This window comes from Pseudomonas sp. NFACC46-3 (genome assembly GCF_900114515.1).
GTDB classification, from domain to species: Bacteria; Pseudomonadota; Gammaproteobacteria; order Pseudomonadales; family Pseudomonadaceae; genus Aquipseudomonas; species Aquipseudomonas fluorescens_Q.
Window position 1 is genome coordinate 149159 of sequence record NZ_FOTH01000004.1, and the last position, 55140, is coordinate 204298.

At 61.0% G+C, this 55140-nt stretch carries 55 protein-coding genes, 1 tRNA gene, 3 pseudogenes and 1 riboswitch (2 of these 60 only partly in view); of the genes and pseudogenes, 34 read left to right on the forward strand and 25 right to left on the reverse strand.

Features of this window, described 5'->3' with window-relative positions:
* Window positions 1-780: the 3' portion of a M48 family metalloprotease gene (locus BM300_RS07535; protein ID WP_063322529.1), read on the forward strand. Its footprint begins 654 nt before the window's first position; the window shows 780 of its 1434 coding nt (coding positions 655-1434); its start codon lies off the left edge, out of view; it ends in the stop codon at window positions 778-780.
* A gap of 61 nt (window positions 781-841) precedes the next feature.
* On the opposite strand, the gene BM300_RS07540 is transcribed toward BM300_RS07535, so the two are convergent.
* From BM300_RS07540 to rpoE, 4 genes are all read right to left on the reverse strand, one after another.
* Window positions 842-2272: a DegQ family serine endoprotease gene (locus BM300_RS07540; protein ID WP_063322530.1), complete on the reverse strand. Its 1431-nt coding sequence runs from the start codon at window positions 2270-2272 to the stop codon at window positions 842-844.
* A 234-nt stretch (window positions 2273-2506) separates the two neighbouring features.
* Window positions 2507-3454 (reverse strand): MucB/RseB C-terminal domain-containing protein, encoded by a 948-nt coding sequence (locus tag BM300_RS07545; RefSeq protein WP_092148609.1) that lies wholly within the window; start codon window positions 3452-3454, stop codon window positions 2507-2509.
* 12 nt (window positions 3455-3466) lie between these two features.
* Entirely contained in the window at window positions 3467-4054 is a 588-nt protein-coding gene (locus BM300_RS07550) for a sigma-E factor negative regulatory protein (protein WP_039010798.1), read from the reverse strand.
* 31 nt (window positions 4055-4085) lie between these two features.
* Window positions 4086-4667: an RNA polymerase sigma factor RpoE/AlgU gene (gene rpoE, locus BM300_RS07555; RefSeq protein ID WP_003172477.1), complete on the reverse strand. Its 582-nt coding sequence runs from the start codon at window positions 4665-4667 to the stop codon at window positions 4086-4088.
* Window positions 4668-5226: 559 nt separating this feature from the next.
* Here rpoE and nadB point away from each other — a divergent pair.
* Window positions 5227-6843, forward strand: coding sequence for an L-aspartate oxidase (gene nadB, locus BM300_RS07560; RefSeq protein ID WP_092462445.1), 1617 nt, complete (start codon window positions 5227-5229; stop codon window positions 6841-6843).
* Here nadB and BM300_RS07565 read toward each other — a convergent pair.
* Window positions 6812-7264, reverse strand: coding sequence for a protein YgfX (locus BM300_RS07565; protein ID WP_063322533.1), 453 nt, complete (start codon window positions 7262-7264; stop codon window positions 6812-6814). The two genes, nadB and BM300_RS07565, sit on opposite strands and share 32 nt — an antisense overlap.
* Window positions 7248-7502, reverse strand: coding sequence for an FAD assembly factor SdhE (locus tag BM300_RS07570; RefSeq protein ID WP_003184348.1), 255 nt, complete (start codon window positions 7500-7502; stop codon window positions 7248-7250). Before BM300_RS07570 ends, BM300_RS07565 begins: the two co-directional genes overlap by 17 nt.
* A 149-nt stretch (window positions 7503-7651) precedes the next feature.
* Between BM300_RS07570 and BM300_RS07575 the strand changes: the two genes are divergently transcribed.
* Both BM300_RS07575 and BM300_RS07580 read left to right on the forward strand, forming a co-directional pair.
* Window positions 7652-8593, forward strand: a complete 942-nt coding sequence (locus tag BM300_RS07575; RefSeq protein ID WP_092148614.1) for a CAF17-like 4Fe-4S cluster assembly/insertion protein YgfZ — start codon at window positions 7652-7654, stop codon at window positions 8591-8593.
* A 35-nt stretch (window positions 8594-8628) separates the two neighbouring features.
* Entirely contained in the window at window positions 8629-9450 is an 822-nt protein-coding gene (locus BM300_RS07580; RefSeq protein WP_092148617.1) for an HDOD domain-containing protein, read from the forward strand.
* A 182-nt stretch (window positions 9451-9632) separates the two neighbouring features.
* Here BM300_RS07580 and BM300_RS07585 read toward each other — a convergent pair whose 3' ends face one another.
* Both BM300_RS07585 and BM300_RS07590 read right to left on the reverse strand, forming a co-directional pair.
* The gene (locus BM300_RS07585; RefSeq protein ID WP_092148620.1) at window positions 9633-11024 is read right to left on the reverse strand and encodes a sensor histidine kinase; all 1392 of its coding nucleotides are present in this window, start codon (window positions 11022-11024) and stop codon (window positions 9633-9635) included.
* A complete protein-coding gene (locus BM300_RS07590; protein ID WP_092462446.1) occupies window positions 11017-11688 on the reverse strand; it encodes a response regulator in 672 nt (223 codons plus the stop codon). The genes BM300_RS07585 and BM300_RS07590 overlap by 8 nt, the downstream gene beginning before the upstream one ends.
* A 426-nt stretch (window positions 11689-12114) precedes the next feature.
* Here BM300_RS07590 and BM300_RS07595 point away from each other — a divergent pair, with 426 nt between their 5' ends.
* The 4 genes from BM300_RS07595 to BM300_RS07610 are packed head-to-tail and all read left to right on the forward strand — an operon-like array spanning window position 12115 to window position 16173.
* Window positions 12115-13107, forward strand: coding sequence for a Bug family tripartite tricarboxylate transporter substrate binding protein (locus BM300_RS07595; RefSeq protein ID WP_003198777.1), 993 nt, complete (start codon window positions 12115-12117; stop codon window positions 13105-13107).
* A gap of 55 nt (window positions 13108-13162) precedes the next feature.
* Window positions 13163-13624 (forward strand): tripartite tricarboxylate transporter TctB family protein, encoded by a 462-nt coding sequence (locus BM300_RS07600; RefSeq protein ID WP_063322539.1) that lies wholly within the window; start codon window positions 13163-13165, stop codon window positions 13622-13624.
* A 1-nt stretch (window position 13625) separates the two neighbouring features.
* Window positions 13626-15140, forward strand: coding sequence for a tripartite tricarboxylate transporter permease (locus BM300_RS07605; RefSeq protein ID WP_092148623.1), 1515 nt, complete (start codon window positions 13626-13628; stop codon window positions 15138-15140).
* Window positions 15133-16173: an AbrB family transcriptional regulator gene (locus BM300_RS07610; RefSeq protein ID WP_092148627.1), complete on the forward strand. Its 1041-nt coding sequence runs from the start codon at window positions 15133-15135 to the stop codon at window positions 16171-16173. The genes BM300_RS07605 and BM300_RS07610 overlap by 8 nt, the downstream gene beginning before the upstream one ends.
* Window positions 16174-16417: 244 nt before the next feature.
* Here the strand turns inward: BM300_RS07610 and ung are convergent, their stop codons facing one another.
* The gene (ung, locus tag BM300_RS07615; protein ID WP_063322542.1) at window positions 16418-17110 is read right to left on the reverse strand and encodes a uracil-DNA glycosylase; all 693 of its coding nucleotides are present in this window, start codon (window positions 17108-17110) and stop codon (window positions 16418-16420) included.
* Window positions 17111-17241: 131 nt separating this feature from the next.
* Here ung and BM300_RS07620 point away from each other — a divergent pair, with 131 nt between their 5' ends.
* A complete protein-coding gene (locus BM300_RS07620; RefSeq protein WP_092462448.1) occupies window positions 17242-18354 on the forward strand; it encodes an enoyl-CoA hydratase/isomerase family protein in 1113 nt (370 codons plus the stop codon).
* Between the two features lie 92 nt (window positions 18355-18446).
* Here the strand turns inward: BM300_RS07620 and BM300_RS07625 are convergent, their stop codons facing one another.
* Window positions 18447-18875 carry a hypothetical protein gene (locus tag BM300_RS07625; protein WP_092148636.1) on the reverse strand — a complete coding sequence of 143 codons (429 nt, stop codon included), beginning with the start codon at window positions 18873-18875 and terminating at the stop codon, window positions 18447-18449.
* A 305-nt stretch (window positions 18876-19180) separates the two neighbouring features.
* A riboswitch (guanidine-I (ykkC/yxkD leader) is annotated at window positions 19181-19282 on the forward strand.
* A 60-nt stretch (window positions 19283-19342) separates the two neighbouring features.
* On the opposite strand from BM300_RS07625, the gene BM300_RS07630 reads away from it, so the two are divergent.
* The 12 genes and pseudogenes from BM300_RS07630 to BM300_RS07685 all read left to right on the forward strand — a co-directional run bounded on the left by BM300_RS07630 (window position 19343) and on the right by BM300_RS07685 (window position 32429).
* Window positions 19343-20410, forward strand: a complete 1068-nt coding sequence (locus BM300_RS07630; protein ID WP_092462449.1) for a putative urea ABC transporter substrate-binding protein — start codon at window positions 19343-19345, stop codon at window positions 20408-20410.
* Between the two features lie 15 nt (window positions 20411-20425).
* The gene (locus BM300_RS07635; protein ID WP_092224902.1) at window positions 20426-21241 is read left to right on the forward strand and encodes an ABC transporter permease; all 816 of its coding nucleotides are present in this window, start codon (window positions 20426-20428) and stop codon (window positions 21239-21241) included.
* Window positions 21238-22026 carry an ABC transporter ATP-binding protein gene (locus BM300_RS07640; RefSeq protein ID WP_092224904.1) on the forward strand — a complete coding sequence of 263 codons (789 nt, stop codon included), beginning with the start codon at window positions 21238-21240 and terminating at the stop codon, window positions 22024-22026. The genes BM300_RS07635 and BM300_RS07640 overlap by 4 nt, the downstream gene beginning before the upstream one ends.
* A gap of 13 nt (window positions 22027-22039) precedes the next feature.
* Window positions 22040-22765, forward strand: a complete 726-nt coding sequence (locus BM300_RS07645) for an urea amidolyase associated protein UAAP1 (RefSeq protein WP_063322547.1) — start codon at window positions 22040-22042, stop codon at window positions 22763-22765.
* Window positions 22766-22776: 11 nt separating this feature from the next.
* Window positions 22777-23418, forward strand: coding sequence for an urea amidolyase associated protein UAAP2 (locus tag BM300_RS07650; protein ID WP_092224906.1), 642 nt, complete (start codon window positions 22777-22779; stop codon window positions 23416-23418).
* 198 nt (window positions 23419-23616) lie between these two features.
* Entirely contained in the window at window positions 23617-27297 is a 3681-nt protein-coding gene (gene uca, locus BM300_RS07655; protein WP_092462451.1) for an urea carboxylase, read from the forward strand.
* Between the two features lie 22 nt (window positions 27298-27319).
* On the forward strand, window positions 27320-29098 hold the full coding sequence (gene atzF / locus BM300_RS07660; RefSeq protein WP_092462452.1) for an allophanate hydrolase: 1779 nt from the start codon (window positions 27320-27322) through the stop codon (window positions 29096-29098).
* A 344-nt stretch (window positions 29099-29442) separates the two neighbouring features.
* A pseudogene (locus BM300_RS07665) lies at window positions 29443-30060 on the forward strand (GGDEF domain-containing protein); the annotation flags it as partial.
* Window positions 30053-30271, forward strand: a complete 219-nt coding sequence (locus tag BM300_RS07670) for a cysteine-rich CWC family protein (RefSeq protein WP_072347095.1) — start codon at window positions 30053-30055, stop codon at window positions 30269-30271. The pseudogene BM300_RS07665 and the gene BM300_RS07670, both read left to right, overlap by 8 nt.
* Window positions 30272-30306: 35 nt before the next feature.
* Window positions 30307-30999 (forward strand): pseudouridine synthase, encoded by a 693-nt coding sequence (locus BM300_RS07675; protein WP_092462454.1) that lies wholly within the window; start codon window positions 30307-30309, stop codon window positions 30997-30999.
* A gap of 309 nt (window positions 31000-31308) precedes the next feature.
* Window positions 31309-32193 carry an alpha/beta fold hydrolase gene (locus BM300_RS07680; protein WP_063322554.1) on the forward strand — a complete coding sequence of 295 codons (885 nt, stop codon included), beginning with the start codon at window positions 31309-31311 and terminating at the stop codon, window positions 32191-32193.
* Window positions 32194-32355: 162 nt separating this feature from the next.
* A tRNA-Gly gene (locus tag BM300_RS07685) sits at window positions 32356-32429 on the forward strand.
* A 265-nt stretch (window positions 32430-32694) separates the two neighbouring features.
* Here the strand turns inward: BM300_RS07685 and BM300_RS07690 are convergent.
* Complete coding sequence (locus BM300_RS07690; RefSeq protein ID WP_033046215.1) at window positions 32695-32880, reverse strand: hypothetical protein; 186 nt, start codon at window positions 32878-32880, stop codon at window positions 32695-32697.
* Window positions 32881-33248: 368 nt separating this feature from the next.
* Here BM300_RS07690 and BM300_RS07695 point away from each other — a divergent pair, with 368 nt between their 5' ends.
* A complete protein-coding gene (locus BM300_RS07695; protein ID WP_092148664.1) occupies window positions 33249-33548 on the forward strand; it encodes a DUF3077 domain-containing protein in 300 nt (99 codons plus the stop codon).
* 116 nt (window positions 33549-33664) lie between these two features.
* Here the strand turns inward: BM300_RS07695 and BM300_RS07700 are convergent, their stop codons facing one another.
* Entirely contained in the window at window positions 33665-34141 is a 477-nt protein-coding gene (locus tag BM300_RS07700) for an Lrp/AsnC family transcriptional regulator (RefSeq protein WP_092148668.1), read from the reverse strand.
* Window positions 34142-34286: 145 nt separating this feature from the next.
* Here BM300_RS07700 and BM300_RS07705 point away from each other — a divergent pair, with 145 nt between their 5' ends.
* The 5 genes and pseudogenes from BM300_RS07705 (at window position 34287) to BM300_RS07725 (ending at window position 36400) form a co-directional block, all read left to right on the forward strand.
* Window positions 34287-34916 (forward strand): LysE family translocator, encoded by a 630-nt coding sequence (locus BM300_RS07705; RefSeq protein ID WP_092347039.1) that lies wholly within the window; start codon window positions 34287-34289, stop codon window positions 34914-34916.
* Between the two features lie 101 nt (window positions 34917-35017).
* Window positions 35018-35143, forward strand: a pseudogene (locus BM300_RS07710) (type II toxin-antitoxin system HigB family toxin); the annotation flags it as partial.
* Window positions 35143-35502: a helix-turn-helix domain-containing protein gene (locus BM300_RS07715; RefSeq protein ID WP_063325151.1), complete on the forward strand. Its 360-nt coding sequence runs from the start codon at window positions 35143-35145 to the stop codon at window positions 35500-35502. The pseudogene BM300_RS07710 and the gene BM300_RS07715, both read left to right, overlap by 1 nt.
* Window positions 35503-35787: 285 nt before the next feature.
* Window positions 35788-35949: pseudogene (locus BM300_RS07720) on the forward strand (type II toxin-antitoxin system HicA family toxin); the annotation flags it as partial.
* A 40-nt stretch (window positions 35950-35989) separates the two neighbouring features.
* Entirely contained in the window at window positions 35990-36400 is a 411-nt protein-coding gene (locus tag BM300_RS07725; protein WP_092148680.1) for a type II toxin-antitoxin system HicB family antitoxin, read from the forward strand.
* A 66-nt stretch (window positions 36401-36466) separates the two neighbouring features.
* Here BM300_RS07725 and BM300_RS31025 read toward each other — a convergent pair whose 3' ends face one another.
* A complete protein-coding gene (locus BM300_RS31025; RefSeq protein ID WP_170862029.1) occupies window positions 36467-36613 on the reverse strand; it encodes a hypothetical protein in 147 nt (48 codons plus the stop codon).
* A 176-nt stretch (window positions 36614-36789) separates the two neighbouring features.
* Here BM300_RS31025 and BM300_RS07730 point away from each other — a divergent pair, with 176 nt between their 5' ends.
* On the forward strand, window positions 36790-37194 hold the full coding sequence (locus BM300_RS07730; protein ID WP_092148683.1) for a low affinity iron permease family protein: 405 nt from the start codon (window positions 36790-36792) through the stop codon (window positions 37192-37194).
* A 48-nt stretch (window positions 37195-37242) separates the two neighbouring features.
* On the opposite strand, the gene BM300_RS07735 is transcribed toward BM300_RS07730, so the two are convergent.
* From BM300_RS07735 to BM300_RS07745, 3 genes are all read right to left on the reverse strand, one after another.
* A complete protein-coding gene (locus BM300_RS07735) occupies window positions 37243-38151 on the reverse strand; it encodes an SDR family oxidoreductase (protein WP_092224918.1) in 909 nt (302 codons plus the stop codon).
* Window positions 38152-38230: 79 nt separating this feature from the next.
* The gene (locus BM300_RS07740) at window positions 38231-38734 is read right to left on the reverse strand and encodes a DUF4142 domain-containing protein (protein ID WP_063322561.1); all 504 of its coding nucleotides are present in this window, start codon (window positions 38732-38734) and stop codon (window positions 38231-38233) included.
* 325 nt (window positions 38735-39059) lie between these two features.
* The gene (locus BM300_RS07745) at window positions 39060-40409 is read right to left on the reverse strand and encodes a sensor domain-containing protein (RefSeq protein WP_092148689.1); all 1350 of its coding nucleotides are present in this window, start codon (window positions 40407-40409) and stop codon (window positions 39060-39062) included.
* Window positions 40410-40657: 248 nt separating this feature from the next.
* Between BM300_RS07745 and BM300_RS07750 the strand changes: the two genes are divergently transcribed.
* Window positions 40658-40897, forward strand: a complete 240-nt coding sequence (locus tag BM300_RS07750; protein WP_063322563.1) for a CopG family ribbon-helix-helix protein — start codon at window positions 40658-40660, stop codon at window positions 40895-40897.
* Window positions 40887-41171 (forward strand): type II toxin-antitoxin system RelE/ParE family toxin, encoded by a 285-nt coding sequence (locus BM300_RS07755; RefSeq protein ID WP_092347033.1) that lies wholly within the window; start codon window positions 40887-40889, stop codon window positions 41169-41171. The genes BM300_RS07750 and BM300_RS07755 overlap by 11 nt, the downstream gene beginning before the upstream one ends.
* A gap of 29 nt (window positions 41172-41200) precedes the next feature.
* Here BM300_RS07755 and fos read toward each other — a convergent pair whose 3' ends face one another.
* On the reverse strand, window positions 41201-41614 hold the full coding sequence (fos, locus tag BM300_RS07760) for a fosfomycin resistance glutathione transferase (protein WP_092347030.1): 414 nt from the start codon (window positions 41612-41614) through the stop codon (window positions 41201-41203).
* Between the two features lie 257 nt (window positions 41615-41871).
* Between fos and BM300_RS07765 the strand changes: the two genes are divergently transcribed.
* Both BM300_RS07765 and BM300_RS07770 read left to right on the forward strand, forming a co-directional pair.
* Window positions 41872-43107 carry an aminotransferase class I/II-fold pyridoxal phosphate-dependent enzyme gene (locus BM300_RS07765; protein WP_063322565.1) on the forward strand — a complete coding sequence of 412 codons (1236 nt, stop codon included), beginning with the start codon at window positions 41872-41874 and terminating at the stop codon, window positions 43105-43107.
* A gap of 13 nt (window positions 43108-43120) precedes the next feature.
* Entirely contained in the window at window positions 43121-44284 is a 1164-nt protein-coding gene (locus tag BM300_RS07770; RefSeq protein ID WP_092347027.1) for an MFS transporter, read from the forward strand.
* 140 nt (window positions 44285-44424) lie between these two features.
* Here the strand turns inward: BM300_RS07770 and yiaY are convergent, their stop codons facing one another.
* The gene (gene yiaY, locus BM300_RS07775; RefSeq protein WP_063322567.1) at window positions 44425-45573 is read right to left on the reverse strand and encodes an L-threonine dehydrogenase; all 1149 of its coding nucleotides are present in this window, start codon (window positions 45571-45573) and stop codon (window positions 44425-44427) included.
* Between the two features lie 140 nt (window positions 45574-45713).
* Between yiaY and BM300_RS07780 the strand changes: the two genes are divergently transcribed.
* The gene (locus BM300_RS07780) at window positions 45714-46733 is read left to right on the forward strand and encodes a DUF4917 family protein (protein ID WP_092148701.1); all 1020 of its coding nucleotides are present in this window, start codon (window positions 45714-45716) and stop codon (window positions 46731-46733) included.
* 73 nt (window positions 46734-46806) lie between these two features.
* Here the strand turns inward: BM300_RS07780 and BM300_RS07785 are convergent, their stop codons facing one another.
* From BM300_RS07785 to BM300_RS07810, 6 genes are all read right to left on the reverse strand, one after another.
* A complete protein-coding gene (locus BM300_RS07785) occupies window positions 46807-47151 on the reverse strand; it encodes a YegP family protein (protein WP_057449704.1) in 345 nt (114 codons plus the stop codon).
* A gap of 81 nt (window positions 47152-47232) precedes the next feature.
* Window positions 47233-47814: a DJ-1/PfpI family protein gene (locus BM300_RS07790; RefSeq protein ID WP_092462456.1), complete on the reverse strand. Its 582-nt coding sequence runs from the start codon at window positions 47812-47814 to the stop codon at window positions 47233-47235.
* Between the two features lie 129 nt (window positions 47815-47943).
* Window positions 47944-49161, reverse strand: a complete 1218-nt coding sequence (locus BM300_RS07795) for a class I SAM-dependent methyltransferase (RefSeq protein ID WP_092224926.1) — start codon at window positions 49159-49161, stop codon at window positions 47944-47946.
* Window positions 49162-49455: 294 nt separating this feature from the next.
* On the reverse strand, window positions 49456-50073 hold the full coding sequence (locus BM300_RS07800; RefSeq protein ID WP_092148707.1) for a TPM domain-containing protein: 618 nt from the start codon (window positions 50071-50073) through the stop codon (window positions 49456-49458).
* 28 nt (window positions 50074-50101) lie between these two features.
* The gene (locus BM300_RS07805; RefSeq protein ID WP_092224938.1) at window positions 50102-50857 is read right to left on the reverse strand and encodes a TPM domain-containing protein; all 756 of its coding nucleotides are present in this window, start codon (window positions 50855-50857) and stop codon (window positions 50102-50104) included.
* Window positions 50858-50925: 68 nt separating this feature from the next.
* Window positions 50926-51534, reverse strand: coding sequence for a LemA family protein (locus tag BM300_RS07810; protein WP_003198691.1), 609 nt, complete (start codon window positions 51532-51534; stop codon window positions 50926-50928).
* Between the two features lie 252 nt (window positions 51535-51786).
* On the opposite strand from BM300_RS07810, the gene bglX reads away from it, so the two are divergent.
* Window positions 51787-54078 carry a beta-glucosidase BglX gene (gene bglX, locus BM300_RS07815; protein ID WP_092148710.1) on the forward strand — a complete coding sequence of 764 codons (2292 nt, stop codon included), beginning with the start codon at window positions 51787-51789 and terminating at the stop codon, window positions 54076-54078.
* Between the two features lie 116 nt (window positions 54079-54194).
* Here the strand turns inward: bglX and BM300_RS07820 are convergent, their stop codons facing one another.
* Window positions 54195-55140 carry the 3' portion of a phospholipase D-like domain-containing protein gene (locus tag BM300_RS07820; RefSeq protein ID WP_092148713.1) on the reverse strand. 212 nt of this gene lie beyond the right edge of the window, so only the last 946 of its 1158 coding nucleotides appear in the window; its start codon lies off the right edge, out of view; it ends in the stop codon at window positions 54195-54197.

The window sequence follows — 55140 nt, forward strand, 5'->3', positions numbered from 1 at the left end:
GAGCGCCTGATGCGCCAGTACCGGTTCGACGCCAGGCCCCCGGAATTCCTGCTGACTCACCCGGTGACCGAATCCCGGATCGCCGACACCCGCAACCGCGCCGAACAGGCCAAGCCGGGCGGTATCGAGGACAGTGTGCGCTATCAACTGATTCGCGCACGGGTCCAGTTGATCTATGAAGAAACCCCGGGCCTGGGCGCCAAGCGCTTCCGGGCGCAGCTGGATGAGAACCCGAAGAACGACGTGGCGCGCTATGGCCTGGCGATCGCGCAGATCAAGGGTGGCCAGTTGAATGAAGCACGGGAGAACCTCAAGCCGTTGCTGGCCAAATCGCCCAACGAGATCATCTACAACCTCGCCCAGGTGGACCTGGACATCACCAGCAACAAACTGGCCGACGCTCAATCCCGCGTCGACCGGATGCTGGGCCAATACCCGGGCAACTATCCGCTCAACCAGGTGCGCGTCGACCTGCTGCTCAAGCAGAACCGCCCCGCCGACGCCGAGAAGGCCCTGGAAAACTTGCTCAAGACCCGTCCGGACGATCCGGATGTCTGGTACATGGTGGCCGAGACCCGCGGGCTGTCGGGCAATATCATCGGCCTGCATCAGGCTCGTGCCGAGTACTTCGCACTGGTGGGCGACTACCGTCAGGCCATTCAGCAGTTGGACTTCGCCAAACGGCGCGCCGGCACCAATTTCCCCCTGTCGTCACGCATCGACGCCCGGCAGCGGGAACTCATGGAGCAGGAACGCATGGTCAAGGACATGATGGGCTGAGCATTTGCCAGACAATAAAAAACCGCCTCTATCGAGGCGGTTTTTTTGAGCCGCTAACCGGTCATTCGGCCAGCTTGAAGGTGATGAAGCTCGCACGCCCCTGGCGCAGGACCCGCATCGAGACCGAACGATTCTTCGGCAACGCCTTGGCGATGTCGGTGAACTCCTTGGCGGAACCGATGGCCTGGTTGTTCAGGTGCGTAATGATATCGCCCGGCTGAAGACCGATCAGGGCGGCAGGACCATCCTGCACCTCCTTGATCACCACACCGCCCTGAAGCTCCAGGGTGCGCTTCTGCTCTTCGGTCAGCTCGGCCACAGCCACGCCCAGACGGTTGCTGCTGCGCTCGACGCCAGACTTGGGCAGCGAATCCAACTCCTTGCCTTCTTCAGGAATGGCGCCGACGGTCAATTCGACGTTCTTGCGCTTGCCTTCACGAATCACTTCCAGATTGGCCTTGGCACCGGCCTTGAGGGCACCTACCAAGTGCGGCAGGTCGGCGGACATGACGATCGGCTGACCATTCATGCTCAGGATCACGTCACCCACTTGCAGGCCGCCCTTGGCAGCCGGGCCACCTTCCTGGATCTGCGCCACCAGCGCACCGGCCGGTTTTTCCAGCCCGAACGACTCGGCCAGATCCTTGTTCACTTCCTGAATGACCACGCCCAACCAGCCGCGGCTCACCTTGCCTTCGCTTTTCAGTTGATTGGACACGTCCATGGCAACGTCGATCGGAATCGCGAAGGACACGCCCATGAAACCACCCGAACGGGTATAGATCTGGGAGTTGATGCCGACGACTTCACCCGCGAGGTTGAACAGCGGGCCACCGGAGTTACCCGGATTGATCGGCACGTCGGTCTGGATGAACGGCACGTAGTTTTCGTTCGGCAGGCTGCGACCGATGGCGCTGACAATACCCTGGGTCACGGTGTGGTCGAAGCCGAACGGCGAACCAATGGCCACGACCCATTGGCCGGCTTTCAGGTCCTGGGATTTGCCCAGCTTGAGCACGGGCAGATCCTTGCCTTCGATTTTCAACAGCGCCACGTCGGAACGCGGGTCGGTGCCGATCAGCTTGGCCTTGAGCTCACTGCGATCGGCCAGGCGTACCAGGATTTCGTCGGCATCGGCGATCACATGGTTGTTGGTCAGGATGTAGCCATCAGACGAAATAATGAAACCCGACCCCAGGGATTGCGCTTCGCGCTGGCGACCACCGCCAGGCGAACGGGGTTGTTGCGGCATGCCGCGTTCGAAGAACTCACGCAGCATCGGCGGCAAACCTTCCAGGTCTGGCATTTGCTGGTCCGACACGCGGCGATCCGGCAGCTTCTGGGTCGTGCTGATGTTCACTACGGCGGGCGACGCCTGCTCGACCAATTGCGTAAAGTCGGGCAACTCGACCGCCACGGCAGGAACGGCCTGGCCGAGCACAAGCACGGTGGCAAGGATAGAGAGATAGGTTTTCAAGCGTGGTATCGACATACGGCTCCCGTTACGACGAGCATGGTTAAGCGATATGGAGCAAGGAATACCAGGAAAAGATACGCCGGTATTTTTGTTCCGGAAACAGACAAGGCCAGGGCCGAGCGGCTCTGACCTATAGAAAAAAAGCTGGGTTTTTGCAAATGAAAATACTGACAGGAAGTTTCGGCATTTCGATCAAGCCCTGGCATCATCAGCCTCTCGCACAATCGAACCACCCATCCAGCCAGCAGGCTATTGAGTTGCCGTGACGTCGGAGCGCATGGAAAGCGCAATCCGTTCCGCCGTACCGATAGGAATCTCGCCGACCACCGTGACCATCATCTCGCCCTGGGGCGTCGTGAGCCTGCGGGAGACGGCAGCCGTCGGGCCGAGCTGAGTACGGGTGTCAGTGGCGTTGGCACCGTTCAACGGCTCCAGGAACACCGAGAAGCGCGCCAGGCCATCGTCGTACATCAAGCTGTTGACCTGGACCTGAGTGTCCGGGTCCTTGCGCACGGCACTGCTGGACAGCTCGAACCCAGGCGGAAGCCAGTCCGAGTGCCAGGCGGCTTTCACCGCGACGACCTTGGCGGAATCCTGCGTGACAGCCTTGCATTCGGCGCTGGCTTGCAGATCACCGTCTGTCGGCGCGGCGACATTCAAGCGGGTGAACTGGAAACGTTCGAGCAACTGGCCCTTGTCATTGAGCAACAGGGACTTGAGCGGCAAGCCGGTCTCTTTATCCAGGTGCAGCTCAAAACCATAGCGATGCTGGTCCTTTGGCGTCATCGCCACAATGACCGCTTGACGCCCGGCCACGCGCGACTTGCCAATGACGGCCAGGTCATACCAATTCTTGAGTTTTTGCGGATCGAGCGCACGTGAGGTGCCGTCAGGCGTATTGCCCAGCCCCGCGATCAAGGAGCCACTGACGCATTGAGTATGCCCATCAATGCGCAGGACTTCCTGTGCCGAGCCGTCGAGCTGGAGTAACCGCTCGCGGACTTTGCCATCCTGGACGCGATGCCAGATGTTATGGGTAGAAAAACTACCGTTGCGCTCGTAAACGAAAGTGCCCTGGAAGCTCTGCTGCTGCTCGGCTTGACTCAGGCGATTCAACCAATCCTGAGCCTCATCGGCATGGGCTGGAATCGCACACCAGCCACCAAGCAGAAGCGTGAATAGAGGTATGGCGCGCAATGGTTTTCCTTATTAACGATTTTCCATGCTGGCTGCACGGGCGTAAGGCAGTGCGCTTTCAGTACCTTTCAGGGCAGCTTGCTGAGCATGCTGACGCAGGTAGTTGGGCAGACGCTGATCATGCCAGCCAGGTTGGCCTTGCAGAACACCATTGACCATTGGGCCTGCGGTTTCCGAGCCTTCGCTGTAACCGGCCAGTACCGCTGGGCCCTTGACCTGTGGAGCGGCCAGGCCAGGCTGGTTGGATTGCTGCGCCATCTGCACGCCGGCAATCTCATCCTGGTTGTACAGGCGCACACCGGCCAGTACGGCCACGGTGACCGAAGCGGCTACTGCCAGGCGACCCAGGCTGCGCCATGGTCCGCGAGAGGCTTTAGCCGGTACGGCTTCGTCAGCCAATGCAGCGGAAACGGCCGCAGCGATGTCCAGGCGTGGAAGCAACAAATCCTTGTGCATCACGGCCCGGGCGATCTGGTAACGAGCCCAGGTCTCACGGGTTTCAACATCGTCGAAGGCATTCAATACCCGACGCAATTCCAGTTCGTCCGCTTCGTTATCCATCACTGCGGACAGCGATTCCTGCAGGGCTTCACGACTCATGGCGTTCCTCTCTTGGCTGTCGCCGCTGTCTCTAGTTTTCCTGCAACAAAGGTTGCAGGGCTTTATCAATGGCCTCCCGGGCGCGGAAGATCCGGGAGCGCACGGTGCCTACAGGACATTGCATGACGCTCGCAATGTCTTCGTAACTCAGACCGTCGAACTCGCGTAAAGTTAAAGCCGTACGCAAATCTTCGGGCAATTGCTGGATGGTTCGATGGACGGTGCCTTCGATCTCATCCCGCAGCAACGCACGTTCTGGTGACTCGAGATCCTTGAGGCCATGATCGCCATCATAGAACTCGGCATCCTCAGAACTTACATCGCTATCCGGCGGCCGGCGGCCGCGTGAAACCAGATAGTTTTTCGCCGTGTTGATGGCGATGCGGTAAAGCCACGTATAAAACGCGCTGTCCCCGCGAAAATTACCAAGTGCGCGGTAGGCCTTGATGAAGGCTTCCTGAGCGACATCCTGCGCTTCATGGGTGTCGTGCACGAAACGCACGATCAACCCGAGAATTTTGTGCTGGTATTTAAGCACTAGCAGATCGAAAGCTCGCTTGTCGCCGCGTTGGACGCGCTCGACCAGCTGCTGATCCTCTTCCTGGGTTAGCATGAACACTCCTCGATAAGCTCGAAGGAGGCTTGCATTACTAATTGACCGGGCTTGCAAACATAGACTCGGGCTTTTCGCAAAAGTTCTCCCCCTTCCAAGCAAGTTTCCGGCGCGCTCTGATCTCGGCACGCACGAAAAACGCAGCAGGAGATTCCCCGGCTGCGCGAATAATCTGTCACCGGGCCTGACGGCAGAGACTCCAATCGAAATCTTGCACCAACCCGACGCTGCTCCCTTTTGCAGACAACCGTCTATTGAACGTAGGCGCTTGGCAAAAGTTCCCGCTATCTATAGCGCTGTACACTGAATATCAGGCAACCGTGACGAGATAAACAGCGTTCTGTCCTCGAAACGGCGGCCTTATCGACGTTGTACCCAAACCGGCAATCCGACGAAGCGTGTCGCTTTTCCGTCACGCTGGTTTCACATTGCCATGAATGCCCGGCTATTGTGCCGATCCCCCCCTCTATATACTAGTGGGCTGCGTGGCTGCCTGACCCGTTGAAGCGGTGTCTTGCGCCAACCCCGACCCGGGTCGCCTTGAGCGGAAACCATTCGAATGAGCCAACAGTTTCAACACGATGTTCTGGTAATCGGCAGCGGAGCCGCCGGATTGAGCCTTGCGCTGACTTTGCCTGCGCATTTGCGCATTGCAGTACTGAGCAAGGGCGACCTGGCCAACGGTTCGACCTTCTGGGCCCAGGGCGGCGTCGCAGCCGTACTGGACGATACCGACACCATTGAGTCCCATGTCGACGACACCCTCAACGCCGGCGGTGGCCTTTGCAATCCACAGGCGGTGCGTTTCACCGTGGAACACAGCAGGGAAGCCATCCAGTGGCTGATCGACCAAGGCGTACCGTTTACCCGTGACGAACAATCGGGCACCGAAGACGGCGGTTTCGAGTTCCACTTGACGCGCGAAGGCGGTCACAGCCATCGACGCATCATCCATGCGGCCGACGCCACCGGTGCAGCGATCTTCAAGACCCTGCTCGCCCAGGCGCGACTGCGGCCGAACATCGAGTTGCTGGAACAGCGCGTCGCGGTCGACCTGATCACCGAAAAACGCCTGGGCCTGGACGGCGATCGCTGCCTCGGTGCCTACGTGCTCAATCGCGGCACCGGTGAAGTCGATACCTACGGTGCGCGCTTCGTCATCCTGGCGTCCGGCGGCGCAGCGAAAGTCTACCTTTATACCAGCAACCCCGACGGCGCCTGCGGCGATGGCATTGCCATGGCCTGGCGTTCGGGTTGCCGGGTGGCGAACCTGGAGTTCAACCAGTTTCACCCCACCTGCCTCTATCACCCGCTGGCCAAGAGTTTCCTGATCACCGAAGCCCTGCGTGGCGAAGGGGCCCACCTGAAACTGCCCAACGGCGAACGCTTCATGCAACGCTTCGATCCGCGCGCCGAACTGGCGCCGCGCGACATCGTCGCCCGGGCCATCGACCACGAAATGAAGCGCCTGGGTATCGATTGCGTTTACCTGGACATCAGCCACAAGCCCGAAGCGTTCATCAAGAGCCACTTCCCGACGGTGTACGAACGCTGCCTGGAGTTCTCCATCGACATCACCAAGCAGCCGATTCCGGTGGTGCCGGCAGCGCATTACACCTGCGGTGGCGTGATGGTCGACCAACAGGGCCGCACCGACGTGCCTGGCCTGTACGCCATTGGCGAAACCAGCTTCACCGGCCTGCATGGCGCCAACCGCATGGCCAGCAACTCGCTGCTGGAATGCTTCGTCTACGCCCGCTCGGCGGCGGCAGACATCCTGGCGCAATTGCCGCAGATTGCCGTTCCAACCGCCCTGCCCTCGTGGGACGCCAGCCAGGTCACCGATTCGGATGAAGACGTGATCATCGCGCACAACTGGGACGAACTACGGCGATTCATGTGGGACTACGTGGGCATCGTGCGCACCAACAAGCGCCTGCAACGAGCACAACATCGAGTGCGCTTGCTGCTGGATGAAATCGACGAGTTCTACAGCAACTATAAAGTCAGTCGCGACCTGATCGAACTGCGCAACCTGGCCCAGGTGGCCGAACTGATGATTCGCTCGGCCATGGAACGCAAGGAAAGCCGGGGGCTGCATTACACCCTCGACTACCCGAACCTGCTGCCCGAGGCACTGGACACTATCCTGGTGCCGCCCACCTACGCCGACTGAACCTGAGCTGCACCCGCAGGCGCCGATGAACATCCGGCGCCAGCGCGTCGCGCGGCACACACACCGACCGGACCCGCCGTTCACCCTGCACGCGAAAACGCAGCACGACGATCATCGGCAGCGCCAGGCTATCGGGGCGCAGTTGCACAGCCCGCCACCCATCGGCCCGGCTCCAGAGTTGCCAGCCAGCGGCATTACGACGCAACCCGCAGAAAGCCCGGCGATGGGTCAGCACGACATATCGGGGGATCACCCAGGCACCATGGGCCAGGCACAATACAATGCCAAGCGCTGCGAACCAGGATGGGACGGACAACAGGCACAACGAACCCAGGGCGAACACCTGGGCCAGCAGATAAGCCGCCAGCAGTTGCCCGGAGGCCTGCCAGCGGCATTCGAAGCGATTACTTGGGCTGGACACGGTCCAGAATCATCCGGACCATGCGCTGCAACTCAGGGTCTTCGGATTCACTGCGCTCCATGAACCAGCCGAACATGTCCTGATCCTCACATTCGAGCAGGCGGACATAGCACGCGCGGTCCACTTCATTGAGATGGGGATAGACCTCTTTGACGAATGGCACCAGCAACACGTCCAGCTCAAGCATGCCGCGGCGGCTGTGCCAGTAGAGGCGATTCAGTTCAACATCTTCGACCATGGAGCGCTCCTCAAATAGAGCGCAAGTATACAGGCCCCGCCGCAGTGGAACAGACAGCTTTGGTCGGGCACCACCGATCCTTTGTGAACTACCCATTTCAAGGGCGCCCCCTTATGATGTCTACCAGACCTTTTATCCTGCGATGACCCATGGCTGATTCCGCTTTTTTCTGCACCCTGTCCCACGAAGGCGTCCTCGCGGTCCGCGGCGTGGATGCCAGCAAATTCCTGCAAGGCCAATTGACCTGCAACCTCGACTACTTGAGCGACAGACGAGCCAGCCTCGGCGCCCGCTGCACCCAGAAAGGCCGGATGCAATCGAGTTTCCGCATTCTGCTTGAAGGTGACGGTGTATTGATGGCCATGGCCACCGAGTTGCTCGAACCGCAACTGGCCGACTTGAAAAAATATGCCGTGTTCTCCAAGTCCAAGCTCACCGATGAAAGCGCGGCCTGGGTTCGCTTCGGCCTGGAAAACGCCGACAAGGCGCTGACCGACCTGGGCCTCGAACTGCCGAGCGACACCGACAGCGTGGCTCGCCATGAAGCCTTGATCGCCATCCGCGTATCTCCCGGTCGCGCCGAATTGTGGGCCCCTGCCGAACAGGCACAGACGCTGCGAACCCGCCTGGGCGCAGAACTGGCCGAAGCGGACCTGAACCCCTGGCTGCTGGGCCAGATCCGCGCAGGAATCGGCCAGGTCATGCCGGCCACCCGCGAACTGTTCATCCCACAGATGCTCAACCTGCAAGCCGTCGGCGGCGTGAGTTTCAAGAAAGGCTGCTACACCGGCCAGGAAATCGTCGCCCGCATGCAATACCTGGGCAAGCTCAAGCGACGCCTGTATCGCCTGCAACTGGACGCCAGCGAACTACCGGAGCCCGGCACAGCGCTGTTCTCCCCCACGCATGGCAGTTCCATCGGCGAAGTGGTGATTGCCGCCCGCGGCGAAGGAAATATTGAACTGCTGGCAGTATTGCAGGCCGAAGCAGCAGAAGATGACAATCTGCACCTCGGTGCCTTGGAAGGCCCACGCCTTCAACTGTTGGACCTGCCTTACGAACTGGATCGCGACCGCGAAATCCAGCGCTGATCGCAGCATTTGCCGCAATACCCTAGAGAACCGAAATGAGCGATTTGGCGGATAAGGTCCAACGGGATTTGGTGCAAGCCATCGATAACGATGACTTGGTTCTGCCGACATTACCGGAAGTGGCCCTGCAGATTCGCCGGGCCGCCGAAGACCCGGAAATCAGCGTCAGCAACCTGAGCAAAGTGATCGGCCGCGATACGGCCCTCTCGGCACGCCTGATAAAGGTGGTCAACAGCCCACTGCTGCGCGCCACCCAGGAAGTCACCGACCTGCACACGGCCATCACTCGATTGGGCGTCAACTACAGCAGCAACCTGGCCATCGGCCTGGTCATGGAGCAAATTTTCCACGCCCGCTCCGAGGTGGTGGAACTGAAGATGCGCGAGGTCTGGCGCAAGAGCCTGGAGATCGCCGGCGTCAGCTATGCGCTGTGTCGCGGTTACACCCAACTCAAGCCCGACCAGGCCGCGTTGGGTGGGCTGGTGCACCAGATCGGCGTGTTGCCGATCCTGACGTATGCGCAAGACAACAATGAATTGCTGTCGGACCCGGTCAGCCTCAACCACGTCATCGAAACGATTCACCCGGTACTGGGGGACAAACTACTTAGCGTCTGGGAGTTTCCGGAGCGGTTGGTGAAGCTGCCGGGGCTGTATCTGGATTTCACCCGGGATTCCAAGCAAATCGATTATGTCGACCTGGTGCAGGTCGCGGCGCTGTATTGCTACAAGGACACCGATCACCCGCTCAGCCGAATTGATGTGTTTTCAGTCCCGGCTTTCAAGAAACTGGGGATCGACCCGGACAACAAGGCCCGCTGCGTGGATATCGAAGAAGCGCGGTCGATGTTTTATTAAGCCCAGCCTGACAAGCAGGAAATCTGGGCCAGATGCTGACCTGTGGTGAGGGGATTTATCCCCGTTGGGCTGCGAAGCGGCCCCCAACGACCGAACAGACACACCGCAGTGATAGCAAATCCTGGGGCGCTGCGCGCCCGACGGGGATAAATCCCCTCGCCACAACAGTGTTCGGCCTTGGCTCAATCTGAACCTGGGATAAAACTCACCCGCACCTTCAACCCCCGCTCAAGCCCATCATGCAAGGTAATCTGCGCCAAGTGGGCACGGCAGATTTCACCCACGATCGCCAACCCCAGGCCGGAGCCGGCCACTTGCTGGTTGCGTCGATAGAAGCGCTCGAACACCCGATCCCGCTCGTGCAGCGGAATGCCGGGGCCATCGTCCTCGACCTCCAGCACGGCCGGCGCAGAAACCCGCAAGATTACATTGCCGCCCGACGGGGTATGGGCCAGGGCGTTGTCCACCAGGTTGCTCAACAACTCGTTCAACAAGGTCGGCTCGCCCCGCAACCACACAGGCTCGTCGGCTTCCAGGGCCAGCGCCACCCCTCGGGCATGGGCCAGCGGGGCCATGGCCATGCCCAACTCACGAGCCAACTGACTGAGATCAAGCAGTTGCGCGCCGCCCTCGGCAATGGCCCGGGCGCCGTTTTCCACACGCGCCAAGGACAGCAATTGGTTAGCCAGGTGGGTTAACCGGTCAGTACCTTGGGCCGCAGTTTCCAGGGTCTCACGCCAGGTCGCCGGTTCGCTGGCTCGCAAGCCCAGCTCAAGGCGGGCCTTGAGTGCAGCCAGGGGCGTACGCAATTCATGGGCGGCATCGGCAATGAATTGCGCCTGGCGTTCGAATTGCCCGCGCAGACGCTCGGTGAAATGGTTGAGGGCGCGCACCAACGGCCAGAGTTCATGCTGCACTTCCACCAGGGGCAATGGCCGCAGGTCATCCGACTGGCGCTCTTCCACCGCCGTGCGCAAGCGTTCCAACGGGCGCAATGCCGCGCTGACTGCAAACCACACCAACAGCAGCGCGCCCACGGCCAGCATGCCCAGGCGCAACAGCGTGTCGGCCATCAGCCCGCGGGCCATGCTGACCCGCGCCTCTTCAGTCTCCGCTACACGAATTTCCGCCATGCCGTTCATGTTCGGCTCGCTCACGGCCTTGAGCAGGCTCACCACCCGCACGTTCTGGCCCTGATAGCGAGCGTTGTAAAAGCGCGCCAGGGCTGGGTAATCGTCCGTGCGCGGCGTGCCGGGCGGCGGACCGGGGAGGTTTTCATAGCCGGAAATCAGCTTCTTGTCGATGTCATTGACCTGGTAATAAATGCGTCCGGCGCTGTCGTAGGCGAAAGTATCCAGGGCCACGTAGGGCACATCCGCACTGAGGCTGCCGTCACGCGCCGAAAGGCCCGCAGCGATGGTCCGTGCCGAAGCCAGCAGGGTCCGATCGTAGGCGGTGTCGGCAGCCTCACGACCGTTCCAATAGGCGCTCAAGCCGCTGGCGAGCATCAATACCACCAGCAGCAGCGCGAGGTTGCGAAGCAGCCGCCAGCGCAGGCTGTCGGGCTTATGCATTGCGATTTTCCAGCAGGTAGCCCAGGCCGCGGAACGTCACGATCGCCACCGCATGACCATCGAGTTTCTTGCGTAGGCGATGAACGTAGATTTCGATGGCGTCGGGGCTGGCCTCTTCGTCCAGGCCGAACACCTGGGCCGCCAGTTGCTCCTTGCTCATCACCCGCCCCGGCCGGGCGATCAACGCCTCCAGCACGGCTTGCTCACGGGAGGTCAGCGTCAACAGTTCTTCGTCGAGGGTAAACCGGCGGGTGTCCAGGTCATAGACCAGCCCGCCACAGCGCTGCTGGCGCTCGCCGCCCAGTACGCTGCGGCGCAACAGTGCCTTGACCCGGGCCTCCAGCTCAGTGAGCTCGAATGGCTTGGCCAGGTAATCGTCGGCACCGAGGTTCAGGCCATGGACGCGGTCCTTGACGTCGCTGCGAGCGGTCAGCATCAGTACCGGCAAGGTCTTGCCACGGGCCCGCAGACGCGCCAACACCTCGAAGCCGTCCATGCGCGGCAGCCCGACATCCAGGACCGCCACGGCGTATTCCTCGCTGCTCAAGGCCAGGTCGGCCGCGACGCCGTCGTGCAGCACGTCCACGGTCAAACCGGCACTCTTGAGCGCTTGGGCAACGCTTTCGGCGAGCTGCAGATGGTCTTCGACGAGCAGAACACGCATGGGTTTTTCCTCGATTCAGGGATGGCCGACGCCATTCTTTGGCGCGGAGTTTACAGCCGCATCCGCCACTGTGAAGCCAAAAAACACGCTGAAAGCTTTTGAAAGGTTAGCGAAAGGTTGGGCCGTTAGAGTCCCTTTACGGATAGTTTCGACTGACCGTCGCGGCGCCCGATCGCGAATGAAAAATGCCACGAAGCATTTTCGTCCTGAATAAGAAGAATAAAAGCGGAGTATTCACCATGCTGTCCATGCAGCTACAGGCCCCAGCGCCTGCTCGCCCTTCTCGCTTCAACCAGACCGCCTTGGGCGGTGTCGCCCTGCATTCAATCCCGGTAATGACCTGCGCGCCCCGTCAGCGATGACTTGGGCGGGATCTGTCAACGACACATTTTCACCACGCATAACAACAATCCTGTGGAGACAACAATGAACCTTTCACTGCGTAAAGTAGCCCTGGCCGCCGGATGCCTGATGTTCGCCGGGCAGTTGCTCGCCGCTGATCCATCCAAGGAGCCCAAGCGCCCCGAATGCATCGCCCCGGCGGCACCGGGAGGCGGCTTCGACCTGACGTGCAAACTGGCGCAAAGCGCGCTGGTGAACCAGAAACTGCTGACCAAACCCATGCGTGTGACCTACATGCCCGGCGGTGTCGGCGCGGTGGCGTACAACGCAGTGGTCGCCCAACGCCCGGCCGACGCCGGCACGCTGGTGGCCTGGTCCAGCGGTTCGCTGTTGAACCTGGCGCAAGGCAAGTTCGGTCGTTTCGATGAAAACGCCGTGCGCTGGCTGGCGGCCGTTGGCACCAGCTACGGCGCCATCGCGGTAAAGAGCGATTCGCCCTACAAGAACCTCGATGATCTGGTACAGGCCCTGAAGAAAGATCCAGGTTCCGTGGTGATCGGTTCCGGCGGCACCGTCGGCAGCCAGGACTGGATGCAAACCGCCCTGATCGCCAAGGCTGCCGGCATCGACCCGCGCAAACTGCGCTACGTGGCACTCGAAGGCGGTGGTGAAATCGCCACAGCCCTGCTCGGCGGCCATATTCAGGTCGGCAGTACGGACATTTCCGACTCCATGCCGCACATCCAGAGTGGTGACATGCGTCTGTTGGCGGTGTTCTCCGATAAACGCCTGGACGAGCCGGAAATGAAAGATATCCCGACCGCTCGCGAACAAGGCTACGACATCCTCTGGCCAGTGGTCCGTGGCTTCTACCTCGGGCCAAAGGTCAGCGACGAAGACTACGCCTGGTGGAAAGACGCGTTCGACAAACTGCTGGCTTCCGAAGAATTCGCCAAGTTGCGCGACCAGCGCGAGCTGTTCCCGTTCGCCATGACCGGCCCGGAACTGGATGCCTATGTGAAGAAACAAGTGGCTGATTACAAGGTGCTGGCCAAAGAGTTCGGCCTGATCCAGTAACCGTCTCTGTTCTCGCGGCGGCGCCGGCACTGTCGGCGCCGCCCAGGAGTTAGTCATGCTCACCATCCAACGTATTTTTGCCGCGGTGCTGCTACTGGCCTGTATCGGCCTGGCACTGATGGCCTGGCCCTATCAAGCGGCCTTTTCCTACGAACCGGTCGGCCCGCGCGCCTTCCCCTTGCTGATGCTCGGGCTGATGGGGCTGGCATTGCTGTACATGCTGTTTCGCCCGACGCCCATCGTGCATAGCGACGAAGACCCGCACCTGGACCGCGAAACCTTGCAGAAAATCGGTATCTGCGTGGTGCTGCTGCTGGTCTTCGCCGGCACCTTCGAACCCTTGGGCTTCATTCTTGCCAGCATCCTGATCGGCGTGCCGATGGCGCGCCTTTACGGCGGTCGCTGGGTGCCCAGCGTGGTGATCATCAGCCTGATGGCCATCGGTCTTTACCTGTTGTTCGACAAGCTGATGGACGTGCCGCTGCCCCTGGGCCTGCTCGACGTCCTGGAGAATTGATATGGATACCCTGAATTATCTCGGCCAGGGTTTTGGCGTTGCACTGACCCCCTACAACCTCGTCACAGCACTGACCGGCACCCTGATCGGCACCGTGGTCGGCCTGCTGCCGGGCCTGGGCCCGATCAACGGCGTGGCGCTGCTGATCCCGATTGCCTTTGCCCTGGGGCTGCCGCCGGAATCGGCGCTGATCCTGCTGGCCGCGGTGTACCTGGGTTGCGAATACGGCGGACGTATCAGCTCGATCCTGCTCAACATCCCGGGTGAAGCTTCCACCGTGATGACCACCCTCGATGGCTATCCAATGGCCCGCCAAGGCCTGGCCGGCGTGGCGTTGTCGCTGTCGGCGTGGAGTTCGTTCATCGGCGCGTTCATCGCCACCTGCGGCATGGTGTTGTTCGCACCGTTGCTGGCCAAATGGGCGATTGCCTTCGGGCCGGCGGAATATTTCGTCCTGATGGTGTTCGCCATTGTCTGCCTCGGCGGCATGGCCGGCGACCGACCGCTCAAGACCTTCATCGCGGCGCTGATCGGCCTGTTCCTGTCCAGTGTCGGGATCGACGCCAACAGCGGCGTGTACCGTTTCACCGGGGACAACATCCACTTGACCGACGGCATCCAGTTCGTCGTGCTGGTGCTGGGCCTGTTCTCCATCAGCGAAATCCTGTTGCTGCTGGAAAAAACCCATCGCGGCCAGGAGGCGGTGAAAGCTACCGGGCGAATGATGTTCAACTTCAAGGAAGCCGCGTCGGTCTTCACTGTGAACCTGCGCTGCGGCGTGCTCGGTTTCATCATGGGCGTGCTGCCGGGTGCTGGTGCGACCCTGGCCAGTGCCGTGGCCTATATGACGGAAAAACGCATTGCCGGCGCCGGTGGCACGTTCGGCCAGGGCGACAAGCGCGGCCTCGCCGCCCCGGAAACAGCCATCGGTGGCGCGGCCTGCGGTGCGCTGGTGCCAATGCTGACCCTCGGTGTTCCCGGCTCGGGCACCACCGCGGTGATGATCGGCGCGCTGTCGCTGTACAACATCACGCCCGGTCCACTGCTGTTCCAGCAACAGCCGGACATCGTCTGGGGCCTGATCGCGTCGTTGTTCGTCGCCAACATCATGCTGGTGATCCTCAACATCCCGATGATCCGCATCTTCACCCGGATCCTGGCGGTGCCGAACTGGGCACTGGTGCCGGTCATCGCGATCATCACCGGGATCGGCGTCTATGCGGTGCATGCCACCACGTTCGACCTGTTCCTGATGATCGGTATCGGCATCTTCGGCTATATCCTGCGCAAGCTGGACTTCCCGCTGTCGCCAGTGCTGCTGGGCTTCATCCTCGGTGGCCTGATGGAGCAGAACCTGCGGCGTGCGCTGTCGATTTCCAACGGTGCACTGGAGATCCTCTGGTCGAGCCCGATCACGTTCGGCTGCTGGATCCTGACAGCGATCATGCTGTTCATGCCATTGCTGCGAATCTGGCGTCGCCGCGCCGCTCAACGTCGCGCCCTGGCCAATGTCTGAGGCGATATTCAGACAATGGTGGGGAACACCGCTGGTCGGCCTGGCCGGCGGTTACCTGGCCAGCCTGATCGGCTGGCCTTTGCCCTGGATGGTCGGCTCGTTGCTGGCGATCATACTGGTGCGCTGTCTTACGCCGTGGCAACTGATGGAAATCCCCGGCGGCCGTAAGTGCGGCCAATGGGTGGTGGGCATCGGTATCGGCCTGCACTTCACTCCTGTGGTGATGGAGCAGGTGCTGAGCCACTTCGGCCTGATCTTCTTCGGTGCGCTGATCACCAGCGTGTCCAGCGTGGTGAGTGTCTGGCTCATGCGTCGCACTGGCGAGGAGCGCGCCACCGCGTTTTTCTCGAGCATGCCGGGCGGTTCCGGCGAAATGGTCAACCTCGGCGCCCGCAACGGCGCGGACCTTAGTCGTGTTGCAGCAGGCCAGAGCCTGCGGGTGCTGGTGGTAGTGTTGTGCGTGCCGGCAGCCTTCAAGTACCTGTTGGGCGAAGGCTCGCCGGTGCAACACGCCACGACGGTGGACTGGCTGTGGCTGGCGATCCTGTTCCCGGCGGGCGCCCTGCTCGCCTGGGTCTGGGAGCGATTGCGCCAACCCAACCCCTGGTTGTTCGGACCCTTGCTGGTAAGTGCGGCGGTGAGCGTCGGTTGGGACCTGCACATCGGCCTGCCCAACGGCGCCAGCCAGGTCGGCCAGTGGTTGATCGGCAGCGGATTGGGTTGTCATTTCAACCGGCAGTTCTTTCGTCGGGCGCCGTCGTTCATGGGGCGTACCCTGATCGGCACGGTGTTGACGATGCTGATCGCCACGCTTGCAGCCCTAGGCTTGAGCACCTTGACCCATCTGGATCTGCGTTCACTGACACTCGGTATGATGCCCGGCGGCATCGCGGAAATGAGCCTGACGGCGGAAACATTGCAACTGTCAGTGCCATTGGTGACAGCGTTGCAGGTGATGCGATTGCTGTTTGTGTTGTTTCTGGCGGAGCCGTTGTTCAGGTATTGGATGCGCAAGCCGGGTTCGGACTTATAGACCAAGTTGCCTTCATCGCGAGCAAGCTCACTCCCACAGGGACTTTGGTCGAGCTCCAATTTCGGCTTCACACAATGTGGCGAGGGAGCTTGCTCCCGCTGGCCTGCGAAGCAGGCCTCTGCATTTTTTCAGCCGGACCGCATGATCCGATTTTGCGACTGCTGCGCAGCCGAGCGGGAGCAAGCTCCCTCGCCACGGGTTGTGGGTGGTTTGGGCTCGCGATGGGGCCCTGACTGCCGACCACTTAAAGCGGCGGCAACCGCCAATCAATAGGCGCCTCGCCATGTTGCTCGAGGAACTTGTTGGCCCGACTGAAATGCCCGCACCCCAGAAAACCCCGATAAGCCGACAACGGTGACGGGTGAACCGAGGTCAGCACCAAGTGCTTGGTAGCGTCGATCAGTTTCTGCTTGCTCTGGGCATGGGCGCCCCATAACAGGAAGACCAGGTTCTGCTGGTGTTCGCTGACCACTTCGATGACCCGGTCGGTGAAATGCTGCCAGCCCTTGCCTGCGTGGGCGTTGGCGTTGGCACGCTCCACGGTCATGGTAGTGTTGAGCAGCAACACGCCTTGGTCGGCCCAGCTTTGCAGATAGCCGTGGTTGGGAATATCGATGTTCAGATCGCGCTTCAACTCCTTGTAGATGTTCACCAGCGACGGCGGCGCCGGCACACCCGGTTGCACCGAGAAACACAAGCCATGGGCCTGGCCCGGGCCGTGATACGGATCCTGGCCGAGGATCACCACCTTGACCTTGTCCAGCGGTGTGGAATTGAGGGCATTGAAAATCAGCGGTGCCGGTGGATAAATTTCCTTGCCGGCGGCGTACTCCCGACGTAGGAATTCGCGCAACTCCGCCATGTAGGGCTGGTCGAACTCGGCACGCAGTGCCTGCTTCCAGCTCGGTTCGAGTTTGATACGGTCGTCGGCAGTCATGGTTGCATCCGGTAAAAACAATGGGCGCACCCTAGGAAAGCCTACATGGCTTGTCAATTGATCTGACGCAGAACCAGCACTTTCCCACGCAGCGGTCATACTGATTATTCAAATTTCTGATCGAGGTCACGATGAATCTGCACTTCGAAGAGCTCACCGGCATCGACGGTGCCCGTATCGGCATCGCCACCCTGGACGCCGAAAAATCCTTGAATGCCTTGTCCCTTCCGATGATCAACGCCTTGCGTGATCGTCTCGATGCCTGGGCCCGGGAGCCGCAGGTCGTTTGTGTGCTGTTGCGCGGCAATGGCGCCAAGGCCTTCTGCGCCGGCGGTGAAGTGCGCAGCTTGGTGGAAGCCTGCCGCGCCCATCCCGGCGAAGTGCCGCCGTTGGCGGCCCAATTCTTCGCGGCGGAATACCGCTTGGACTTCAACCTGCACACCTATCCAAAACCCCTGCTGTGCTGGGGCCACGGTTATGTACTGGGCGGCGGCATGGGCCTGCTGCAAGGCGCCAGTACCCGCATCGTCACGCCAAGCAGTCGCCTGGCCATGCCGGAAATCAGCATCGGCCTGTACCCGGATGTCGGCGCCAGTTGGTTCTTGTCGCGCCTGCCCGGCAAGCTCGGGCTGTTTCTCGGCCTGACCGGCGCCCACATGAATGCCCGGGACGCCATCGACCTGGACCTGGCCGACCGCTTTTTGCTGGATGAACAACAGGACGACCTGATCGAAGGCCTGCTGCAACTCAACTGGCAGGAACAGACCGCGGTGCAGCTCAACAGCCTGCTCAAGGCCCTGCAACAGGAAGCGGTCGGCCAAATGCCCGAAGCCCAATGGCTACCACGTCGGCAGAAAATCGATGAATGGCTGGATGTCAGCGATGTGCGCTGCGCCTGGAAAGCGCTCAGTTTGTTGGTGGACCACCCGGACCCGTTGATCGCCCGCGCGGCCAAGACCATGAGCGAAGGCTCCCCGCTGACCGCTCATCTGGTCTGGGAACAGATCGCCCGTGCCCGGCATTTGTCCTTGGCCGGCGTGTTCCGGATGGAATACACCTTGAGCCTCAACTGCTGTCGCCATCCGGAATTCAGCGAAGGCGTGCGCGCGCGGCTGATCGACAAGGACCACAAGCCCCGTTGGCACTGGCCGGACATCAACCATGTGCCCGAGGCGGCGGTCGAGGCGCACTTTCACAAGGCGTGGGAAGGTCGGCATCCGTTGGCGGACTTGTCCAACGAGTAACGAGTCAGCAACTCCCACAAGAGCTATCCCATCGGGTTTATTGCAGGCACAAAAAAGCGGCGCTTTATGCGCCGCTTTCTGTTGCCCTGGGATCAGCGGTGACTGCCCCGTCCATCGTGATCGCCGCGTCCCCGATGATCACGTCCGCCTCGACCGCGTCGGTCGTCATTCCAGCCGCCCCGGTCATGGCCGTCCCAGCCACCCCGATTCGGATAAGACCGGTACGCCGCTCGCGGTGGCGAGTAGTAGCGTGGGCCTTGCTGGTAGTAACGCGGTGCCGAGTAATGGCGCGGCGCCGGTTGGTAGTAACGCGGTGCCGAGTAATAGCGCGGCGCCGGTTGGTAATACCGCGGGGCGTAATAGCCACGCGGAGCCGAATAATAACTCCCGCCACCGTAATAGACCGGTGCCGGTGAGGTATAGACCTCGGAACGGTAGTAGCTCGAGTCTCCGTCGTAGTAAGGCACGCAGGCCGAAAGAGTCAAACCGAGAAACGCAATGAGGAGCAGTCGTCGATACATGGCGGCCTCCTGGACCGCGAATGAGCCGCATCAGCGACGCTGATGGGCGGCAGCCAACTTTGTGTGACTGACGCATATTCAGACAGCAAAATCGGAATCTGGTGCGACCTGGCAACAACTAGAAACATGTCGCTCGTCGCCCTCTTCCGGTGCGCGACGGCACCACAAGCAAGCACAAATCCGCCCCCAAGCATTCTCTCCCCAACACCTGCCCTCTCTAACCCGGGCCTTTGCCCGAATTGGCACGGCTCTCGCTTTAACAAACCCCGTGCAGGAGTCATCACAGGTTCGCGGCACCACAATTTGCAATGGCTGACTAGGGTTCCGGCTCGCCTCTGGCGAGTGACTGGTCCGAGAGTTGGCGACCTCCAGTTGAGGTTACACGGCGGGACAAAAGCCCGGGAGACAAGCCACCGTTCGCGGTGCCGCGTTGCTCCTGTCCGCCCTTGATCAACTGGAGAACCACCATGTTCAAGCTTCGTCTGTCCGCCCTGCTCCTCGCCGTCCTCTCGGCCCTCGTGAGCTTCTCATCCGCCGCTGCTCAAAAAGACCACTTCAGCGTCTGCTGGACCATTTATGCCGGTTGGATGCCCTGGGAATACGCCGGTAGCCAAGGCATCGTCGACAAATGGGCGAAAAAATACGGCATCAAGATCGATGTCGTGCAGCTCAACGATTACGTCGAATCCATCAACCAGTACACCGCCGGTCAGTTCGACGGCTGCACCATGACCAATATGGACGCCCTGACCATTCCCGCCGCCGGTGGCGTGGACAGCACCGCGCTGATCATCAGCGACTTCTCCAATGGCAACGACGGCATCGTCCTCAAGGGCGAAGGCAAGAAAGTCACCGATCTCAAGGGCATGGACGTCAACCTGGTGGAACTGTCGGTGTCCCATTACCTGCTGGCCCGCGCCCTGGATTCGGTTGGTCTCGCCGAGAAAGACCTGAAAGTCGTCAATACCTCCGACGCCGACATCTCTGCCGCCTTCAACACCGACCAGGTCAAGGCCGTCACCACCTGGAACCCGATGCTCTCGGACATCAAGGCCCAGCCCGGCGTGAGCGAAGTGTTCAATTCCAGCCAGGTCCCTGGCGAGATCATGGACATGATGGTGGTCAACACCCAGACCCTGCAGGACAACCCGGCCCTGGGCAAAGCGTTGACCGGCGCCTGGTTTGAAGTGGTGGCGCTGATGAACGCGAAAAACGCCGCGAGCAAGACCGCGTTGGAGCACATGGCCAAGGCCTCGGGCACCGACCTGGCCGGCTTCCAGGCGCAACTGGACACCACCAAGCTGTTCGCCACACCCAAAGAAGCCCTGGGTTTCGCCACCAGCGAACAACTGCCCGCCACCATGGGCAAAGTCGCCAACTTCTCGTTCCAGCACAGCTTGCTGGGCGAAGGTGCCAAGGACGCCAACGCAGTCGGCATGGCGTTCGCCAATGGCGTAACCCGCGGCGACAAGGCCAACCTCAAGCTGCGCTTTGACCCGACCTACGTACAGCTGGCCGCCGACGCCAAGCTGTAAACCGGAGGACCTGGCATGCGCCTGATCAACCGCTACCCGGATCGTCCCAGCCGCTTGTTGCTGGTGATCCTGCCCTTCGCGCTGGTGTTGCTCGCCTACTTCATGGGCTCGGCCGAACGGTTGACGGACAACCCCAACGACAAACTGCTACCCAGCGCCGTGCAAATGGCCGATGCGGTCAAGCGCCTGGCCTTCACCGCTGACGCCCGCAGCGGCGAATACCTGCTCTGGCAGGACACCGCGTCGAGCCTGCGTCGGTTGGCCATCGGCCTGGGCATCAGTGCCCTGGCCGGACTGTGCCTGGGCATCGCCGCCGGCACGTTGCCGCTGTTGGGCGCGCCGTTATCGCCGCTGCTCACCGTGGTGTCGATGGTGCCGCCGCTGGCCATCCTGCCAATCCTGTTCATCGTCTTTGGCCTGGGGGAATTGTCGAAAGTCATGCTGATCGTGATTGGCATCACACCGTGCCTGGCTCGCGACCTGGAACAGCGCGCCCGGGAAATTCCGCCCGAACTGCTGATCAAGGCCCAGACCCTCGGCGCTTCGACCTGGACGCTGATGCTGCGGGTGGTGCTGCCGCAATTGCTGCCGCGCTTGCTGATTTCCCTGCGGCTGATGCTAGGTTCGGCCTGGCTGTTTCTGATCGCCGCCGAAGCCATCGCCTCCACCGATGGGCTGGGCTATCGGATTTTCCTGGTGCGGCGTTACCTGGCGATGGACGTGATCTTGCCGTACGTGGTGTGGATCACCCTGCTCGCCTGGCTGATGGACTGGGGCCTCAAGCGCCTGACCCGGCAAGCGTTCCCCTGGTATGAGGGGGCGAAGGCATGAGCTTTATTACGGTGAACAACGTCTGGCAACAGTATGCCGATCAGGTGGTACTGGAGCGTTTGAACCTGAGGGTCGCCGAAGGTGAGTTCTGCACCCTGGTGGGTGCCTCGGGTTGCGGCAAGTCGACCTTCCTGCGGTTGCTGCTGGGCCAGGAGCGCGCCAGCCGCGGGCAGATTCTCCTGGACGGCGAGCCCTTGGCCGGCGAGCCGGATGCCAGCCGGGGCGTGGTGTTCCAACGCTATTCGGTGTTCCCGCACCTGACCGTGCTGGACAACGTGGCCCTGGGCCTGGAGTTGCCGCGCTCAGCACTTTTGGGGCGGCTGTTCGGCAGCGCCAAGCGCCAGGCCCGCGAAGAAGCTGCGCAACTACTGGACAAAGTCGGCCTCGGCCATGCGCTGGATAAATACCCGGCGCAACTGTCCGGGGGTATGCAGCAGCGGCTGGCGATCGCCCAGGCACTGATCATGAAGCCGCGGGTCCTGCTGCTGGACGAGCCCTTCGGCGCCCTCGACCCGGGCATTCGCAAAGACATGCATGCCCTGCTGCTGGAGCTGTGGCGCGAAACCCGGCTGACGGTGTTCATGGTCACCCACGACCTGTCCGAAGGTTTCAGCCTCGGCACACGCCTGTTGGTGTTCGACAAGGTCCGCGTCGATCCCCACGCCCCCGGCGCCTATGGCGCACGCATCACCTACGACATCCCATTGAACAGCGACCGCCGCACCGCCCGTGCCGCCGTCGACGCCCTGCCCGCCGAACTGGCCGGCACGTTGCGTATTGCTTGAACGGAGTTTTTTCATGACCGACTCGACCCACTTGTTTACGCCCTTCGCCGAAGAATTGCTGCCCGGTGGCGGCCACCGCTCCTTCGTGCTCAAGCGCGGCCAACTGCTGCGCCTGACCGACCTGCGTGGCGGGGCCAACGTGAGCCTCACGCTACTCAATGCCAACGAGAAAACCGAACGCCTGAACCTGCCCGACAGCCTCAAATGCCAACACACCGCCAAGCTCACCGCCGGCCACTGCCTTTACTCGGACATGGGCCGGGTGCTGGCCGCCATCACCGCCGACACCTGCGGCTGGAGCGACAGCCTGGGCGGCGTGCTCTGCGCCGAGGAAGTCGCGCAAAAATACGGTCAGGGCCGCTACCAGGAACTGCGCAACGGCTTCTTTCGCAACGGCACCGACAACCTGTTGGTGGAACTGGGCAAATGGGGACTGGGCCTGTCCGACCTGCTGATGACCCTCAACCTGTTCAGCCGGGTCGATGTCGATGAGGCCGGAAACTTTCACTTCGTCGAGGGCAATTCCCTGACCGGCGACTACATCGAGTTGTACGCGCCGATGGACACCCTGGTGGTGCTGACCGCGCTGCAACACCCGATGGACCCGAACCCGCAATACGCCCCGCAACCGCTCAAGCTCAGCTGGATGAATGCCGATGCCAGCGTCGCCGAGCACTGCCGCCTTTCGCGTCCGGAAAACCAGCGCGGCTTTATCAACACCGACCGCCTGTTCGCCTGAGGATCGCTGCCATGTCACTCGCCATCGCCACCGCACACAAGCAACCCGATACCGCCGTCTACCGTGCCACGATTCCCGCCGGGGAACCCTGGCTGGTGGAGGTCAAGAAGGGCCAGACCTTGCGCATCCTCGACCTGGAAGGCAACCAAGCGGTCGACACGCTGTTCTACAGCCTGGCCAACCCCAAGGAACGCTACGACGTGCAGCGCACCCTGCGTCGACAAAACAGCGTTTACCTGAGCACCGGCAGCGTGCTGTATTCCAACCTCGGCCACCCGATGCTGACCATCGTCGAAGACACCTGCGGGCGCCACGACACCCTCGGCGGCGCCTGCGCCCAGGAAAGCAACACCGTGCGCTACGCCCTGGAAAAACGCTACATGCACAGCTGCCGTGACAACTACCTGCGGGCCTGTGCCCACGACGGTCGCCTGGGCAAGGGCGATATCGGGCCGAACATCAACTTTTTCATGAACGTGCCGGTCACCGCCGATGGCGGCCTGACCTTCGAAGACGGGATCTCGGCGCCAGGCAAATACGTCGACCTGCGGGCCGAGATGGACGTGATCGTGTTGATCTCCAACTGCCCGCAACTGAACAACCCGTGCAACGCCTACAACCCCACGCCTGCGGAGCTTTTGATATGGAACTGAAACTCACCCGCCTGCGCCGCTGGCTGTTCGCGTTGTGCCAGAGCCGGTCGGGGCAGTGCATCAAATAACTTCATGAACCCCGCAGGGGATGAGGTGTTTGGAAGTTTCGCCGCCAGGGACGACCCCGGCGGCCATCGAAAACTGCGGGACGGCCCGCATCCCAATTCAGGCAGACCTGTATGCCTGAGGGGTAATGCCATGTTCGAAAAAATCCTGATTGCCAACCGTGGCGCCATCGCCTGCCGCATCCTGCGGACCCTGGGCGAACTGAAGGTCCAAGGTGTCGCGGTGTATTCCCAAGCCGATGCCGCCAGCCTGCATATTTTGCAGGCCGACGAAGCCCACAGCCTGGGCGAAGGCGCGGCGGCCAATACGTATCTGGCGGTGGACAAGCTCCTCGCGATCACCAAAAACAGTGGCGCGACGGCGATTCATCCCGGCTACGGCTTTCTCTCGGAAAACGCAGCCTTCGCCGAAGCCTGCGAAGCGGCCGGGATCGCCTTCATTGGTCCGACACCAGAGCAACTACGCGTGTTCGGCCTCAAGCACACCGCCCGCGACCTGGCTCGGCAACACGGCGTGCCGCTGCTCGAAGGCACCGAACTGCTCGACAGCCTCGACGCCGCGCTACTGGCCGGCACTCAGATCGGTTATCCGGTGATGCTCAAAAGTACCGCCGGCGGCGGCGGCATCGGCATGCGCGTGTGTCGCAGCGCCGCTGAGCTGAGCGAATCCTTCGAAGCTGTGAAGCGCCTGGGCCAGAACAACTTCAGCGATGCCGGAGTGTTCATCGAGAAGTACATCGAACGCGCACGGCATCTGGAAGTGCAGGTGTTCGGCGATGGCCAGGGGCAGGTGATCGCCCTGGGGGTGCGCGACTGCTCGGTGCAACGGCGCAACCAGAAAGTCCTCGAGGAAACCCCGGCACCGAACCTGCCCGAGGGCATGGCCGACGAACTCTGCGCAGCGGCGATCCAACTGGCCCAAGCCGTGAACTACCGCAGCGCCGGCACTGTGGAGTTCGTGTTCGACAGCGACGCAGGGCGCTTCTATTTCCTGGAAGTGAACACCCGCCTGCAAGTGGAGCATGGCGTCACCGAGCAGGTCTGGGGCGTGGACCTGGTGCGCTGGATGGTGCAATTGGCGGCCGGTGATTTACCGCCACTGAACGAGCTGGGCCAAGGTTTGAAAGCCGAGGGCCACGCGATCCAGGCGCGCCTGTATGCCGAGGACCCAGGCCGGGATTTCCAGCCAAGCCCAGGGCTGCTGACCGCCGTGAAATTTCCCCAGGCCGACGGCAAAGCACTGCGCATCGACACCTGGGTCGAGGCCGGTTGCCAGATCCCGCCCTACTTCGACCCGATGATCGCCAAGGTCATTCGCTGGGCGCCGACCCGCGAGCAGGCACGCCTGGGCTTGCATCAAGCGCTGGACGAAAGCCTGCTGTACGGCGTCGAGACCAACCGCCAATACCTGCAACAAATTCTCCTCGACACACCGTTTGCCAGCGGCCAGCCCTGGACCCGCTGCCTGGAAGCGCTGGTCTATCGTGCCCACACCGTTGAGGTGCTCAGCCCCGGCACCCAGACCAGCGTCCAGGACTATCCCGGCCGCCTCGGTTATTGGGCCGTGGGTGTACCGCCGTCAGGGCCGATGGACAGCCGTTCGTTGCGCCTGGGCAATCGCCTCTTGGGCAACGAAGAAGGTGCGGCGGCATTGGAAATCACCATGAACGGGCCGCTGCTGCGTTTTAACTGCGCCGCCCGAGTGACGGTGACCGGTGCGGTGATTGCCCTCACGCTCGACGGTGAAGCGGTGCCGATGAATACACCGTTGTCGATTGCTGCCGGCGCCACCCTCGCGATCGGCAACATCTCTGGCGCCGGGGCACGCAGTTACCTGTGCCTGCAAGGCGGCGTGCAAGTGCCGGATTACCTGGGCAGTAAAAGCACCTTCACCCTCGGCCAGTTTGGCGGCCACGGCGGACGAGCGTTGTGTACCGGCGACGTGTTGCACCTGACACCGCTGGATGAGCACACGACACTGCCGCCAACCAGCGCACCGATCCTGGAACTGCCGAGCGTGCGCCAGATCCGCGTGATCTACGGCCCCCACGGCGCGCCCGAATATTTCACCGAGCGCTACATCCAGTCCTTCTTCGACACGGCCTGGGAAGTGCACTTCAACTCCAGCCGCACCGGCGTGCGCCTGATCGGGCCGAAACCCGAGTGGGTCCGCGCCGACGGCGGCGAGGCCGGGCTGCACCCTTCCAATATCCATGACAACCCCTACGCCATCGGCGCCGTGGACTTCACCGGCGACATGCCCGTCATCCTCGGCCCCGACGGCCCGAGCCTGGGCGGTTTCGTCTGCCCGGTGACGGTGATCGAAGCGGACCTCTGGCAGTTGGGGCAACTCAAGGCAGGGGACAAGGTGCGGTTTGTGCCGGTGGACATATCGACCGCCCGCTCATTGGCGACACACATCCCTTGTGGCGAGGGAGCTTGCTCCCGCTCGAGTGCGCAGCACTCGCCAGACAATGATCCTACCGATAAAGAGTTGGGGCCGCTTCGCGACCCAGCGCGAGCAAGCTCGCTCGCCACAGGTTTTGGGTGCACACAGAAATGGGGGTCGCCTGTGGTATTGGATATCGGCCAGGACGATACCCGCCTGGTGGCAAGGCTATCTGGCGACACCCACCTGCTGCTGGAAATCGGCGCCCCCGAACTGGACCTGGTGCTGCGCTTTCGCGCCCACGCCTTGATGCAAGCGTTGGAACACAAACACCTGCCCGGCGTGATCGACCTGACGCCGGGCATTCGCTCGCTGCAAGTGCACTACCAACCCGAGCAATTACCCCTGGCCGATCTACTGTCCATCGTCGCCGGGGAATGGGACGCCGTGTGCGCCGCGCAAGACCTGCAAGTGCCGTCGCGCATCGTCCATCTGCCATTGTCCTGGGACGATCCGGCTTGCCAACTCGCCATCGAAAAATACATGACCACGGTGCGCAAGGACGCGCCCTGGTGCCCGAGCAACCTGGAGTTCATCCGGCGCATCAACGACCTGCCCAACCTCGATGAGGTGCAACGCACGGTGTTCGATGCCAGCTACCTGGTCATGGGCCTGGGGGACGTCTACCTTGGCGCACCGGTCGCCACACCGCTCGACCCACGCCATCGCCTGGTGACCACCAAATACAACCCGGCCCGCACCTGGACCGCGGAAAACTCGGTAGGCATCGGCGGCGCCTATATGTGCGTGTACGGCATGGAAGGCCCGGGCGGCTATCAGTTCGTCGGGCGCACGTTGCAGATGTGGAACCGTTATCGGGACGTCGCCGCCTTCGACGGCAAGCCGTGGCTGCTGCGGTTTTTCGACCAGATCCGCTTCTACCCGGTCAGTGCCGATGAACTGTTGCGCATCCGCCGGGACTTCCCCCTGGGCCGCTTCGACCTGAAGATCGAGCATAGCCAGCTCAATCTCGCTGAATACCAGCGTTTCCTGGCGCAGGAGGCTGACAGCATCGCTGCGTTCCGTCACCAGCAACAAGGCGCCTTCGACGCCGAGCGCGAGCGTTGGATCGCCAGTGGCCAGGCGCACTTCGACAGCGAAGAACCGGCCATCGCACCGAGCGAGGATTCGCCGCTGACTGACGGTCAACTGAGTGTCGACAGCCACATCGCCGGTAACCTCTGGCAGGTCCAGGTGGAGGTTGGCGCTCGGGTCGCCGCTGGCGATGTGCTGGTCATCCTGGAGTCGATGAAGATGGAAATCCCGGTGCTGGCACCCGTGGCCGGCATGGTACGCGAGGTGCGCGTGCAGCCCGGTTCGGCGGTGCGCGCCGGACAGCGTGTCGTGGTGCTGGAACGTGACTGAACTCAATCAAAGGATTAACCCCATGAACCTTTCGCTTCGCTTGGACGACCTGCGCAATGCCTACCGCAGCGGCGAACTGACGCCGCGTAAATTGCTGTTGGAGCTGCGGGAAAAAGCCGCGGCGCTGAACCCGGACTATCACCTGTTCATCCACCTGCTGACGGCCGAGGAACTGGAACCCTACCTGACCGCGTTGGAAGGCCGCGACCTCGAGAGCCTGCCGCTGTACGGCGTACCTTTTGCCATCAAGGACAACATCGACCTGGCTGGCATTCCCACCACTGCCGCCTGCCCTTCGTTTGCCTACGTACCGCCACGTTCGGCCACCATCGTCGAACAGTTGCTGGCACTGGGCGCGATCCCCCTGGGCAAGACCAACCTCGACCAATTCGCCACCGGGCTCAATGGCACTCGCTCGCCCTACGGCGCCTGCCGCAACAGCGTGCTGCCCGACTACCCGGCAGGCGGTTCGAGCGCCGGCTCATCGCTGGCCGTGGCCCTGGGCGTGGCGAGCTTTGCCTTGGGCACCGACACCGCCGGCTCCGGTCGGGTGCCCGCAGCGTTGAACAACCTGGTGGGATTGAAAGCCACCCTGGGGCTGATCTCCACGGCGGGCGTGGTCCCGGCCTGTCGCACGCTGGACTGCGTCACGACCTTCACGGCGACGGCCAAGGAAGCCAGCCAGCTGTTGGCGCTGACGGCCCGTCCAGACCCTCGTGACGACTACAGCCGCCACAACCCGCAGTGGAACGATGGCACCGCGTTCGGCGCGCCCCGGCGCTTTCGCTTCGGTGTGCCGCGCCAGCAAGACTTGGAGTTTTTCGGCTGTCCTGAAGGTCCGCAACTGTTTCTGGATGCCATCGAGCGACTCGAACGCCTGGGCGGCGAAGCCGTGGAACTGGACCTGTCGCCGTTCCTGGAAGCCGCACGGCTGCTTTATGAAGGCCCGTGGGTGGCCGAACGCTACAGCGTTGCCGGCCCATTGATGGAGCGCGAGCCCGACGCCGTACTGCCCGTCATCCGTGCCGTATTGGCGAAAGCGCCTACGGTGGATGGTGTACAAACCTTCCGTGCCCGCTACCGTTTGCAAACGCTCAAAGCCCAATGCGACCGGGCCATGGAGGCGCTTGATTGCGTACTCACACCGACCATCGGCCGACCGGTGCCCCTCGCCGAACTGGCCGCCGAACCGGTGCTGCGCAACTCGGAGCTGGGGTACTACACCAATTTCATGAACCTGCTGGACTACGCCGCCGTCGCCGTGCCCAGCGCATTCATGGCCAACGGCTTGCCTTGGGGCGTGACGCTGTTCGGTCGAGCGTTCACCGATCAATACCTCTTGAGCGTGGCCGATGCCTTGCAGCGTCAACAGGACAAGACCTTGCCTGTTCCCGCCCACCCGGCGCGCCACGACCGGGCACGGCTGGTCGTGTGCGGCGCACACCTGGACGGGTTGGCGTTGAACTGGCAGCTCAAGCAACGCGGCGCGCGGCTGATCGAGGCCACCCAAAGCTCGCCGGACTACCGTCTCCATGCCTTGGCCGGCGGCCCACCCCTGCGCCCCGGCATGCTTCGGGTCAGCGAGGGCGGCGTGGCGATCGAGGTGGAAGTCTGGGAGCTGCCGAGCAGCGAACTGGGTTCGTTCCTGACCGGCATCCCCGCACCGTTGGGGCTGGGCAAGGTGCAACTGGCCGATGGGCGCTGGGAAAGCGGATTCATTTGCGAGGCCTATGGTTTGGAGGGCGCGCAGGACATCAGCCATCTGGGGGGATGGCGGGCTTATCTAACTACCCTTGGGTAAACAGTGCCCTGTGGCGAGGGGATTTATCCCCGCTGGGCCGCGAAGCGGCCCCAATGCACTCTGTCTGATACACCGCGCTGTCAGGTATTGGGGCTGCTGCGCAGCCCAACGGGGATAAATCCCCTCGCCACAATTTTGCAAACCTGCAAATTCGACTGTCTTTTCCCACAAGGCCACTAAACTGACTTCATTGGGTCTGCGCCAAGGGAATCGCCATGTCGCTCCGTTCGCCGTTGTATTCCCAGCGCAAGCCGCTCCTGGCCGTGGTGGCGCTGCTGGGTACCGGATTCCTGATCATTGCCTTGCTGGGCTATTACGCAGCCCATGCCTCGGTACGCGATAACATCCTCAAGACACTGTATCTGAACCTGTTGATCGGCATACTCGTGACGCTGGCTGTCCTGGCAATCCTTTATCGGTTGATCAACAGCTACCAACAACGCATCGACGCCCAAGCCACCCTCGACAGCCTGACCGAATTGCCGAATCGCCGTGGCTTCGACCTGCTGGCCGTGCAAGCCCTCCATGAAGCCCAGCGCGAACCCAAACCCTTGACTGCGCTGCTGATGGAACTGGACGATTTCAAGCGGTTGGACACCACCCATGGTCATGTCGCCACCGATCAACTGCTGGCCGGGTTCGCCCGCGACCTGACACAAAACCTGCGGCATTCGGACATCGTGTGTCGCTGGAGCACTGAAGCCTTTGTCGTCCTGCTCAAGGACATCGATGGACAGACCGGTCTGAAGATCGCAGAGAAAATTCGTCAGCACATCGAAAAGCAGCGCTATTTCTGCAGTGGAAAACAATTGCTGGTCACCGTCAGTCTCGGCCTCACCACCTTGCAGGACGAAGACACCTTGCACAGCCTGCTGTCGCGGACCGATCATGCGCTGCAACGCGCCCGGCAGACCGGGCGCAATCGAACCTGCGTGGAAATGCCTCATTCCAGTTATGAATAAACCCGATCTTTGCCCGGCCTGCGGCGGTGCCAATGACTGCACCCTGGCCGACCCACGAACCGCCGACCGCGCCTGCTGGTGTTACGGCGTGAGCATCGACCCGGCCGTGCTTGAAGCATTGCCAGCCGAGCTGCGTGATCAATCCTGCCTGTGCCCACGCTGCGCCCAGGTCCAAGCCCAGTTGCGCGCCAAGCCTCAGCCGATCGCGTAAGATGCCTGCCCTCCGTTGCCTTGCCTGAACTGCCCATGCGCGTCGACCGTTTCCTCAGTAATCTGCCGCGATTCAATCGCCAACAAGTGCGCCTGTTGCTGGTGGAACGCCGGGTGCGGATCGACGGACAGACCGTCAGCGATCCCCATGCACAAGTCCGCGAATTCAGCCGTGTAGAAGTCGACGACGAAGTGCTGCAAGCAGGCCGGCCAGCGCGCTACTTCATGCTGCACAAGCCGCCCGGCTGTGTCAGTGCAACCCGCGACCCGCAACACCCCACGGCGCTCGACTGGTTGGACGAACCGGACAAGGACGACCTGCACATCGCCGGACGCCTGGATTTCAACACCACCGGGCTGATGCTGATCACCAATGACGGCACCTGGTCGCGGCGCCTGACCCAACCGCAGACCAAATTGCCCAAGGTCTACTACGTTGAAACCGAGCAAATCATCACGGCCGAATACGCCGACACTTTCGCCCGGGGCCTGTACTTTGCCTTCGAAGACCTCACCACCCAACCTGCAGAGCTGACGCTGCTGGGGCCCAGATCGGCGCGCTTGAGCATCGTTGAAGGGCGCTATCACCAAGTCAAGCGCATGTTTGGCCACTTCAACAACAAGGTGCTGCGCCTGCACCGCGAGCGCATGGGCCCACTGACACTGGACGCCCGTCTCGAGCCGGGCCAGTACCGCGCCTTGAGCCTTGAAGAAGTCCATCTCATCTGAACCTGCTACCGCTGGGCAGAAGTGTCGAACAATTTTCCGATAGGTACTTGCGCAACGCTCGCCCCCCTGCTTGAATCAAACCGTCGGCCGAAATGTGACCGATGAGTCACAACATACTTCCAAGAAACTTTTTGCCGGCTGGAACCCTCAGGTTCCGCCTTGTCCCGCCGGCGAACTGCCCGCCTATAACAACACCCGTCGACCTTTTTTTGGATCGACATGGGCCTTATCTTCCAGGCGTATGCCTACCTGTCACATTGCCCGTGCAATCTCATTGCGCGCATACCCGCTTGCCAGGAGTCTTATGACATGAGGCCAGAAATCGCTGTGCTGGATATACAGGGTCAGTATCGGGTTTACACGGAGTTCTATCGCGCAGACGCCGCACAAAAGACCATCATCCTGGTCAACGGCTCAATGGCCACCACCGCGTCGTTTGCACAGACCGCCAAAAACCTCTACCCGCAATTCAATGTTGTGCTGTACGACCAACCCTACGCGGGCAAGTCCAAAGCCCACAACCGGCATGAGACCATGCTGACGAAAGAGGTCGAAGGCCAGATCCTCCTGGAACTGATCGACCACTTCGCCGCCGAGCACGTGCTGTCGTTTTCCTGGGGCGGCGCCGCCACGCTGACCGCCCTGGCCCAGCGCCCACGGCGCATCGAAAAAGCGGTGATCAGCTCGTTCTCACCGGTACTCAATGCGCCGATGCGTGACTACCTGGAGCGCGGCGTGGATTACCTGAGCAGCCTGGACGGCGACCGTGTCGGACACTTGGTCAACAGCACCATCGGCAAACATTTGCCGCCGCTGTTCAAGCGTTTCAACTATCGCCACGTGAGCAGCCTGGCCGAGCATGAATACGGGCAGATGCACTTCCACATCAGCGATGTGCTTCACAGCGACCAGTTGTGCTACGTCAACGCGGCGAAGAAAATCAACGTGCCGGTGCTGTTCCTGAACGGCGAATGGGACGAATACACCGCGGCCGACGACGCCAGGCTTTTTGCCGATCATGTGCAGTACAGCAGCTTCAGCACACTGCAAGCCACCGGGCACTTCCTGGACATGGAACACAAGGCCGCCTGCCGCGACAGCCGCAACGCCCTGTTGGACTTCCTGAAACCGGCCCACCACGAAAGTCGACCACGCTACAACTACGTGCAGGACTACCATGCACTGGCTATCTGAAACCGAGTCCTCGCGAGCAAGCCCCGCCCTACGCTTCTGGCAACGGGGCTTGCCCGCGAACGACCGCTCTGGTTTAAGGCTTGCGTAGACGGGTGACCTCGCCGTACGTAAAGAAAAACTTCAAATCCTCGGCCACATCTGGTACAAAGTCAGCCGCTCTGAGCGGGTGTCGTATAATGGCATTACTCCAGCTTCCCAAGCTGATAACGAGGGTTCGATTCCCTTCACCCGCTCCAATCGAATTCTGATCCCGCGCCGTATGTTTTTTGACGATGGATTAAAAAACCGGCTCTTGGTGGCCGGTTTTTTTATGGCTGATTTGGGGAAGTGTGAGGTGATCTCCGAGCGTAGATAGATGGCTCCCCATCTCCGTCCAAAATAATACGCCCCCATTTCCACATCCTCGACGTTATCGAGAAAGCACCCTCTTGCAAGCCGAAGACGCCTTGAGCCGGCTACCGCCACGGCATCGCCGAAAAAAGGTATCTCAGCGATAGAGCATCAAACATGCTTAGCGACAAAAGCGACGACGACAAACACGGTCAGAGCGAACGCTGCACCGATGCTGAACGGCAACCACGTAACGCGGAATGTGGTCGGGGCCGGGCGCCTCATTTCTTCTGCCAAAGCCTCTACCTCTCGATGCAATTGCTCAATGCTTGCTTGATGACTTCGATGTGTGGACATGTCATTTCTCCTCCGAGGTCGCGGGGCCCTGTCTGTCCATCAACAGCATCTGATCCCTGGGTCTGGAGAATCAGCGCAATTAAAATATCGTATGGCTACCATGAAGATTTGTAGGCAAAATCCGAAAACTGCGTAGGGGGTGCGCTTACCTTACTTTTTGGCGAGTTTTCGCCTTGTCGCCCTTGTCCTTCGATGGCTACTCTCCAGACGTCGCTGCAAATCAGCGATCGGGCTTGGGAACCCGTGAGTCATGCAACCGCGCTTCACGGGAGCTAGACAATGCGTACCTCGCAGCAAAACAGATCATTTTTAAACCAGCCAAATCTCAGGCCTCGAATTTACTGCTTCTCGATCAACGGAGGCAGACCATGAACGAAAACACTGAGCTCAAAACCATCGGCTACACCCCCTTCAACTATTCCGCTGATCGAGCACTGTTCCGAGTCAACGGCGGCGTCCCTATCCAAGAGGCATTGGAACGGGCGTCGGATCTTTTGCATCTCGCCCACCGGCTTGCCGAAGACGCGGCGTTTGAGAAGAGCACCGACCGCTACGCCTGGGCTGCGCATTTTTTGTTGGAGATGAGCAAGGCAGTAATTGATGACGTTGTGAAAGTCATTACGCCTAGATCGGAAGTTGAAGTTAGAAAAAAAGCCGAGAAACAATAGATAGACCGTACGTTTGAGAATGGGAGCCGCAAGACTCCCACCTAACGACAAACCAAAAAGCCCCGGCGGTTTTTCGCAGCGGGGCTTTTTGTATCTTGGCTGCCTACTTGTGTTGCTCAGCCCCCAGGCAAATGCCCCAACGGCAACGCCCCCGGCGTCTTCACCGTATGAATCGCAAAATTGCTCCGGATGTCACTCACCCCCGGCAACTTCAGCAACCGCCCGGTGAGGAACCGGTCGTAGGCCCGCAGATCCGGCACCACCACTTGCAACAGAAAATCCGATTCGCCTGAGACCAGGAACGCCGAGATCACCTCCGGCAACGCCGTGACCGCCTGGCGAAACGCTTCGGCTTGTTCGTCGTTGTGTCGTTCGACCTTCACGCCGACAAAGATCGTCAGCCCGAGGCCCACTTCGTCGCGATCCAGAATGGCTTGATAACCACGAATCACACCGGCGTCTTCGAGCATCCGCACGCGGCGCAGGCAGGGTGACGGGGACAGGCCAATTTCTTCGGCCAGTTGCACATTGCTCAGACGACCATCGCGTTGCAGCGCGGCGAGGATTTTGCGGTCGAAGGCATCCAGTTTCATGAATTGGCATTTCCCGATTGAATAACACGAGTACATGGCAGGTTATGCCAATTTCCTGAGCTTTAGAAGCTGACTTCGCAACCACCTGCCCTGCCCTTCGGCCCTAGACTGGCACGACCGAATCGTCGATGAAGGGGGATGTGGCATGGCAGAGCTCTGGTTGTTCCTGATGGCCTTGATGGTGGTGTATGTGCTGCCTGGGCCGGACATGATCCTGCTGCTGCAAACCGGTGCCCGCCAGGGCAAGGGCGCGGCGCTGGCGACGGCGGTGGGCCTAGGGGTTGCCCGGGGATGTCATGTCGCGCTGGCCGCATTGGGGCTTTCGGCATTGTTCAAGACCGCGCCCTGGACCTTTGATGCGGTGCGCCTGGCCGGGGCGGCCTATTTGTTATGGATCGGTTTTCAATGCCTGAGGACCACGTTGTTGCCGAGTTTTGAAGGAGCCGGTGTCGAGGCCGGAAAACGGCGTTGGTACCAGGCGATTCGGCGCGGTCTGCTGACCAATCTGCTCAACCCCAAGGCATTGTTGTTTTGCTCGGTGTTGTTGCCGCAATTCATCGATCCACAGGGCGGGCCGGTGCTGGGGCAGTTTGCGGCCCTGGGTGTGATGTTGGTCAGCGTGGGTTTGTTGTTCGATAGCGCCTACGCGCTGGTAGGTGTCGCGCTTGGGCGCTGGCTTCAACGCTCGCCTTCGGCCCAGCGCGTGCAGCAGTGGTTGTTTGGGAGTCTTTTGATTGGGTTTGCAGTGCGGCTGACGTTTGTGCAGCAGGCCTAGTGCCTGTGGATAAGCTGGTCGGACGGACACCTGGAGCGAGGCGAACTGGGCTGAACCCGGGGGCTGCTACGCAGCCCAGCGGGAGCAAGCTCCCTCGCCACGTGGCATTATTCGGCGGTAACAAATACCGAATCATTCTGGCGATCGACTATCAGCGCCAACTCGGTTTTGTCCGGTTCGTCGGAACCCATGCCCAGTACGACCAAATCAATGCGGAGACCGTATGATGAACATCAAACCCATTCGCAACCAAGATGATCTGAATGCAGCCTTTGCGCGCATCGAGCAACTCTGGGGGGCTGACGTCGGTTCGGCTGAAGGCGATGAGCTGGAAATCCTTGCCTTGCTGATCGAAAAATATGAGGACGAGCACTACCCAATGCCGCCTTCCGATCCAATTGAGGCCATCAAATTCCGGATGGATCAGCAAGGCTTGACCGCGCGCGACTTGGAACCGTTCCTCGGTTCGAGCGGGCGTGTATCTGAAGTGCTGAACCGCAAACGCAAACTGAGTCTGGCGATGATTAAACGCCTTCACGATGGATTGCGAATCCCTTACGAGAGCCTTTTGGCGGACGTTGCCTAACACGTGATGGCATCGACCAATCCCACCAACATCTCAAATAGAACCGGTCCATCGTGACCGGTTTTTGAGGTCCTCGTTTTAGTCACTACCACCCTCATCACATCCCGAAATAACTCACTCCCTCTCCCCCGCAGTCCTTACCGGGCGCGGCTTCTACACTTCGAAGCAACCCACTCAGCCACCCGCCAGTGTCGTCGCTGGTGGTTATAGTGTTGATCATTAAATTTCAGTAGGTATAGTACCCACCAAGCACACCACACGGAGGTGTTGTGAAATAGCCGATTCTTGATAAGCCAAATCATTGCAGACGGTTGGTATCTGGTGCGGGTTCGGGGCAGCCACCATCACTTCAAGCACCCGACCAAGCCGGGATTGGTCACGGTTCCTCATCCGAAGAAGGACCTGCTCAAGAAAACGGCCATCAGTATTTTGCAACAGGCGCTGCTTCAGCCGCCCCGTTGCCCTGCGTTCCCGGAGGACGATGAATATGCTTTACCCGATTGCGATTTCCATGGGCGATGACAAGCACGCCTGGGGTGTTGAAGTGCCGGATATTCCCGGATGTTTTTCCGCAGGCGATGACCTGGACGAGGCCATGGCGATGGCGCGTGAGGCCATTGAGGGACACTTCGAGATTTTGGCCGAGGACGGTTCGGCGATTCCGCCAGCCAACACCGTCACCCTGCATGCAGCTAATCCAAAGTATGCCGGCTGCACTTGGGCGCTGGTGGACATCGATGTCACTAAGTACCTGGGCAAGGCGCAGAAACTCAACATCACGTTGCCCGGTTATCTGCTGAATCGCATTGATGAATATGTGTTGCACCATCCTGAAGAGAAGAGCCGGTCAGGGTTCCTCGCTTCTGCCGCTCTCAAGGTATTGCAGCAAGGGCGGTGAACGTTTGTGGGAGCGAGCTCGCTCCCACAGGGGTTTGCAATCGCCCCTCCGATGGCTGCGGGCCGTCTATTTTTTCTCAGCCCCGGACTCCTGCATCTGCACCGAAGACTTGGTGCCGTCGGTGTTGTCCTTGGTCTCGTTATCCGAGTTGTCGAAACAGCCTTGCAGAGTGAACAAGCAGCAGGCAAGGCAAAAAGTGCGGGCGAGATTCATGATGTACTCCAATGCCGAGGGCTTTCAGCAGTGACCTGCGAGAGCGGCAATGGTTGCGACTGTCATCGTGCCGAACGATGAACGTCGACGGATGTTGGGGACTGAAATGTAAGTAGAATCTTCACCGCCTCGTTGCTGTCACACCAGACAGGTGCATCCAATAAGGAAACACGGCAATGACGTTCGCAAAAATCGCTCAAAAACTGGCCCTCTGGGCGGGGAGCCCCAAGACATTCCTGGGGGCCATCGTATTGTTGGCACTGTGGGCAGCCAGCGGACCTTTCTTCGGTTTCAACGACACCTGGCAGTTGATCATCAACACCTCAACCACGATCATTACCTTCCTCATGGTGTTCCTGATTCAGAACACGCAGAACCGCGATACAGACATCTTGCACCTGAAGATCGATGAACTGTTGAGAGCGACCAAGGAGGCACAAAACGCAATGCTCGGACTCGAATCCCTGGACCTCAAGCAACTGGAGGCGCTGAGGAAACACTACCAGGCCATGGGCAACGACGAGGTCAGAAGCCTTGAAGGCCTGGAAGCGAAAAGCAAGATCGACCTGAACCAGTGCTGAGAGATGCGCGAGTGGGTGACATGCCCACTCGCGCGGTTCGGCCAAGCGTCAAGGCAGTGGGTTACCGCCCGTCACGCCAAACACTTCCCCAGTGATGTAGCTCGACTCCTGGGATGCCAGCAATACATAGAGCGGCGCGCATTCGGCCGGTTGGCCTGGACGTTTCATCGGCACCTGCGCGCCAAAGGAAGGAATCTTCTCCTGCGGTTGGCCGCCACTGGGTTGCAGCACGGTCCAAATCGGTCCCGGTGCCACGGCATTGACCCGGATGCCCTTGCTGATGACTTGTCCGGCCAACGCCTTGGTGAACGCCACGATGGCCGCTTTGGTCGTGGCGTAATCCAACAGCGTCGCGGACGGGTCGTAGGATTGGATCGATGCGGTGTTGATGATGGTCGCCCCCGCCGGCATCAGCGGCACCGCTGCCTTGCAGATCCAGAACATCGCATAGATGTTGGTTTTCATGGTGTCGTCGAATTGCGCAGTGGTGATGTCGGCAATGTCTTTTTGCGCTTCCTGCTTGCCGGCAACGTTCACCACAATATCCAGGCCGCCCAATTGCTCGTGGGCACTCTTGACCAATTGCACGCAAAAGGTTTCGTCCTTGAGGTCGCCGGGAATCGCAATCGCCTTGCGGCCTTCGGCTTCGATCAGCTCGATGACTTGCCGCGCATCCCGCTCTTCGCTGGGCAAGTAGTTGATCGCGACATCCGCGCCCTCGCGGGCATAGGCGATGGCGGCGGCACGACCGATGCCTGAGTCACCACCGGTGACCAGGGCCTTGCGCCCTTCCAGACGCCCGAAGCCCTGGTAACTGTTTTCACCATGATCGGGCTTGGGCACCATGTCCTGGTCAATGCCCGGTGGCGACTGCGGCTGGTCGGGAAAGGGTGGGCGCGGATATTGGGTCAGTGGGTTCTGCATCGCGTATTGGTTGGGCTCTCGGCGTGTGGACATCGAGGTTCTCCTTTTCGGCGGGCAAAAACAGCCGGGACGCTGACGCCCCGGTCCTGAATGCAAAAGCAGATGCGGCAGATCAACGGCTGGCTTGCAGCGCCCTGGCCATTTCAAGATGGGTCTGCAATTTAGGCAGGGTTTCATCGGCAAACGCCTTGATCTCCGGCACTTCGGTGGTCTGGGCCTGCTGCTGGATCTGCGCGATGGCCTCCTCGGTGGCCTTGACCTGGGTGGCGGCATACGCAGCCTCGAACGACTCGCCTTCCTTGACCTGCGGCATCAGGGCCTTGGCCTTGTCAGCCACCTCCTCCCGGGGAGCGACAGGCAAGTCGAGCTTCTTGGCGATCTTCGCCAAGTGTTGATTGGCCGTGGTGCGGTCGTTGATCACCATGATGGTGTAGTCCTTGACCTCCCTGGATTCGGCTTTTCCGTGGGCCATGCGACTTGTCTCGATGTCGGCCATGCCTTTGGCGGAAGCATCGTTGATGAATTCGGCAGGCGATTGGGCCCAGGCACTGTTGGCGCCCAGGCCCATCAACACGACAACACTGGTGGTGCGAAAAAAACTGGCCATACGGCTCATGATCGCGCCCTCCTCTGATGAAAGTTCTGGCGGTTTATCCACCGTTGAATCAGAACCAGCCATGAATACAGCGAAACGTGCGACCCGGCTTTCGACGGTTTCTATCGACGCTCGTGATGGTGGTTCTCCCACTTCTGCGACCCGCTTCGGACACCTTCGTTCGATCATGAGCAATGTTTGCCAGATAAATACCGCTTGAAGCGGGCATGGTCCGGCCCCCCCTATTCGTGGATGCAGGGCGCGCAGCCCCCTTCTTATATTCGAATTGGATACGGGTTGAAGGTTTGAGAAAGGTGCTCGTGCCACGACGAACGGTGGCGTGCTTTCAGATGCCGAACGCCCTGTGATTCTGGCGTTTGGCGGCATACATCGCCTCGTCGGCGTGGCGGAACAGGGCAACATCTTCAGTGCCATGGTCGGGGAAACAGGCCACGCCGATGCTCGGTTCGATGCTTAGGCAGTGCCCGTCCAGGCGCAGTGGCTGGGCCAATGCATGGCGGATTTTTTCCTGCACGCGTTGGGCATCCGCCAAGGCCTGGATGCTGTGCAGCAGCACCACGAACTCGTCCCCACCAATACGTGCCACGGTGTCGGTGTCGCGGATACAGCCCTTGAGACGATTGGCCACCGCTTGTAACAGCATGTCGCCAACCCCGTGGCCATAGGTGTCGTTGATCTGCTTGAAACGGTCCAGGTCGATGTACAGCAAGGCCATGCGCCCGGACGCCGCGCGAGCGGTCGCCAATGCACACTTGAACCGTTCACGGAGTAATTCGCGGTTGGGCACCTGGGTCAATTGATCGTACTGAGCCATGTGCTGCAACCGGGCGTGCAACTGCTTGCGCTCGATGGCGACGGTGATCTGTGCGCAGACGTATTGCAGCAGTTCCTTGTCCTGCTCGGTGTAGCGCTCGTTGTGCGGCGCACTCTTGACGATCAGCGCGCCAATCGTACCGCTCTGCGAGTTCAGCGGCACGCCCAGCCAACACGGCGCATCCGGCCGCGCTACAAGGTCATCGAACCCCGGCGGCAAGTCATTACAACCAGGCGTCAGCAGGATCGGCTGGCCGCTGCGAATCACCTCGGCGCACAAACGCCCGGTGACCGTGCCTGGCAACTCGGGCTGCCCTTCCCGATCGTCGACGTGATAGGGGAAGTTCAGCTGCGAACATTGTTCGTCATACAGCGCCACCGAGAAATTCAGCGCCGGCAGCCACTCGCCAATAATCAGGTGGATGCGCTTGAACAGCGCCAGCAGGTCTGCCGCGGCATGGGCCGCCTCGGAAATCGCATACAACGCCGCCTGTCGGGACTCGGCCTGCTTGCGCTCGGTGATGTCTCGGGCCACGGCAATGCGCAGCTGGTCCGCCGGCGACCAGCGCGCCGACCACAGGATGTGCACCACCCGCCCGTCCTTGCGCACGTAGCGGTTCTCGAAATTGAGCTTGGGCTCGCCGTCCATGATCTCCCGCGCCGCCTCAAGGGTCCGCTGGCGGTCGGCGGGATGCACCAGGTCGATCATTAGCTGGCCGATCAGTTCCTGCGGCGTGTAGCCAAAGATCTGTTCGCAGGCAGCACTGACGAACACGAAACGCCCTTGGCCGTCGACGGCACACACGGCGTCCAGCAGAAGATCGATGTAGCTGGCCAGCGGCGCGGAACTTCGAGTGTCCATGGGGCTGGAGGTCATCCGGATAATGCAGCGGTGAGCGAAGCGGGTGATCGTCAGTTCGTGACGCCGATACAACGAGCGAGAACGACTCGCCCCCTGTAGCGATGAGGATAGCGCAGGGGATCAGACTGTAGAGGATGAGCCTCGATATCGGGACGAACATTCACACAAACGATGGAGACCAACGGGACTGGCCACACTTCAAGGACGATGTAGTATGTTGTATTACAAACCACTACAACGAGATCATCATGTCCATCATGTCATTGCGCTTGCCCGATGACGTCGCCGAAACCCTGGCGGTATTGGCCAAGGCTACCGGGCGCAGCAAATCATTCCTGGCCGTCGATGCGCTACGCGAATACCTAGCCCGTGAAGCCTGGCAGATCAAGGAAATCCAAGAAGCCTTGCATGAGGCAGATGCAGGTGACTTCGCGAGTCCCGAGGATGTCAGCACGATTGCCGAAAAATGGATGAACAATGCAGGTTGAGTGGCTGCGTACTGCCCTCAAGAATCTGGACGACGAAGCCGCTTATATTGCGCTGGACAATCCAAAAGCAGCAGCGCACTTCGTCAAGGCAATCCTCATGAGCGTCGAGCAACTTGCTCAATTCCCTGCGTCCGGTCGTGAAGGCCGCCTGGCTGGCACCCGTGAATGGGTTGTCCCCGACCGCCCATACCTGATGCCCTATCGCGTTCGCCACGGACGTGTGCAAATCCTGCGACTGTTCCATACGCGACGATTGCCGCCCAACGCCTGGTAGGTGCAGCCACTCGCTTCAACGCAACCCCGTCACTCCGTAAAAAACGCCATACCGGCATACGGTGCCTGTCGACAAGCCTTCAACCGCGACGCCAGGTCGCCCACATGCACTTCAAGCTTGTGCCCGTCCGGGTCGAGAAAGTAGAACGAATCACCCTCGCTGCGGTTGTCGCGCCATGATGACACCTGGGCCGCGTTCAGCCGCGCCACCAGTTCCGGGAAATCCTCGGCAGTGATGCTGAAAGCGTAATGGGTGTAGTCCGCCGCCGGCTGGGGCCGGCGCAATGGGTCGAAAGCCAGGCACAACCACAAACCCGGCAGCGACAAATAGGCCCCGCGGTCCCACTTGGCTTCGAGACGCAGCTGTAATAGCTCGCCATAAAAACCCACGCTGCGATCCAGGTCGGTGACGGCAAGGGTCAGATGATTGAAGCCTGAGAGCATCAGCAAACCACCTTCAGAAAAGAGTGATAACCCAGTGGGCGTGGGGCGAACCCAGGGTACTTCCAAGCTCCGACATCGCCGACGGATTCCCCGTCCAAGGCCCTAGGCAAAGTCCTACGCAGAACTCTCCAGTGACACTCAAACACGCCAGAAACAGCCGATTCAAAGCCCTGCACAACAATCTGTAAAGTCTGGAAACACACCGCTATCGAAACACCCCACGGACAGCACCATTCACCAAGGAATGTAATCGCACCATGAACCAGACCGCTCAAGCACCCCATCACTTCACCCACTACCGCAAGGTGATTTCCCTGGCAGACCAGAACTGGCAGGGCACCGAGGCCGGAAAGGTCTCAGGGCTGAATGTCGAGGTCAAGACACCCAATGTGCTGGTCGACCAATACGGTCGTACCTTTCATCATTTCTGTACCACGTCCTACCTGGGCCTGGACTATCACCCCGCATTGCTGGACGGCGCCATGACGGCCCTGTGGGAAACCGGGACCCTGCGGGTCGCCAACTCAAGGAATCGCTGCAAACTGGCGATCCTGGACCAGTACGAAACCCAATTGTCGGAGCTGTTTGGCGCCAGTTGCCTCAGTGCCCTGTCGTGCAGTGCGGCAAGCGCCGGAATCCTGCCGCTGCTGGCCAGCGGTGCATTCACCAACCATTGTTCGCCGGTCATGGTGTTTGACAAACATGCCCATTACTCGATGAACCACAGCAAGGCCGCCTGTGCCGATGAAACCCAGGTCGTCACGTGCCCGCACAACGACATGGACTTCATCGAAGACCTGTGCAAACGCCAGCGCTGCGTGGCGTACGTGGCCGACAGCGCCTACAGCATGGGCGGATTGGCGGACCTGGACAGCCTGATGTATCTCAAGCAACGCTATGGCCTGTTTCTTTATCTGGATGACTCCCACGCGCTGTCTGCGGTCGGGGAGTCCGGCGCAGGCCTGGTCCGTTCGCGCGTCCCGGCCGTGGATGAACGCACCCTGATCGTTGCGTCCTTGGCCAAGTCATTCGGGGCCAGTGGCGGGATGGTCATGTTTGGTAGCGAGCGGCACAAAGCGCTGGTGCAGCGTTACGGTGGGCCGAGCAATTGGTCCCAGAGCCTGAACGCAGCGGCCATCGGCGCCGGTATGGCGTCGATACGCCTGCACCGCAGTCGAGAATTCAGCGCCCTGCAGGAACGTTTGCAAGCTAATATCCGCTTCTTCGACAGCCTCGTGCGCACTGAACAGCGTGGCAATCCCATGGCAATCCGCATGGTGCCCTGCGGTGAAGCAGCCCTGGCCAACAGCCTGGCCGTCGAACTGGCCGAACTGGGGTATTTCACTTCAGCGGTCTTTTTTCCCGTGGTGCCGCAAGGCAAAGCCGCCATACGCATCACCCTGCGCGCCGACATGGAGCCGAACGTGATTCGCTCGTTTTGCGAAAAGATCACCGAACTGCTGCTGACCCACGGGCGTGACATCCGCCCTTGAGACAGGACGCTCGATGAAGAACCGTACAACCCTGATCGTCACTTGCACTACCGTTTTCCTGGCCCAGCTGGGCATGAGCATCTACTTGCCGGCCCTGCCCGATATCGCCCGGGACCTGGGCGCCGATGCGTCCCGGGTTTCCTGGGGCTTGTCGGTGTACCTGATCGGCATGGCGCTGCCCATGTTGCTGTGGGGCAGCCTGAGCCAACGGCTGGGGCGCAAGCCGGTCTTGCTGGCGGCCTTGGGGTTGTACGGCTTGGGCAACCTGGCCCTGCCGCTGGGCACAACCGTGGAGGCGTTCCTGACGCTCAGGTTGATCCAGGGCATCGGTGCCAGCGGTATCTCGGTGATGGCGCGGGTACTGATTCGGGACAGTTTCAGCGGCGACCTGTTGGCCAAGGCACTGTCATGGATATCGATCGCCTTTGTGATTGCCCTCGGTATCGGCCAGTACCTGGGCTCGCTGATCCAGGCCGTTTTCGGCTGGGAGGCGATTTTCCTAGGCTTGGGCGCCGTCAGCCTGGCCATGGCAGCGGCGGTGTCCCGGGCCAGGTTCCCGATGCTGGTGCAAACCGGCAACGGGCAATCGGCGTGGGGCATCTACGGGCACATCCTGCGACAACCCGCGTTCCTGCTGCCGGCCTTGGCCGGTGGGCTGGGTTACGGCGTGATCGTCGCCTTCAACACCGCCGCGCCACTGATCCTGCAGGAGAGCTTCCACTGGTCACCCATTGAATACGGCCTGCTGGGCTGGCCGGTCAGTGCGGCGTACTTGCTTGGGGCGCTGGTGGTGAATGCTTTTGTATTGCGTACCGGTCAACGGCGAATGATGGGCTGGGGCATTGCCCTGGTGCTGGGCGGGAGTATGAGCATGCTGGCAGGCAGCCTCACCTTGAGCAGTATTGCGCTGCTCTTCTGGCTGCCGTATTGCTTCGCGGTGTTTGGCCAGTCGTTGATCTACCCCATCAGCCTGTCCCTGGCCAACGAAGGCTCACCGGTGGCCGGCGCCTATGCCATGGCGTTGAGTGGGTTCCTGCACCAACTGATGGCCTCGGTGATCGGTGCCATGGCCAGCCTGTTGTTGAGCCAACAGGCCTGGCCGCTGGCGGCGTTATGCGCACTGTTGGGGGCGGCGGCGATGCTCTGTGTGAAGTTCGTGCCACCCCGGGTCGCTTAGGCTTTGTACGAAAAGTGCCTGCGCGACGATCATGCTGCGTTGAAAACAGGCTCGGAATGCTCATTGACAACCAGTCAACTCCGCTTCCTCGCCTGTTTTCGCCTTGCCTGATCGCCGCTCGGCGACTTTTCATACAAAGCCTAGAACGCGCTGCGGAAAATCTCTTCGATCTGCCGCTGGTCCGCCGCCCGTGGGTTGGTCAGGCCGCAGGCGTCTTTCAAGGCGTTGGCGGCCAGCACCGGTACGTCGTTGAGGCGTACGCCCAGGTCACGCAAACCGGCCGGAATGTCCACGTCAAGGGCCAGTTTGCGGATCGCCGCAATGGCGTCCCGGGCTCCCTCTTCCGGGCTGAAACCGCGTGTATCGGCGCCCATGGCATGGGCCACGTCGGTCAGCCGAACGGCGCATACCGAAGCATTGAAGCTCTGCACATGAGGCAACAGCACCGCGTTGCATACACCATGAGGCAGGTCGTAGAAGCCACCCAACTGGTGCGCCATCGCGTGCACGAAACCCAGCGATGCATTGTTGAACGCCATCCCCGCGAGAAACTGCGCGTAGGCCATGTTCTCCCGCGCGGTCAGGTCATTGCCGTCACGCACGGCCAGGCGCAGGTTGTTGCTGATCAGGGTGATGGCCTTCAGGGCGCAGGCATCGGTGATGGGGGTAGCGGCGGTGGAGACATAAGCCTCGATCGCGTGGGTCAGTGCATCCATGCCGGTGGCGGCCGTCAGGCCCTTGGGCATCGCCACCATCAGCGCCGGGTCGTTCACCGACATCAATGGGGTGACATTGCGATCGACAATCGCCATTTTCACGTGGCGTGTCTCGTCGGTGATGATGCAAAAACGGGTCATTTCGCTGGCGGTGCCCGCCGTGGTGTTGATGGCGATCAGCGGCAGCTGCGGCTTGCTCGAACGGTCGACGCCTTCATAGTCACGAATCTGCCCGCCGTTGGTCGCACACAGGGCAATGCCCTTGGCGCAGTCGTGGGGCGAACCGCCACCCAGCGACACGACGAAATCACACTGGCTCTCCTTCAGCAGCCCCAGCCCGAGCTCGACGTTGGCGATGCTTGGGTTGGGCTTGGCGCCGTCGAAAATGACCGAGTCGACGTCCTGTATCGCCAACAATTCGGCCACCTTGGTGGCGACGCCGGCCTTGGCCAGCCCCACGTCGGTGACGATCAGGGCTTTGCGAAAGCCGTAGTTGCGGATAGCGGTCATCGCTTCATCGAGGCAGCCCAGCCCCATGATGTTCACGGCGGGAATGAAAAAAGTGCTGCTCATGGGGTCACGCTCCTGGTTGAGGCCGGATCGGCAGGGCTTACAGAATGACCGACTAGTCATGACGCATCTTGATCTGGCTCAAGACTGGGTCGTGATAAAGTCGCGCCCTGCCTTTGCCACGTTTTGAGATGATCCTTGCGATGACCGATTTCCAGGAATACGACACCCGGCTCGAAGACTGGGAGGCCTTGCGCGCCGACACCGCCTTCAGCGGCCTGTTGGTGGGCAATGGGGCCAGCCGCGCAGTGTGGGATGATTTCGGCTATGACTCGCTGTTCGAAAATGCCCGCACCGTCGAGGAGAAACCCCTGAGCCCGTCGGAGCTGAGCGTGTTCGATGCGATGCAGACGCGCAGTTTCGAGCAGGTACTCGCTGCGCTTAAAACCACCAGTCGGGTCAACAAGGCCCTGGCCGTCAGCTCCGCCGCGCCGCGCAATCGCTATTACGCGATCAAGGAAGCACTGATCAACACTGTGCATGCGGTGCACATCCCATGGCGCCTGGTGCAACCCTCGACCCTGGCGACGCTCAACCAGGAGCTGAGCCGCTACCGCACGGTGTTCACCACCAACTACGACCTGCTCAACCATTGGGCGATCCAGCAGGCGCCCGAGAGCATCAGCGACCTGTTCTTCGGCGATGATCACAATTTCGACCTGAGCCAGGCGACCACCGACAAACCACGCCTGTTGTACCTGCACGGCGGCCTGCACCTGGTGCGCAACCAGGACGGCACGGCGCGCAAGCTCACCTCCACCGAAGGCACCTTGCTGGGCAGTTTCGCCATCAACAACACGATCAAGACCCTCGACGACGTGCCGTTGTTCGTCAACGAAGGCCCAAGCCAGGACAAGCTCAAGACCATCCGCAGCAGCGATTACCTGTCGTTCTGCTACGACCAGTTGCTGCAGCACGGCGACAACCTGTGCCTGTTCGGCCATGCCCTGGGCGAGCAGGACAAGCACATCGTGCAAGCCCTGCGCCTGGCCGCACCGAAGACCGTGGCGATTTCGATCTATCCCCGTAGCCAGGCGTTCATCCAGCATCAGAAGCGGCATTACGCCAAGGTGTTCCAGGGGCTGGAGGTGCAATTGCGCTTCTTCGATGCAAAGAGCCACCCGCTGGGCGATCCGAAGCTGTCGGTGCCGGTGGAGGTTTAACCAGAGCTGGCATGACCTGGAAACCCGACTTCAGTGAATGGTGGCGAGGGAGCTCGCTGCCACAGGGATGAATTCAAAGCGCCGCCACGGTCTTGTCCTTGATCACCGTCGTCGGTCCGTTGGCCTTGACGCTGGCAATGCCTTTGTCCCGGGCCGCATCCGATGAATAAGCTTCACTGCTGCCAATCACTTCATGGTTGGCCGCTTTGAGGTTGAAGTACGGATGGCCGTCCTTGGTGTTCTTGAGTTCATAGCGCTCGGCCAACGGACTGTTTTTCTGCACCGAAGCAATGCCACCATCGACACCGCTGCGGGTGGTGTACAGCTCACTGGTCAGAATCGTTTCGGCGTTGGCCGCTTTGAGTACAAACCGAAACTGGCCGCTGCTGCTTTTGCTGATTTCGTACCATCCGGACATGATTTTTCTCCTGGCAATGAAGACATGCCCCGAGAGTAAAGACCCGCCGCGCTTGCCCTGCCAGTCCGCTGTGCAGCGTTATTACAATGTGATGGCCGTGCCCAGCAGCGTCAGGAAACCCGCCAGCCAGCTCGGGTGCGCAGGCCAGGCCGGTGCAGTGGCGAGGTTGCCCTGGACATGGCCTTGGGACACGGGAATGTCGATATAGGTCCCGCCCGCCAGTCGGACTTCCGGAGCACACGCCGGATAGGCGCTGCATTCACGCCCTTCGAGAATGCCCGCCGCCGCCAGCAATTGCGCACCGTGGCACACCGCGGCAATCGGCTTGCCCGCCAGATCGAAATCGCGCACCAGTTGCAGGACGGTTTCATTCAGGCGCAGGTATTCCGGCGCTCGTCCCCCCGGCACCAACAGCGCGTCGTAGTCGGCGGCCTGGACGTTGGCGAAGTCATGGTTGAGGGCAAACAAGTGCCCCGGTTTTTCACTGTAGGTCTGGTCGCCTTCGAAATCGTGGATCGCCGTGCGCACCGTCTGCCCGGCGGTTTTGTCCGGGCACACGGCGTGCACGGTGTGGCCAATCATCTGCAGGGCCTGGAACGGCACCATGACTTCATAATCTTCGACGTAATCGCCGACCAGCATGAGGATTTTCTTGGCGGCCATGGGAAGGGCTCCTTTGGGGGGCTGCGTGGGTGGTTAACGCATTAAAGGTAGCCCGCTACGTCAATAGATGAGGGATAAGCGCCGATTACCTGACGGGATGCACCTCGCTCCCACAGGATGTCAGTGATGTCAGGCGAGGTATCCATCCGCTCGCAGCAGCGTTTCGAGGCAATGCTCGGTAACGTGGTAGAAAGCCTTGAGCTCCTGGATCTTGGCCAGCAGCTCGGTGGGGTCCGCCGGTTCGGCGCGTTTGACCGCGAGGATCATCTTGTTCTTGTTGGTGTGCTCAAGGGAGATGAACTCGAAGACCTTGGTCTCGTAGCCGCACGCTTCCAGGAACAGCGCCCGCAAGCTGTCGGTGACCATTTCCGCCTGCTGGCCAAGGTGCAGGCCATATTGCAGCATTGGCTTGAGCAAGGCCGGGCTCTGGATCTGCAGGCGGATCTGCTTGTGGCAGCACGGCGAGCACATGATGATCGAGGCGCCCGAGCGAATGCCCATGTGGATCGCGTAGTCGGTGGCGATGTCGCAGGCATGCAAGGCGATCATCACGTCCACCGCGCTCGGCGCCACGCTGCGCACGTCGCCGTGCTGGAAGCTCAGGCCCGGGTGTTCCAGGCGCGCGGCGGCTTCGTTGCACAGCTTGACCATGTCTTCGCGCAGCTCGACACCGGTCACCACGCCTTCGGCCTGCAAGGTGTTGCGCAGGTAATCGTGGATGGCGAACGTCAGGTAGCCTTTGCCCGAGCCGAAATCCGAGACCCGCACCGGTTTGTCCAGGGCCAGCGGCGAAGACGTCAGTGCATGGCTGAAGACCTCGATGAACTTGTTGATCTGCTTCCACTTGCGCGACATCGCCGGAATCAGCTCGTGCTTGTGGTTGGTCACGCCCAGGTCGGCCAAAAATGGTCGGTTCAGGTCGAGGAAGCGATTTTTCTCACGGTTGTGCTCGGCAGATGGCACTTCCCGCAGTTGCTGGGGCTTGCTCTTGAACAACGAGCTCTTGCCCTTCTTGCTGTACTCCAGCTGCGCCTCGTCGGTGACCGCCAGCAAATGTGCGTTCTTGAACGATGCCGGCAACAGCCCGGCAATGGTTTCCACCCCTTCGGCTACAGGGAAATTCTTGGTGATATCGCGGGTCTTGTAGCGGTAGACGAAGGACAGGCACGGCTGGTCCTTGACCGTCAGTTGCTTGATGATCAGCCGTTGGAGGTCCGCTTCGTCCCCTACGTACTTGGCCAGCACCAGTTTGATGAACGCATTCTGTTCGAGACTGGTTTTCAGCAACTCGATGAACTGGGCGTGGTGATCCGGCGCGTGATGGGCGGGGGTTGCAGTGGCGGACATGAACAAACGGCCTCGGGGCGGGCGAATCGGAGAATGGCGGGTATTTTAGGGGGGATGGGGTGCGAGGGCACGGAGAATTTCCCGGACGGTGCGAATTCGGCTAATGCCCCCTCCGCGATGACCAACGTTGTTGCAAGCAGCGGGGTTCATGTGGCGAGGGAGCTTGCTCCCGCTCGGCTGCGAAGCAGTCGCCTGGAAAAGTTGATGTCCGACAGAGAACCGATGGGGACCGCTTCGCGGTCCAACGGGAGCAAGCTCCCTCGCCACACAAGCGCTCTTGCCATGACCGAAGTTTTAGCCCAGCACCACCAACCTATTCGGCAGTTCATTGCGCTCCTGGGTCACCGGCACGTGCTCCTTGAGCAATTCGCCGCAAGCTTCGATGCAGGTCACGAAACCCTGCAACGTCTGCCCCTGGCGAACCTGCTGGGTGAACGCTGCGACGATGGCATCCCAGCATGTGTTGTCCAGGCGCTTGGAAATGCCTTCGTCCACCAGGATTTCCACGTACCGCTCAGCCTCGCAGACAAAGATCAGCATCCCTGTGCTGCCCACGGTGTGGTGCAGGTTCTGCTCGAGGAATTGCCGGCGCGCCAGGTTGGAGGCCCGCCAGTGACGCACGGAACGGGGGATCAGATGCGTGGTGATCCTGGGGATGCGAAACACCAGGCACAACACAATGAAACTGACCCACTGCACCAGCAACAGGCTGTGCATCGTCAGCCAGCCGGAAAGGTAATGGACCACGCCGGGCACCACCAGGGCCAGCAGGCTGGCCCATAACAGCGGGATATAGGCGTAGTCGTCGGCGCGGGCGGCCAGCACCGTGACCAGTTCAGCGTCGGTATGCCGCTCGACCCGGGCGATGGCCTCGGCGACCTTGCGTTGTTCGTGTTCAGTCAGTAATGCCATGGTTAGAAATGCCTGCTCATTATTATTGTCACCAGCCGCCCGACGAACCGCCGCCCCCGAAACTGCCACCGCCACCACTGAAGCCCCCGCCGCCCCCGCCGCCGAAGCCTCCACCGGATCCGCCCGAACGGCTGGAGCCACCACTCCCGGTCGGCAGGATACCGAGCATCTGGCAGACCAATATCGTCAAAATAAACAGTATCACCAGGAAGATGAACAGCCCGGGATGGCGCTCGACAAAATCGCCCTGCTCCTGCTGCCCGTCCGCACTGTACGCCGGCGCCGGCTCGTCCAGCGGGCTGCCGCCCAGCACCACCAGCATCGCCGCGACGCCGTCGCTGATGCCTTTGTTGAAGTTGCCGGTCTTGAAAGCCGGGGTGATCACCTGGTTGATGATCACCGAACTCTGCGCGTCGGTCAGGCGATCCTCCAGGCCGTAGCCCACCTCGATGCGCAGTTTACGGTCATCCCGGGCGACGATCAGCAGTGCGCCGTTGTTTTTATCCTTCTGCCCGATGCCCCAGTGGCGCCCCAGTTGATAACCGAAGTCTTCGATGCTGCTGCCTTGCAAGTCCGCCAGCGTGACCACCACCACCTGTTCGCCGGTGGCCTGTTCATGGGCCTTGAGCTGCGCTTCCAGTTGCGCGCTCACCGACGGTTCGAGCATCTGGGCGGCGTCCACCACCCGCCCGGTCAATGCCGGAAACTTCAGCTCGGCCTGGGCCGTGATGGCAAACACCCAGAGCAACAGCACAAAGGCGCAGCTGCGAGCGGCTAGCTTCATGCCGTAAGCAAAAGCAGTGCGCAGGACCTGTGCTTGCGGCTTGTAGCTTGGAGCCTGTAGCTGCTCCATCAAAACTTCACTTCCGGCGCTTTCTCGGCATTGGGGCTGGTGGCCTCGAAGGTTTCGCGGATCGGCAGGTCGCTGTACATCACGCTGTGCCACAGGCGCCCCGGGAATGTGCGGATTTCGGTGTTGTACTTCTGCACGGCCAGGATGAAGTCGCGGCGGGCCACGGCGATGCGGTTCTCGGTGCCTTCGAGCTGCGATTGCAACGCCAGGAAATTCTGGTTGGCCTTGAGGTCCGGGTAACGCTCGGACACCACCATCAGCCGGCTCAACGCGCCGGTCAACTGGTCCTGGGCCTGCTGGAACTGCTTGAGTTTTTCCGGGTTGTCCAGGGTGCTGGCGTCGACCTGGATCGACGTGGCCTTGGCCCGCGCTTCAATCACCGCAGTCAGGGTTTCCTGCTCGTGCTGGGCGTAGCCCTTGACGGTTTCCACCAGGTTGGGAATCAGGTCGGCGCGGCGCTGGTACTGGTTCTGCACCTGGCCCCAAGCGGCCTTGGCCTGTTCGTCCAGGGTCGGGATGTTATTGATGCCGCAACCGGCCAGTAACGTGGTGAGCAGCATCAGGGCCAGCATCGGCAAGCTGCGAAGGTGGTTCAGTCGTGGATTCATCGGGTGGAGCTCTCCCTTGCATGACATTGGAAAAACACGGCCACCTATCTCACCGGCACCTGGGGCATAATCTGCCGCCGCACTGGATTGAAACGGGTCGATGGGCTAAAAGATGCGCAGTGCGAAACTAAGTTCAGCCCAATGGGTTCGAAAGTGTGCTGCATTTAACTGAACAACAATAGCCGCTCCTTATATTTTGGCCGACCGGCGTGGCCTGATCACCGCCCTTTTAGGCTTGCGAGAAAATTATTCATGAAGAAGCTGTGTTTGCTGGGCCTGTTTGTCAGTCTGGCCAGTCAATCCGTATTAGCCGACAACCTGCCAGCCCCCATAGAGAACAAGGATGCGTTCATCAGCAACCTGATGAAGCAGATGACCCTCGAAGAGAAGATCGGCCAATTGCGCCTGATCAGCATCGGCCCGGAAATGCCCCGGGAGATGATTCGCAAGGAAATCGCCGCCGGCAACATCGGCGGTACGTTCAACTCCATTACGCGCGATGAAAACCGTCCGATGCAGGACGCGGCCATGCGCAGCCGGTTGAAGATCCCGATGTTCTTCGCCTATGACGTGATCCACGGCCACCGCACGATTTTCCCGATCCCCCTGGCCCTGGCCTCGAGCTGGGACATGGACGCGATCTACCACTCCGGCCGCATCGCCGCCCAGGAAGCTGCAGCGGACAGCCTGGACATCACCTTCGCGCCGATGGTCGATATTTCCCGTGACCCACGCTGGGGCCGCACCTCCGAAGGTTTCGGCGAGGACACCTACCTGGTGTCGCGCATCGCCGGGGTGATGGTCAAGGCTTTCCAGGGCAACGGCGCCAACGCAGCCGACAGCATCATGGCCAGCGTCAAGCACTTCGCCCTGTACGGCGCGGTGGAAGGCGGCCGGGACTACAACACCGTGGACATGAGCCCGCTGAAAATGTACCAGGACTACCTGCCACCCTACCGCGCCGCCATCGACGCGGGTGCCGGTGGGGTGATGGTCGCGCTGAACTCCATCAACGGCGTGCCGGCGACCGCCAACACCTGGCTGATGAACGACCTGCTGCGCAAGGAGTGGGGTTTCAAGGGCCTGGCGGTCAGTGACCACGGCGCCATTTTCGAACTGATCAAGCACGGCGTCGCCAAGGACGGTCGCGAAGCGGCAAAACTGGCGATCAAGGCCGGCATCGACATGAGCATGAACGATTCGCTCTATGGCAAGGAACTGCCAGGGTTGCTCAAGGCCGGTGAAATCGAGCAGAGCGACATCGACAACGCCGTACGGGAAGTGCTCGCGGCCAAATACGACATGGGCCTGTTCAAGGACCCGTACCTGCGCATCGGCAAGGCCGAGGACGACCCGGCCGACACCTACGCCGAAAGCCGCATGCACCGCGCCGACGCCCGTGACGTGGCGCGCCGCAGCCTGGTCCTGCTGGAAAACCGCAACCAGACCCTGCCCCTGAAGAAGACCGCGAAGATCGCCCTGGTCGGTCCGTTGGCCAAGGCACCGATCGATATGATGGGCAGTTGGGCCGCCGCCGGGCGTCCTGCGCAATCGGTCACCCTGTTCGATGGCATGACCCGCGCCCTGGGCGCTGACTCGAAGCTGATCTACGCCCGTGGCGCCAACATCACCGGCGACAAGAAGGTGCTCGACTACCTGAACTTCCTCAACTTCGATGCCCCGGAAGTGGTAGACGACCCGCGTCCGGCCCAGGTGCTGATCGACGAAGCGGTAAAAGCCGCCAAGGATGCCGATGTGGTGGTGGCCGCCGTAGGCGAGTCCCGTGGCATGTCCCATGAATCGTCGAGCCGTACCGAGCTGAACATTCCTGCCAGCCAACGCGAGCTGATCAAGGCCCTGAAGGCCACCGGCAAGCCGCTGGTGCTGGTGCTGATGAATGGCCGTCCGCTGTCGTTGCTGGAAGAAAAGCAGCAGGCCGATGCGATCCTGGAAACCTGGTTCAGCGGCACCGAAGGCGGTAACGCCATCGCGGACGTGCTGTTCGGTGACTACAACCCATCGGGCAAACTGCCCATCACCTTCCCACGCTCGGTGGGGCAGATTCCGACCTACTACAACCACTTGAGCATCGGTCGGCCATTCACGCCGGGCAAGCCGGGCAACTACACCTCGCAGTATTTCGATGACACCACCGGCCCGCTCTATCCGTTCGGCTACGGCTTGAGCTACACCGAGTTCAGCCTGTCGGACATGGCCCTGTCGTCGACCACGCTGAACAAGACCGGCAAGCTCGATGCCAGCGTGACATTGGAAAACACCGGCAAGCGTGACGGCGAAACGGTGGTGCAGCTGTACATCCAGGACGTGACCGGCTCGATCATTCGCCCGGTGAAGGAACTGAAGAACTTCCGCAAGGTGATGCTCAAGGCCGGCGAGAAGAAAGTCATCCACTTCACCATCACCGAGGACGACCTGAAATTCTTCAACGCCCAACTCAAGTACGCGGCTGAACCGGGCAAGTTCAACGTACAGATCGGCCTGGATTCCCAGGACGTGAAGCAGCAGAGTTTTGAGTTGCTCTGACCTTCAGAACAGGAGCGAGCTTGCTCGTGATGGCGTCAGATCAGCCGCATCGACATTGGCTGACACTCCGCTATCGCGAGCAAGCTCGCTCCCACAGTTGTATCTGGGGGTTCGGGCTAGCCGCGTCGATCCAAAAGGTTCACCACCACCCGATCCACCAAGCCCCACACCCGCTGCTTGAAGCGCTTCCACAGCGGCCGACGCTGCCAGGCGTCGAGGCTGACTTGCAGGCTCTGGGCGAAGTCCCGCTCGAAACTGGCGGCCACTGCACTGCTGAGCCTGGAGTCCAAGGCTTCGAGGTTGGCTTCCAGGTTGAAGCGCAGGTTCCAGTGATCGAAGTTGCAGGAGCCGATGCTGACCCAGTCGTCCACCAGCACCATCTTCAGGTGCAGGAAACACGGCTGGTATTCAAAAATCTGCACGCCGGCCTTGAGCAATCGCGGGTAGTAACGGTGCCCGGCGTAGCGCACGGACGGGTGATCGGTGCGCGGGCCGGTCAGCAGCAGGCGCACGTCAATGCCGCGGGCGGCGGCCTTGCGCAAGGAGCGGCGCACGTTCCAGGTCGGCAGGAAATACGGCGTCGCCATCCAGATGCGCTTCTGGCCGCTGTTCAATGCCCGCGACAGCGACTGCAGGATGTCGCGATGCTGGCGGGCGTCGGCATACGCCACCCGCCCCATGCCCTCGCCCACCGGCGGTACGCGCGGCAGGCGCGGCAAGCCGAAGTTGGACGCCGGTTTCCACGCTCGCCGATGGCGGTTGGCGAGCCACTGGCGGTCGAACAGCAACTGCCAGTCGAGCACCAGCGGGCCGACGATTTCCACCATCACTTCGTGCCACTCACTGCGGTCGTCGAGGGGGTTCCAGAATTCATCGGTCACCCCGGTACCACCGACCACGGCCAGGCGTTGGTCCACCAACAGCAGCTTGCGGTGATCCCGGTAAAGGTTGCGCACCCAGCGGCGCCAGCTCAGGCGATTGTAGAAACGCAACTCCACCCCAGCCTCGGTCAGACGCTTGCGCAGGGCCAGGGTGAACGCCAGGCTGCCATAGTCATCGAAC

Excerpts from the sequence above, each read along its gene's own strand:
- BM300_RS07650 (WP_092224906.1), top strand. The coding sequence starts at position 22,777 with ATGTCACTCGCCATCGCCACCGCACACAAGCAACCCGATACCGCCGTC.
- rpoE (WP_003172477.1), bottom strand. The coding sequence starts at position 4,667 with ATGCTAACCCAGGAAGAGGATCAGCAGCTGGTCGAGCGCGTCCAACGC.
- BM300_RS07585 (WP_092148620.1), bottom strand. The coding sequence starts at position 11,024 with ATGCATAAGCCCGACAGCCTGCGCTGGCGGCTGCTTCGCAACCTCGCG.
- BM300_RS07790 (WP_092462456.1), bottom strand. The coding sequence starts at position 47,814 with ATGGCCGCCAAGAAAATCCTCATGCTGGTCGGCGATTACGTCGAAGAT.
- BM300_RS07705 (WP_092347039.1), top strand. The coding sequence starts at position 34,287 with ATGGCAGAGCTCTGGTTGTTCCTGATGGCCTTGATGGTGGTGTATGTG.
- BM300_RS07810 (WP_003198691.1), bottom strand. The coding sequence starts at position 51,534 with ATGAATCCACGACTGAACCACCTTCGCAGCTTGCCGATGCTGGCCCTG.
- BM300_RS07785 (WP_057449704.1), bottom strand. The coding sequence starts at position 47,151 with ATGTCCGGATGGTACGAAATCAGCAAAAGCAGCAGCGGCCAGTTTCGG.
- BM300_RS07550 (WP_039010798.1), bottom strand. The coding sequence starts at position 4,054 with ATGAGTCGTGAAGCCCTGCAGGAATCGCTGTCCGCAGTGATGGATAAC.
- BM300_RS07680 (WP_063322554.1), top strand. The coding sequence starts at position 31,309 with ATGAGGCCAGAAATCGCTGTGCTGGATATACAGGGTCAGTATCGGGTT.
- BM300_RS07640 (WP_092224904.1), top strand. The coding sequence starts at position 21,238 with ATGAGCTTTATTACGGTGAACAACGTCTGGCAACAGTATGCCGATCAG.
- BM300_RS07765 (WP_063322565.1), top strand. The coding sequence starts at position 41,872 with ATGAACCAGACCGCTCAAGCACCCCATCACTTCACCCACTACCGCAAG.
- fos (WP_092347030.1), bottom strand. The coding sequence starts at position 41,614 with ATGCTCTCAGGCTTCAATCATCTGACCCTTGCCGTCACCGACCTGGAT.
- BM300_RS07575 (WP_092148614.1), top strand. The coding sequence starts at position 7,652 with ATGGCTGATTCCGCTTTTTTCTGCACCCTGTCCCACGAAGGCGTCCTC.
- BM300_RS07730 (WP_092148683.1), top strand. The coding sequence starts at position 36,790 with ATGACGTTCGCAAAAATCGCTCAAAAACTGGCCCTCTGGGCGGGGAGC.
- BM300_RS07570 (WP_003184348.1), bottom strand. The coding sequence starts at position 7,502 with ATGGTCGAAGATGTTGAACTGAATCGCCTCTACTGGCACAGCCGCCGC.
- BM300_RS07610 (WP_092148627.1), top strand. The coding sequence starts at position 15,133 with ATGTCTGAGGCGATATTCAGACAATGGTGGGGAACACCGCTGGTCGGC.
- BM300_RS07595 (WP_003198777.1), top strand. The coding sequence starts at position 12,115 with ATGAACCTTTCACTGCGTAAAGTAGCCCTGGCCGCCGGATGCCTGATG.
- BM300_RS07635 (WP_092224902.1), top strand. The coding sequence starts at position 20,426 with ATGCGCCTGATCAACCGCTACCCGGATCGTCCCAGCCGCTTGTTGCTG.
- yiaY (WP_063322567.1), bottom strand. The coding sequence starts at position 45,573 with ATGAGCAGCACTTTTTTCATTCCCGCCGTGAACATCATGGGGCTGGGC.
- BM300_RS07755 (WP_092347033.1), top strand. The coding sequence starts at position 40,887 with ATGCAGGTTGAGTGGCTGCGTACTGCCCTCAAGAATCTGGACGACGAA.
- BM300_RS07740 (WP_063322561.1), bottom strand. The coding sequence starts at position 38,734 with ATGAGCCGTATGGCCAGTTTTTTTCGCACCACCAGTGTTGTCGTGTTG.
- BM300_RS07540 (WP_063322530.1), bottom strand. The coding sequence starts at position 2,272 with ATGTCGATACCACGCTTGAAAACCTATCTCTCTATCCTTGCCACCGTG.
- BM300_RS07605 (WP_092148623.1), top strand. The coding sequence starts at position 13,626 with ATGGATACCCTGAATTATCTCGGCCAGGGTTTTGGCGTTGCACTGACC.
- BM300_RS07630 (WP_092462449.1), top strand. The coding sequence starts at position 19,343 with ATGTTCAAGCTTCGTCTGTCCGCCCTGCTCCTCGCCGTCCTCTCGGCC.
- BM300_RS07590 (WP_092462446.1), bottom strand. The coding sequence starts at position 11,688 with ATGCGTGTTCTGCTCGTCGAAGACCATCTGCAGCTCGCCGAAAGCGTT.
- BM300_RS07645 (WP_063322547.1), top strand. The coding sequence starts at position 22,040 with ATGACCGACTCGACCCACTTGTTTACGCCCTTCGCCGAAGAATTGCTG.
- BM300_RS07600 (WP_063322539.1), top strand. The coding sequence starts at position 13,163 with ATGCTCACCATCCAACGTATTTTTGCCGCGGTGCTGCTACTGGCCTGT.
- BM300_RS07805 (WP_092224938.1), bottom strand. The coding sequence starts at position 50,857 with ATGAAGCTAGCCGCTCGCAGCTGCGCCTTTGTGCTGTTGCTCTGGGTG.
- BM300_RS07750 (WP_063322563.1), top strand. The coding sequence starts at position 40,658 with ATGTCCATCATGTCATTGCGCTTGCCCGATGACGTCGCCGAAACCCTG.
- BM300_RS07620 (WP_092462448.1), top strand. The coding sequence starts at position 17,242 with ATGAATCTGCACTTCGAAGAGCTCACCGGCATCGACGGTGCCCGTATC.
- BM300_RS07690 (WP_033046215.1), bottom strand. The coding sequence starts at position 32,880 with ATGTCCACACATCGAAGTCATCAAGCAAGCATTGAGCAATTGCATCGA.
- BM300_RS07700 (WP_092148668.1), bottom strand. The coding sequence starts at position 34,141 with ATGAAACTGGATGCCTTCGACCGCAAAATCCTCGCCGCGCTGCAACGC.
- atzF (WP_092462452.1), top strand. The coding sequence starts at position 27,320 with ATGAACCTTTCGCTTCGCTTGGACGACCTGCGCAATGCCTACCGCAGC.
- BM300_RS07800 (WP_092148707.1), bottom strand. The coding sequence starts at position 50,073 with ATGGCATTACTGACTGAACACGAACAACGCAAGGTCGCCGAGGCCATC.
- BM300_RS07675 (WP_092462454.1), top strand. The coding sequence starts at position 30,307 with ATGCGCGTCGACCGTTTCCTCAGTAATCTGCCGCGATTCAATCGCCAA.
- ung (WP_063322542.1), bottom strand. The coding sequence starts at position 17,110 with ATGACTGCCGACGACCGTATCAAACTCGAACCGAGCTGGAAGCAGGCA.
- uca (WP_092462451.1), top strand. The coding sequence starts at position 23,617 with ATGTTCGAAAAAATCCTGATTGCCAACCGTGGCGCCATCGCCTGCCGC.
- BM300_RS07580 (WP_092148617.1), top strand. The coding sequence starts at position 8,629 with ATGAGCGATTTGGCGGATAAGGTCCAACGGGATTTGGTGCAAGCCATC.
- BM300_RS07670 (WP_072347095.1), top strand. The coding sequence starts at position 30,053 with ATGAATAAACCCGATCTTTGCCCGGCCTGCGGCGGTGCCAATGACTGC.
- BM300_RS07715 (WP_063325151.1), top strand. The coding sequence starts at position 35,143 with ATGAACATCAAACCCATTCGCAACCAAGATGATCTGAATGCAGCCTTT.
- BM300_RS07780 (WP_092148701.1), top strand. The coding sequence starts at position 45,714 with ATGACCGATTTCCAGGAATACGACACCCGGCTCGAAGACTGGGAGGCC.
- BM300_RS07770 (WP_092347027.1), top strand. The coding sequence starts at position 43,121 with ATGAAGAACCGTACAACCCTGATCGTCACTTGCACTACCGTTTTCCTG.
- BM300_RS31025 (WP_170862029.1), bottom strand. The coding sequence starts at position 36,613 with ATGAATCTCGCCCGCACTTTTTGCCTTGCCTGCTGCTTGTTCACTCTG.
- BM300_RS07625 (WP_092148636.1), bottom strand. The coding sequence starts at position 18,875 with ATGTATCGACGACTGCTCCTCATTGCGTTTCTCGGTTTGACTCTTTCG.
- BM300_RS07735 (WP_092224918.1), bottom strand. The coding sequence starts at position 38,151 with ATGTCCACACGCCGAGAGCCCAACCAATACGCGATGCAGAACCCACTG.
- BM300_RS07695 (WP_092148664.1), top strand. The coding sequence starts at position 33,249 with ATGAACGAAAACACTGAGCTCAAAACCATCGGCTACACCCCCTTCAAC.
- nadB (WP_092462445.1), top strand. The coding sequence starts at position 5,227 with ATGAGCCAACAGTTTCAACACGATGTTCTGGTAATCGGCAGCGGAGCC.
- BM300_RS07795 (WP_092224926.1), bottom strand. The coding sequence starts at position 49,161 with ATGTCCGCCACTGCAACCCCCGCCCATCACGCGCCGGATCACCACGCC.
- BM300_RS07725 (WP_092148680.1), top strand. The coding sequence starts at position 35,990 with ATGCTTTACCCGATTGCGATTTCCATGGGCGATGACAAGCACGCCTGG.
- bglX (WP_092148710.1), top strand. The coding sequence starts at position 51,787 with ATGAAGAAGCTGTGTTTGCTGGGCCTGTTTGTCAGTCTGGCCAGTCAA.
- BM300_RS07745 (WP_092148689.1), bottom strand. The coding sequence starts at position 40,409 with ATGGACACTCGAAGTTCCGCGCCGCTGGCCAGCTACATCGATCTTCTG.